Origin of the sequence: Rhodococcus ruber NBRC 15591, from assembly GCF_001894945.1 — a bacterium.
In the GTDB taxonomy this organism is placed as follows: domain Bacteria; phylum Actinomycetota; class Actinomycetes; order Mycobacteriales; family Mycobacteriaceae; genus Rhodococcus; species Rhodococcus ruber.
The window spans coordinates 57,672-115,342 of the sequence record NZ_BCXE01000014.1 but is presented as its reverse complement, the minus strand read 5'-3'; the positions used below and the strand labels follow the sequence as shown (position 1 = coordinate 115,342).

Here is a 57,671-nt window from a genome sequence, read left to right as displayed (position 1 = left end):
CCTGACCTACTATTCGGCCTCCCGCGACGCGGTGTCCGAACGCGACGTCGATCCGATCCGGATCGTGCTGGTCGGGGAGCAGACCTACCTGCAGGCCTGGTGCCGCGCCGCCGACGGGGTGCGGCTGTTCCGGTTCGACCGCATCGACGCCGCCACCGAACTCGACGAACCGGCGGATCCGCCCGAGCGGGCGCTGGACGAGGACGACCACCTCGACCTGTTCGCGGGGGACCCGGCGCTGCCGGCGGCACGGTTGCGCATCGAGTCCGGCTACGGGTGGCTGCTCGACTACTATCCGCTCACCGATGTGCAGGCCCACGAGGACGGCGTCGTCGACGCGGTGATGCACTACGCGTCGCTGGACTGGATGGCGCGCCTGGCCGTCGGCCTCGGCGCGGGGGTGCGGGTGCTCGGCCCGCCGGAGCTGGTCGCGGCGGTGCGGGACCGGGCGCAGGCGGCGCTGACGGCGTACGACGCGCTCGCCGGGAACGGTGTGTGAAGCCGCTGCGAACTCCCTGTGAACGCCCCTGTGCGGCGCGCCGCGGCAAGGGCGGTCCGGTAGCATCGACGCCAGCAGATCAGTGGAGGTTGATAATGGGTGCAATGAGCCCCTGGCACTGGGCCATCGTCGCGATCGTCGTGATCATCCTGTTCGGTTCGAAGAAGCTGCCCGATGCGGCTCGCGGTCTCGGCCGGTCGCTGCGCATCTTCAAGAGCGAGGTCAAGGAGATGCAGAACGACGATGCGCGCCCCGCGCAGCAGCCGGCTCCGAGCCCGTTGCCGCCGGCCCAGCCGCCCCAGGCCCCCGTGGAGCCGCAGACGCAGACGTCGCAGCCCGAATCGCGTTCGGCCTGACCGTACTACCCTGACCGGGACATCCGCGCGGATGTCCCGGTCCTCCGCTGATCCCGGCGGCCGTGACAGGAGCTGAGAACCGCACCGTGCGCATCCCGTTCGATCCGCGTCGAAGCCGACGCAAGACCAATCCCGACGGCACCATGTCGCTGGTCGAGCACCTCTACGAACTGCGCACCCGTCTGCTCATCGCCCTCGCCGCGGTGGTCCTCACCACGATCGTCGGGTTCGTCTGGTACAGCACCGGCCTGTTCGGGCTGCCGAGCCTCGGCGAGATCCTGCGGGGCCCCTACTGTGATCTGCCGGCGTCCGCGCGCGCCGACATCAGCCCCGACGACAGCTGCCGGCTGCTCGCCACCGGGCCGTTCGAGCAGTTCATGCTGCGGCTGAAGGTGGCGCTGACCGCGGGCATCGTGCTCGCCTGCCCGATCTGGCTGTACGAGCTGTGGGCGTTCATCACCCCCGGGCTGTATGCGAAGGAACGCCGCTACGCGATCGGGTTCGTCGTCTCCGGCGCGGCACTGTTCGTCGCGGGCGCCGTCCTGGCCTACCTGGTGGTCTCGCACGCGTTGTCGTTCCTGCTCACCGTCGGCAACGACGTGCAGGTCACCGCGCTGTCGGGCTCGGAGTACTTCGGGTTCATCATCAACCTGCTCGTGATCTTCGGGGTGTCCTTCGAGATCCCCCTCGTCATCGTCGCCCTCAACGCCGTCGGGATCCTCAGCTACGCCAAGCTCAAGGCGTGGCGGCGGGGGCTGATCATGGCGATGTTCGTCTTCGCGGCCGTCGCCACCCCGGGGCAGGACCCGTTCTCGATGCTGGCGCTGGCCGCGGCCCTGACCGTGCTGCTCGAGCTGGCCATCCAGATCGCCCGCCTCAACGACAAGCGCCGGGCCCGCCGCGACCGGGAACAGGGCTGGGGTGACCTCGACGACGACGAGAGCTCGCCGATCACCCCGCCGGCCCCGGTGCCGGCGCCCACCTCCACGCCGCCGCCCGGGCCCGCGTCCGCCGACTACTCCGACACCCTCTAGTCGCCTGTGACCGATTCACCCGACACCGGATCCACCGCGCCCCCGCCGGCGTCCCGGCTCGCCGAGTTCACCGCCGGGCTGCCCTTCCCGCTCGACCCGTTCCAGGTGCAGGCCTGCCGCGCCCTCGAGGGCGGGCACGGCGTGCTCGTGTGCGCCCCCACCGGCGCCGGCAAGACCGTGGTCGGGGAGTTCGCCGTGCATCTGGCGCTGCGTGCCGGCAGCAAGTGCTTCTACACCACCCCCATCAAGGCACTGAGCAACCAGAAGTATGCCGATCTGGTCGCCCGCTACGGCAAGGCCGCGGTCGGGCTGCTCACCGGTGATCAGTCCGTCAACCCGGACGCCCCGGTGGTGGTGATGACCACCGAGGTGCTGCGCAACATGCTCTACGCGTCCTCGACCACCCTGATCGGGCTGACCCACGTGGTGATGGACGAGGTGCACTTCCTCGCCGACCGGTTCCGCGGCGCGGTGTGGGAGGAGGTCATCCTGCACCTGCCCGAGGACGTGCGCCTGGTCAGCCTGTCCGCGACCGTCTCCAACGCCGAGGAGTTCGGTGACTGGATGGAGACCGTGCGCGGGGACACCGCCGTCGTCGTCGACGAGGTGCGGCCCATTCCGCTGCACCAGCACGTCATGGTCGGTCCCCGCATCTTCGACCTGTTCGAATCCGCCGCACACCCGGACGCGGCGGACGGCACCGGTCGCCGCGGGGTCGTGGTCAACCGGGAACTCGTCGAGCAGGTGCGCCGCCGCGCCGCCCTCGACTCGGCCGGCCGGTGGGGCGGGCCCCGCGGGCGCATCGGGTTCCGGCCGCTGCCGCGCCCGGAGGTCGTCGCCCGCCTCGACCGGGAAGGGTTGTTGCCGGCGATCACGTTCGTCTTCAGCCGCGCCGGCTGCGACGCCGCCGTCGGTCAGTGCCTGCGCGCCGGGCTGCACCTGACCTCCGAGGCCGAGATCGCGCAGATCCGGGCGGTCGTCGACGAGCACACCGGCGACCTGCCGCGCGCCGACCTCGAGGTGCTCGGCTTCCGGGAGTGGCGCGCCGCCCTCGAACGCGGCATCGCCGCCCACCATGCCGGCATGCTCCCGGCGTTCCGGCACACCGTCGAGGATCTGTTCGTCCGCGGCCTGGTGCGCGCGGTGTTCGCCACCGAAACCCTCGCCCTGGGCATCAACATGCCGGCCCGCACCGTGGTGCTCGAGAAGCTGGTCAAGTACAACGGCGAAACCCACGCCGAACTCACCCCGGGCGAGTACACCCAGCTCACCGGGCGGGCCGGACGGCGCGGCATCGACGTCGAGGGCCACGCGGTGGTGCTGTGGCAGCCGGGTCTCGAGCCCGCCGACGTCGCCGGGCTCGCCTCCACCCGCACGTTCCCGCTGCGCAGCTCGTTCCGACCGTCGTACAACATGGCGGTCAACCTGATCGACGCGGTCGGCGCCGAACACTCGCGGGCACTGCTGGAACGGTCCTTCGCGCAGTTCCAGGCGGACAAGTCGGTCGTCGGCCTGACCCGTGGCATCGAGCGCAACGAGAAGGCCCTCGCCAAGCTGCGCGACCAGCTCGGCGGCGAGGACGGCGAAATCCTCGACTACCTGCAGCTGCGCGAGGAACTGACCCAGCTCGAACGTGCCCGCGAACGCCAGGCGCGGCAGGACCGCCGGCAGGCGGCGGTCGCGTCGCTGCTCGCGCTGCGCCGCGGCGACATCGTCGCCATCCCCGGCGGCCGACGCACCGGCCTGGCCGTCGTCCTCGAGACCGACACCGATGTCACCGATCCCCGGCCGCTCGTGGTCACCGCGGACGCCTGGTCCGGCCGGGTGTCGGCCGCGGACTTCCCGGCCCCGGCGACCGCATTGGGGAAGCTCCGGCTGCCCCGACACGCCGACGCCCGCACCGCCCGGGCCCGCCGGGACCTCGCATCGGCGCTGCGCAGCACCGGGATTTCCGCGCCGCGCCGACCCAAGCGCGCCAAGCACGGCGACAGCCGCGAAATCGACACGCTGCGGCGGCGGCTGCGCCGGCATCCGGCCCACCAGCATCCCGATCTCGACCGTCTCGCCCGGCTCGGGGAACGCTACAACCGGCTGGGCCGGGAGGTGGCCCAGATGCGCCGCCAATCCGCGGCCACCACCAATTCCCTCGCACGCACCTTCGAGCGGATCGTCGCGTTGCTGACCGAGCGGGGCTACCTCACCGCCGGCGACGATCCGTCGACCACCGAGGCGGGGGAGCGGCTCGCCCGCATCTACAGCGAGAGCGACCTGCTGGTCGCCGAATGCCTGCGCCACGGGGTGTGGGCCGGGCTCTCGCCCGCCGAGCTCGCCGCGGTCGTCTCGGCCGTGGTGTACGAAGCCCGCGCCGAGGAGGGCGCCACCGAGTACGGGCCGACCGGGCCGCTGCGTCGCGCGCTCGCCGACACCGTCCGTCTGTGCGGACAGCTGCGCGCCGACGAGGTCCGCTTCAAGCTGCCCCCGACCCGGGAACCGGATCCCGGATTCGTCGACGCCATCTACACGTGGGTGAGCACCCAGTCGTTGACCGAGGCTCTGCTCGCCGCCGGCACCGCCGGACGTGACCTGTCGGCGGGCGATTTCGTGCGCTGGTGCCGGCAGGTCATCGATCTGCTCGATCAGATCCGCACCGGCGCCGTCGACCCGCAGCTCGCCAAGACGGCCGCCCGCGCGATCGGCGCGATCCGGCGCGGTGTCGTCGCGGTCGATGCGGCGTGAAGACACCGCGTGTGGTTTGATACGCGCGCTGCCACACGGCTTCCTCGTGATGGGTGGGGTGCTACGACTACGGTAATTGGACACAGCGAAGGCAGGTGGAGGCGACAATGAGCGGTCCGCACGACCCGCAGGATTCCGACGATTCGACCAAGCAGTGGGCGCCGTCGCCCCCGCCGTCCTCCGGAGCCGAGCAGGGGCCGGCACCGACGCAGGCGTTCGGCACACCGCAGCAGGGCCAGGCTCCCGGGCAGTCGTGGGCGCAGCAGGGCCCAGGCCAGCCCCAGCAGGGCCAGCCGCAGTGGGGGCAGCCGCAGCAGGGCCAGCCGCAACAGGGCCAGCCACAACAGGGCCAGCCGCAGCAGGGCCAGTGGGGACAGCAGCAACCCGGTCAGCCGCAAGGCCAGCAGTGGGGGCAGCAGCCCGGCCAGCAGTGGGGACAACCGCAACAGGGCCAGCCGCAACAGGGCCAGTGGGGACAGCAGCAGCCCGGTCAGCCGCAAGGCCAGCAGTGGGGACAACCGCAGCAGGGGCAGCCGCAGCAGGGCCAGTGGGGACAGCAGCAGCCCGGTCAGCCGCAAGGCCAGCAATGGACCGGCGCGAACCAGTGGAATGCCGGTGCACCGCAGACGAAGTCGAAGACCGGCCTGATCGTCGGCCTGGCCGTCGCTGCGCTCGTGCTGATCGGGGCGATCATCGGCGCCGTCCTGCTCTTCGGCGGCACCGACACCCTCGACCCCGAGGCCGCGCAGGCCGGCGTCGAGAAGGTCCTCACCGAGTCGTACGGCGCAACCGACGTCTCCGACGTGCAGTGCCCGGACGGTGAAGAAGTCAAGGCGGGCAACAGCTTCGAGTGCACCCTCACGGTGGACGGGCAGTTCCGGACGGTGACCTTGACCTTCACCGACGACGAGGGCACCTACGAGGTCAGCCGGCCCAACTGAGCACGCCGGTCCGTCGCCCTCACACCCCGGCCGCCGCCGCGGTCAACCGGGCGGCGGACCGCCCGATCCCCAGATCCTGGGCCAGCCGCTCGAGTCCCTGCGGATCGACGGGGGCCCCCGGGATCGTGTCCGGGCGCGACACCCGGACCGGAGCGTCGGTGGCCACCCGCACCACCGGCACCGCCGCGTCCAGATACTCGCCGGCGTCGATCAGCTTGGCGCGCACCCCCTTCGCCAGCCCCGACGCCGGGTCCGCGGCCGCCGCGCGCAGCGCCGCGAGCGACCCGTACTCCTGCAGGAGCGTCGACGCGGTCTTCTCCCCGATCCCCTTGACGCCCGGCAACCCGTCCGAGGGGTCCCCGCGCAGCGCCGCCAGCTCGGCGTAGGCCGCTCCGGCCCGCCCGGGCGGAAGCCCGTACCGGGCCGCGACCTCCGCCGGACCGAACACCTCGGCCTTGGCCAGGCCCCGCCCGACGTACACCACCCGCACCGGCACCGCGCCGCCGCGCACCACCTGCAGCAGATCCCGGTCGCCGCTGACCACCAGCACCGGGTCGCGGGCCTCGCCGGCGGCGAGAGTGCCGATCACGTCGTCGGCCTCGAACCCGGCCGCCCCGGCGGTGGCGAGCCCGACCGCGGCCAGCACGTCGAGGATCATCGGCACCTGCGGCGGCAGCGCCGCCGGCACCTCCTCGGCGGTGCCGTCCGAACCGGCGGCCACCCGGTGCGCTTTGTAACTCGGCACCGCCGCCACCCGGAACGCCGGCCGCCAGTCCAGATCCAGGCACACCACCAGCCGCGCCGGCCGATGCTTGGTGATCAGCGACGCCACCATGTCGGTGAACCCCCGCACCGCGTTGACCGGGCGGCCGTCCGGGGCGGTGAGCGATTCGGGCAGCGCGTGGAACGCGCGGAACCACAGGCTCGCCCCGTCGAGCAGCATCAACGGGCCGGTGGGGGGCACGGGGGCGGCGGAGGCCGGCGTCGCAGTCACACCGGTCATCCTGCCAAACGCCACTACGCTGTCCGCATGAGTTCCCCCGAGCGCCGCTTCCCCGCAACCGTCTACGCCGACCGCCTCGCCCGGGCCGCCGCCCTCGGCCACGACGCCGGTCTCGACGCGCTGCTCGTCACCCCCGGACCGGACCTGCGCTACCTGCTCGGCTCACGCGCGGAATCGTTCGAGCGGCTCACCTGCCTGGTGATCCCCACCGACGGGCAGGGCGCGTCCGTCGTCGTGCCGCGCCTCGAGCTGGCCTCCCTCACCGACTCCGCGGCCGCGGACCTGAACCTGCCGGTGCACGACTGGGTCGACGGACAGGACCCGTACGCGCAGGTCGCCGCGCTGCTGCCGCAGCGTCCGCGCACCGCGGTCGTCGACGCCATGCCCGCCCTGCACCTGGTGCCCCTCGCGGCCCGGTTCGCGGTGCCGCCCGTGCTGGCGACCGAGGTGGTGCGGCAGCTGCGCATGGTCAAGGACGACGAGGAGGTCGCGGCGCTGCGCCGCGCCGGCGCCGCCGTCGACCGGGTGCACGCGCAGATGGGGCGGTGGCTGCGGCCCGGCCGCACCGAGGCGCAGGTCGCGGCCGACATCACCGCCGCGATCGTCGCCGAGGGCCACACCGAGGCCGCCTTCGTCATCGTCGGGTCCGGCCCGCACGGCGCCGACCCCCACCACGAGGTCTCCGACCGGGTCCTCGAACCCGGCGACGTCGTGGTCGTCGACATCGGCGGCCCGGTCGAGCCCGGCTACTACTCCGACTCCACCCGCACCTACAGCCTCGGCGCGCCCCCCGACGACGTCGCGGCGAAGGTGGCGTTGCTCGAGGCGGCGCAGCAGGCGGCGGTCGACGCGGTCCGGCCCGGGGTCACCGCCGCCTCGGTCGACGCCGCCGCCCGCGACGCCCTCGCCGCGCACGGCCTCGCCGAGGTCTTCGTGCACCGGACCGGGCACGGCATCGGACTGTCCGTCCACGAGGAGCCGTACATCGTCGACGGCAATGCCGACGTGCTGCGGCCCGGGATGGCGTTCAGCATCGAACCGGGCATCTACTTCCGCGGCGAGTGGGGTGCGCGCATCGAGGACATCGTGGTGGTCACCGAGGACGGCTGCGAACCGCTCAACCACCGTCCGCACGGACTGACGGTGCTGCCGGGGTGAGCGACCTTACTTGTCGAGTACCGAGCCCATCACCCGTGCCACGGTGATCTCCACCACCACGCGCGTCGGGTTGGGCCGCGGCGTCCGGTACCGCGCGGTGTAACGACGCACCCCCTCGGCGACGGCCTCCGGTTCCGCCCGCACCCGGGCGGGCCCCTCGAGGGTGAGCCAGCGGCCCCGCTCGACCTGACTGACGGCACCGTATCCGCGGCGGTCGGCGTTGAGCGCCTTCTGCGAGGTCGCATCGGTGATCACCCGCACCACCCCGGCCTCCGGATCCCACGTGAAACCGACGGCCACCACGTGCGGGCTGCCGTCCTTGCGCAGGGTCGTCAGCGTCCCGAGATGGTATTCGGTGAGGAACTGCAACGCGGCGTCGCCGAGCGCGGCGGGGGTGCGGGCCATGCCTGCGACGGTAGCCGAACCCGGCCCGCGCGCCCCGCGGCGCCACCCGGCACACTGGTGCGGTGAACAACGGGCAGGGTTCGATCGTCGTCTTCGGGGGCCGCAGCGAGATCGGGACGGCGGTGGCCGCCCGGCTGGCCCGCGGCCGCACCGTGGTCCTGGCCGCGCGTCGCGCCGGCGATCTCGAGGCGCAGCGCCGCGCCGTGCTCGACGCCGGTGCCGTCGCCGTGCACACCGTCGAGTTCGACGCCGACCGGCTCGACACCCACGAGCAGACCCTCGCCGACCTCGCGATGCTGTACGGGCCGATCGACGTCGCCGTCCTCGCGTTCGGCATCCTCGGCGACCAGCACCGCGCCGAACACGACCCGGCCCATGCCGTGGCGATCGTGCACACCGACTACGTCGCCCACGTGGCCCTGCTCACGCGGCTGGCGGGGCATCTGCGGGCCCAGGGATCGGGCCGGATCGTGGTGTTCTCGTCGGTGGCGGGGGTGCGGGTGCGCCGGGCGAACTATGTGTACGGCTCCGCGAAGGCCGGTCTCGACGGATTCGCCTCCGGCCTGGCGGACGCGCTGCACGGCAGCGGCGTGTCGCTGCTGCTGGTGCGACCCGGGTTCGTCGTCGGCCGCATGACCGAGGGGATGAGCCCCGCGCCGCTGTCGAGCACCCCGGACCGGGTCGCGGACGCGACGGTGCGGGCGTTGCGCCGCGGCCGCGGCGAGGTGTGGGTGCCGGCTGTGCTGCGGCCGGTGTTCGTCGGGATGCGGCTGCTGCCGCGGCCGATCTGGCGGCGACTGCCGCGCTGACCGGCGCGCTCAGCGGCGGCGCGACTCGAGCAGCCGCAACCACACCTCGCCGACCGTCGGATACGCCGGTACCGCATGCCACAGCGTCTCGAGCGGCACCGCGGCGACCACCGCGACCGTCGCGGCGTGCAGCAGCTCGGCGACGTCGGTGCCCACGAACGTCGCCCCCACCACGGTGTCGGCGGCGCGGTCGACCACGAGGGTGGCGCGTCCGGTGAAATCGTCCCGCGCCAGCGCGGATCCGGCCACGGCGATGTCGACCTCGAGCACCTCGACGTCGAGGCCGTCGGCGCGGGCGTCGGCCGCGGTGCGGCCCACGGCCGCGACCTCCGGGGTGGTGAACACCACCTGCGGCACCTGCCCGTGGTCGGCGCGCGCCCGGAACCGCGGCGCGTCGAGGTCGCGTCCCTCGGCGCGGGCGGCGATCACGTCGCCGCACACCCGTCCCTGGTACTTGCCCATGTGTGTCAGCGCGGTCCGGCCGGTGACGTCGCCGACGGCGTAGAGCCAGCGCCCGTCCACCCCGGCGACGGTCATGTGGTCGTCGGTGCGCAGCGGGCCCTCCCCGGCCCACCCGACCGTGTCGAGTCCGAGTCCGGCGGTCGCGGGCCGGCGCCCGGCCGCGACGATCAGCTCGTCGACCTCGAGGGTGCCACCGTCGTCGAGGCGCAGCCGCACCGGGCCGCCGTGGATGCGTCCGATGCCGGTGTCCGCGACGTCCGGGCGGGACACCTCCGCCGTCGTGGTGCCGAACCGCAGCCGCACGCCGTGCTCGCGCAGCGCCTCGGCGACGGCGGCGCCGGCGACCGGCTCGGTGCGGGCGAGCAGCCGGTCCCCCCGCACCAGCATCGTCAGGTCCTCGGTGCCGAGCTCGCGCAGCCAGGTCGCGATCTCGCAGGCGACGACGCCGCCGCCGACGATCGCGGCGCGCCGCGGCACCTGCTGCAGGTTCGTCGCATCCCGCGAGGTCCAGGGCCGGGCCGCGCGCAGCCCCGGCACATCGGGCACGGACGCGGTGCTGCCGGTGGCCACCACCACCGCGTGCCGTGCCCGCAGCCGCCGCGGCTGCGGGCCGTCCACGGTGACCTCGCACCGGGCGGTGAGGCGGCCGTGCCCGCGCACGACGTCGATCCCGGCGCCGCGCGCCCACTCGACCTGGGCGGTGTCGTCGCGGCCGTCGGTGAACGCGTCCCGGCGGGCGAGGACGTCGGCGACGTCGACGCCGTGGGCGGCGACCTTGGCGGCGACGCCGGGCATGTGCCGGGCCGCGGCCAGCACCTGTCCCGGGCGCAGCAGCGCCTTGCTCGGCATGCACGCCCAGTAGGAGCATTCACCGCCGACGAGTTCGTGTTCGACCAGGACGGCGGTGCGGTCGCTGCCGGCGATGGCGTAGGCGGCGGCGTTCTCCCCGGCGGGTCCGCCGCCGAGGACGACGACATCGAACACCTCGGACTCGGACCCCGCACCGATGCTCATGAACCCACGGTAGGCGGCGTGCGGGCGGTGCGGGCCCGGAACACGACCGCCGCGGCGCGGTTCAGCGCAGCTCGGGGGAGTCGGCGTCGAAGACCAGTCCCATCGGGGCGAGGACCCGCACCACCTGTTCGGCGGCCCACTCGTCGAGATCGCACAGCAGCACCACCGACCACGGCGTCACCACCAGGGGACGATCCACGGCCGCGAGGAACTCCGCCGTCCGCGCCGGCAGCACCGCCCCGGGCAGACCGCCGCCGAGGGTGACCGCACCGTCGGGCTGGTCCAACCAGCCCACGGGCCGGGCCGGGGCCGACGGGCGCCGCGCCGGCGGCGCCGACGGCTCCACGCCCAGAGCGGCGAGGGTCGCGGCGACCCCGGCCCGCGGCGGCCGCTGCGCCGCCGCGACCAGCGTCTCGACGACGTCGTCGGGGGGCAGGCGCACGCCGGTGTCGGTGCCGTCGAGCAACAGCGCCCACCGCCGGTCGGGCAGCGCCGCCGCCCCCACCTCGGGGGCCAGGGCCGCGATGTCGCCGCTGCCGTCGTCGATCCCGACGACGAGGTCGCGGCCGGGCGCGAGCGCGGTGAGTCGACGGTGCACCTCGGCGAGGATGTCCCGCACGTCGACGTGCCCGCCGATGCGGCCGGACAGCGGCGAGGCGAGCAGGCGGCGCCGATGCGGTCCGGGCAGGTCGAAGCCGTGGCCGGACAGCTGCGCGGTGAGTTCGGCCCGGTTTCCGCGCAGCCCGAGACCGTCGGCGGTGAGGACCAGGGCGCCCCCGGCGTGGTCGTGGGCGAGTTCGGCGAGGATCTGCAGCTGCGCCGCCGCGAGCCGACCGCCGGGCAGGGACACCTCGACCAGGTCGACGGGTTCGTGAGCGGGCGCCATGGCCTCCAGGCTAGACGGCGGCGGTCGGCGCGGCCCGCCCGTCCGTAGGGTGTGGCCCATGACCCCGACCTTCGCCGACCTGGCCGCCGCGAAGTACGTGCTGCTGACCACCTTCCGCAGGGACGGCACCCCGGTGCCGACCGCGGTGTGGGCCGCCGCCGACGCCGACCGGCTGCTGGTGTGGACCGTCACCGACTCCTACAAGGTCCGGCGGTTGCGCCGCGATCCGCGGATCACCGTCGCGGTGTGCGACGTGCGCGGCACACCGCGCAGCGACGCGGTGCCCGGCACCGCCACGGTGCTCGACGCGGCCGGCACCGAGCGGGCGCGGGCGATGATCGCCCGCAAGTACGGGATCCTCGGGTGGCTCACGGTCAAGGGCAGTGTGCTGCGCCGCGGGCGCGCCGGCACCGTCGGGCTCGCCTGTGTCGTCGAGGCGGACGATCCCACCCCGGATCCCGGTCCCGGCGGGTGAGGGGACCGCGGCGGCACACGGGCGTCGCCGCGGGATCAGCGGGCGCGGCTGACCGACGACATGTGGAAGTCGGGGATCCGCAGCGGCGGCATCGCGGTGCGGGTGAACCAGTCCTTCCATTCCCGCGGCAGGGTGCGCTGCGTGCCGCCGGCCTCGGTGGTGCGCCGCAGCAGATCCAGGGGGCTCTCGTTGAACCGGAAGTTGTTCACCTCCGCCGTCACCGCACCGTCCTCGACCAGATACACACCGTCGCGGGTCAGTCCGGTCAGCAGCAACGTCGCCGGGTCGACCTCCCGGATGTACCACAGGGTCGTCAGCAGCAGTCCCCGCTCGGTGCGGGCCACCATCTCGTCCACGCCGGCCGTGCCGCCGCCGGTCAGGAGCAGGTTCTCCCCGGGCGTGGCCGCCGGCGCCCCGAACTCGGCGGCGGCGGCCCGCGGGTACGCCAGCGCGTGCACCGTCCCCGCGCGCACCCAGTCGACCCGCCCGAGGTCCATGCCGTTGTCGAACACCGACAGCGAGTTCGACGAGGCGGTGGCCGTGACGAACGGCGCGCATTCCAGGCCGGGGGCGGCGGGATCGGAGAACAGGGTCAACGGCAGCGCGGTGAGCCGTTCGCCGACGCGGGTGCCGCCGGGCCGCGACAGCGCGGTGTGCCCTTCCTCGGCGCCGCGGCCCTCCATCGACCACATCAGGTAGATCATCAGGTCGGCCACCGCCGACGGCGGCAGCAGCGTCTCGTAGCGCCCGGCCGGCAGCTCGACGGTGCGGCGCGCCCAGTCCAGCCGCCGCGACAGTTCCGTCAGCAGGGCGGGGGTGTCGACGTCGGTGAAGTCGCGGGTGCCGGCCCCGGCCCACGCGCTGGCCCCGTTCAGCCCGCCCCGTTTGCCGTTGATCTCCACCGATCCCTCCGGCGCGGTGAACCGGCGTCGCACCCCGCTCGAGGTGCCCAGCCAGGTCGTCGAGATCCGGTGGTGGGCGAAGCCGTAGAGCTGATCGGCACCGTCGAATCCGGCGGCGAGATCGTCGACGAGCCGCCCGAACACCGTGATGTCGGTCCCGGCCGCGGCGTCGGCCCAGTCGCCGGGCTCGCCCTCCCCGCCGACGAGCGGCACCGCGTCCTCGGCGGGGGCCGCCGCCGCGGCCGCCGCCCCCGCCGCCCGCACGGTCGGGGCGATGTCGGCCGGGTCGACGCTGCTCGATGTCACCACCCCGACGCGGGTGGTGTCGCCGCGCAGGACCGCGATCACCGTCCAGCTGCGGGAACGTGAGATCCCGTTGGTGGTCATCGAGTTGCCGGCCCACCGCAGCGACGCCTCGCCGGTGTCGGTGACCAGCACGATCGTCTCGTCGGCGGTCGAGCAGCGCAACGCCCGCTCGAGCTGTTCCTGCGCCTCGATCATCGCCGGCCCTCCGCCCGGGTGTTGAGGACGTTCACCGACCGCAGCAGCGCCGACGGGCAGCCGTGGCTGACCGGCGCGACCTGCCCGGGCTGGGCCTTGCCGCAGTTCACGGCGCCGCCGAGTCGCCACGTCGACGGCCCGCCGACCGCCTCGAGCGAGCCCCAGAAGTCGGTTGTGGTGGCCTGGTATGCCACATCACGCACCTGCCCGGCGATCGTGCCCCCGCGGATCCGGTAGAACCGCTGCCCGGTGAACTGGAAGTTGTAGCGTTGCATGTCGATCGACCAGGACTTGTCGCCGACGACGTAGAGCCCGTCGTCGACGCGGGCGATGAGCTCGGCGGTGGTGGTGTCGGCCACCGGGTCCGGCTGCAGCGACACGTTCGCCATCCGCTGGATCGGGACGTGATGCGCCGAGTCGGCGTACGAGCAGCCGTTCGAACGCGGCAGCCCCAGCCGCGGCGCGAACACCCGGTCGAGCTGGTAGCCGACCAGTATCCCGTCCCGCACCAGGTCCCAGGACTGGGCGGCGACCCCGTCGTCGTCCCAGCCGACGCTGGCGAGCCCGTGCGCGACGGTGCGGTCCGCCGTCACCTGCATCACGTCGGTGCCGTAGCGCAGCGTGCCGAGCCCGTCCGGGGTGGCGAACGAGGTGCCCGCGTAGGCCGCCTCGTACCCGATGGCCCGATCGTACTCCGTTGCGTGCCCGATCGATTCGTGCACCGTCAACCACAGGTTGGTGGGGTCGATCACCAGGTCCGTCGGCCCCGCCTGCACACTGGGGGCCGACGCCTTCTCCGCCAGCCACCCGGGGATCTGCGCCAGCTCCGCACTCCAGTCCCAGTGCGCGTCGCCGGCCGCATACTCCCAGCCCCGCCCCACCGGCGGGGCCAGGGTGCGCATCGTCTCGAACTCGCCGGTGCGCCGGTCCACGGCGGTCGCCTCGAGCTGCGGGGCCACCCGCACCCGCTGCTGGGTGATCGTCGAGCCGGCCAGGTCCGCGTAGAACGTCTGCTCCTTGACCTGCCCACAGTGCGCCGTCACATGATCGACCTCGTCGGCGGCGAGCAGGTGCCGGGAGAACTCCGCCAGCCGCGCCACCTTGTGCGCCGTGGGCACCGTGAACGGGTCGATCTCGTACGGCGAGACCCACACCGCGTCCGGGTAGACCGGCTCGTCGGCGAGCTCGACCCGATCCCGGTTCAGCGCCCGCAACGTCCGGGCCACCTCGATCGCCTGCCGCGCCGTGGCCGCCGCGACGGCCGGGCTCAGCTCGGCGTGCGAGGCGAACCCCCAGGTGCCGTCGACCACCACCCGCACGGCCAGCCCGGTGTCGATGCTGTCGACGGCGGCCTGCACGGCGCCGTCCCGCAGGCTCAGCGACTGGCTGTGCAGACGGTGCACCCGCAGATCCGCGTGGGAGGCACCGGCGGCGCGGGCGGCGGACAGCGCCGCGTCCGCGAGCGTCCGCAACGGCAGGGCGAGGAAGTCGGCGTCGACGGTGCTCACGGGCACCACCGTACTGGGTCGCACCCGGCGCGTCGGCTCACCCGAACTGCTGCCAGCCCAGACGCACCACCATCACCAGCACCACGATCAGCAGCACCGCCCGCACGAACCCCGCGCCGCGGCGCAGCGCGGTCCGCGAACCGACGACCGCGCCCGCGATATTGCACACCGCCAGTGCCAGCCCCAGCGACCACCACACGTACCCGGCCGCCGCGAAATACACCAGCGCCCCGACATTGGACCCGAGGTTGATCACCTTCGCCATCGCCGCCGACCGCACGAATTCGGTGCCGAGCAGCGTCGCGAACGTGATGATCAGGAACGTGCCGGTGCCCGGGCCGAGCAGGCCGTCGTAGAAGCCGATCACCGCGGCCGCGGTCAGCACCACCAGGACCGTGCGCCGCATCGTCGGCGGTTCGTGCGCCAGGGTCGTGCCGACCTACGGCCGCAGCGTCACGAACACCGCGACCGCCACCAGCACCACCATCACCATCGGAACGAACAGGTCCTTGTCGATCCGCGAGACCGTCGCCGCACCCGCCGCCGCCGCGACCGCGGCCAGGACCGCCGCCGGAGCCAGGACCGGCCACTGCAGCCGGATCCGCCGCGCGAAGGTCACCACCGCCGCGCCGGTGCCGCAGAGGGCGGTGAGCTTGTTCGTCGCCAGCGCGGCCGCCGGTGTCAGCTGCGGGGCGACGACGAACAGCGCCGGCAACAGGATCAGCCCGCCCCCACCGACGACGGCGTCGACCCACCCGGCGGCGGTCGCCGCCACCATCAGAACCGCCCAGTCGCCTGCACCCACGCGGCCATTCGATCACAGCGACCGGGAGCAAAACCGCGGCGCCGCTCGTTGAGCGGATATGACCGCCGCACCGTTCCCGGCAGCTGGAAGGATCACCCCATGATCGCGCTGCTGTTCCTGGCCTACGTCGTCGTCGAGATCGGGGTGCTGGCGTGGCTCGGGTCCACCCTGGGCATCGGCACGACGATCCTGGTGTTCCTCGGGGTGAGCGTCCTCGGTTACCTGGTGCTCGCCGCGCAGGGCCGCCGTGCCCTGCAGAATCTGGGCCGGGTCCGCAGCGCCGCCGGCGCGGACCGGGCCCTGACCGACGGCGCACTGGTCGGCGCCGGTGCCGGGCTCGTGCTCGTACCCGGACCGGTGACCAGCGCCGCGGGAATTCTGCTGCTGCTGCCCCCGACCCGCGCGCTGCTGCGCCCGCTCGTGCGGGCGCTGGCCGCCCGCCGGGTCGCCGCCTCCGCCGCCCGGGGCGGCACTTTCCGCGGGGAACGCGTCGTCATCGTCGACGGCGAGGTCGTCGAGCACACCGTGGTCGGCCCGGCCCGCCTCGACACCCCCGCCTCCGGAGCCGGGACCGTGCTCGAGGGCGAGATCGTCGACCCCCCGCACCGTCCGCACCTGCCGTAACGGGGCACACTGGGTAGCCGTGAAGTCCCCCGCACCGCACACTCAGCTCCTCGTCGGCGGCCGCATCTACAGCGCCAGCGCCCCCGACGCCACCTCGATGGCCGTCACCGACGGGCAGGTCGTGTGGGTGGGGGAGGACCGGCCCGGCCGCGCCCTGCACCCGGACGCCGAGATCGTCGACCTCGACGGGGCGTTCGTCGCACCCGCCTTCGTCGACACCCACGTGCACGTCACCGCGCACGGCCTGGCCCTGACCGGTCTCGACCTGTCCGACACGCGGTCCCGCGAGGCGGCGCTGCACCAGGTGCGCGACCATGCCGCCCGGCACGCCGGCGCCGTCGTGTGGGGGCACGGGTGGGACGAGACCCGCTGGCCGGACCCCACCGCCCCCACCACCGACGACCTCGACGCCGCCGCCCCCGGCCGCGCCGTCTACCTCACCCGCGTCGACGCCCATTCCGCGGCGGCCTCCACCGCGCTGCGCGCCGCCGCCGACCTCGCCGGACTCGACGGCTACCACCCGCAGCGCCCGCTGACCGCGGCCGCGCACCACGGTGTCCGCGCCGCCGCCCGCGCCCTGCTCACCCCCACCGAACGCGCCCGGGCCCGCGCCGCCGCCCTCGACGACTACGCGGCACACGGCATCGTCGCCGTGCACGAATGCGGCGGCCCGGACATCGCCGGCCGCGACGACTTCGCCGAACTGCTCGCCACCGACCACGGGGTGCAGGTCCGCGGCTACTGGGGGGAGGCCGTCACCACCGCCGAGCAGGCCCGGGCGCTGCTCACCGCCACCGGCGGGCACGCCCTCGGGGGCGACCTGTTCGTCGACGGCGCCCTCGGCTCCCACACCGCGTGGCTCGCCGCGCCGTACACCGACCGCCCCGACTGTTGCGGCACCGCCTACCTCACCGTCGAACAGATGACCGCGCACCTGCGGGCCTGCACCGAAGCCGGCATCCAGGCCGGCTTCCACGTCATCGGCGACGCCGCCGTCGACGCCGCGGTGCAGGCATTCGCCGCGGTCGTCGCCGACCTCGGCGGCCCGGCCGTCGCGGCCCGCGGACACCGGCTCGAACACCTCGAGATGGTCACCGCCGCGCAGGGCGAGCGGCTCGGCGGCTGGGGCGTGATCGCCAGCATGCAACCGAGCTTCGACGCGCTGTGGGGCGGACCGGGCGGGCTGTACGCCACCCGCCTCGGCGCCGACCGCGCCGCCGGCCTCAACCCGTTCGCGCCGCTCGCCGCGACCGGCATGTCCCTCGCGTTCGGCTCGGACGCGCCGGTCACCGCGGCCCGACCGTGGCCGATGCTGCGCGCCGCCGTGCACCACCGCACCCCGGGCAGCGGGATCTCCCCCCGCGCCGCGTTCGCCGCCGCCACCCGTGGGGCGTGGCGCGCCGGCGGGGTGCGGGACGGGATCGCCGGCACCCTCGACCCCGGGGCGCCCGCGTCGTACGCGGTCTGGGACGCGGACGAGCTCGTGGTCAGCGCGCCGAAGGACAGTGTGCAGCGCTGGTCCACCGACCCGCGGTCGCGGGTGGCGCCGCTGCCGGATCTCGAGCCGGGCACGCCCGACCCGGTGCTGCTGCGCAGCGTGCACCGCGGCCGCGTCGTGTACGCCCGGTGATCGGCTCGCGCGCCGCCGCCCGGCCGGTGGTGGTCCGCAGCGTCGCCGCCGTCACGGCGGGGCTGCTGTTGTTCGCGAGTTTCCCGCCGCGTCCGCTGTGGTTCCTCGCGCCGCTGGGCATCGCCCTGCTCACCGGGGTGCTGGGGGCGCCGACGCTGCGCCGCCGCGGCGGTTTCGGCTACGGCTACCTCGCCGGCCTGGGATTCTTCGTGCCGCTGCTGCCGTGGGTCGGGGAGTACGTCGGCCCGGTGCCGTGGCTGGCGCTCGCCGCCGCCGAGGCGGTGTTCGTCGGCCTGTTCGGCGTGGTCGCGGTGCAGGTGCGGGCCCTGCCGGGGGCACCGGTGTGGATCGCGGCCGGCTGGAGCCTGACCGAGTACCTGCGGGCGAGCGTGCCCTTCGGCGGGTTCCCCTGGGGCCGGCTCGCGTTCGGTCAGCCGGACGGGCCGCTGGTCGCTCTCGCCGCGGTCGGCGGTGCGCCGCTGGTGTCGTTCGCGGTGGCGCTGACCGGCACGGGGCTGTGGGCGTGCGCGCGGGCCGGGCTGCGCTACACCCGCGGGCACCGGGAGCGGTCGCCGCTGCTGCGGGCCGCGGCGACGACCGTCGCCGCACCGCTGCTCGCCCTGGCGACCTGGCCGGCGCTGCCCGCCCCCGAGGCGGGTGAGCGCACCGTGACGGTCGCCGCGATCCAGGGCAGCGTGCCGCGGCTGGGTCTGGACTTCAACGCCCAGCGCAAGGCCGTGCTGAACAACCACGTGGCGCGCACCCTCGAGCTGGCCGACCGGGTCCGGGGCGGCACCGCGCCGCGCCCGGACGTGGTGATCTGGCCGGAGAACGCCTCCGATATCGACCCGTTGCGCAACCGCGACGCCGCGGCCGACATCGGCGCCGCGGCGGCCGCGGTCGGCGCCCCGATCCTGGTGGGTGCCGTGCTGGTCAACGGGGACGGCACCACGACCAACTCGGTGATCGTGTGGGATCCGGCGACCGGGCCGGGGGAGCGGCACGACAAGCGCATCATCCAGCCGTTCGGCGAGTACCTGCCGTACCGCTCGTTCTTCCGGCTGTTCTCCGACTACGCCGACCGGGCCGGGCACTTCGTGCCGGGCAGCGGCGACGGCACCGTCCACGCCGCGGGCATCCCGATCGGGGTGGCCACCTGCTACGAGGTGGCGTTCGACCGGGCACTGCGGGACTCGGTGCGCGCCGGCGCGCACCTGCTGGCCGTGCCCACCAACAACGCGACGTTCGGCGACACGGAGATGACCTACCAGCAGCTGGCGATGTCCCGGGTGCGGGCCGTCGAGCACGGCCGGGCCGTGGTGGTGGCCGCCACGAGCGGGGTCAGCGCCGTGGTCGCGGCCGACGGCACGGTCACCACGCGCAGCGCCCTGTTCGTGCCCGAGGTACTGGTGGCGCAGGTGCCGCTGCGCGCGACGGCTACGCTGGCTACTCGGCTCGGACCGATCCCGGAGCTCGTGCTCTGCGTCGGGGCCGTCGCCGCCGTCGGCGTGGCGCTGGTGCGCACACGCGGGCGGAGCACCACCGTGCCGGCCGCAGCCGGCACCGCGAGATGACCGGCCGCCGGCCGGTGCGACAGGAAGGACCTTCGATGGCAGCGGCGACGCCGGCCGGGAACGACAGCGCGCCGAGCGCCCGGACCCTGGTGATCATCCCGACGTACAACGAACGTGACAACATCGGCCTGATCGTCGGCCGGTTGCACGCCGCGCTGCCGCACACACACGTGCTGATCGTCGACGACGGCAGCCCGGACGGCACCGGCGACGTCGCCGATCGTCTCGCCGCGGCGAGCGAGAACCGCATCCACGTGATGCACCGCACCGAGAAGAACGGTCTCGGGGCCGCGTACATCGCCGGTTTCCGGTGGGGACTCGAGCGCGGTTACACCGTGCTGGTGGAGATGGACGCCGACGGCAGCCACGCCCCCGAGCAGCTGCACCTGCTGCTCGAGAGGATCGACGCGGGCGCCGACCTGGTGCTCGGCTCGCGGTACGTGCCCGGCGGTGCGGTGGTGAACTGGCCGTGGCATCGGGAGGTGCTCTCCCGCGGCGGCAACATCTACTCGCGGCTCGCGCTGGGGGTGCGGATCCACGACATCACCGGCGGCTACCGCGCCTACCGGCGCGAGGTGCTCGAGCACCTCGATCTCGCCGCGGTCGCCTCGCACGGCTACTGCTTCCAGGTCGACCTCGCCTGGCGGGCGGTGCAGGCCGGGTTCACGGTCGCCGAGGTGCCGATCACCTTCACCGAGCGGATCATCGGCGAATCGAAGATGAGCGGCAGCATCGTGCAGGAGGCGCTGATCAAGGTCACCGTGTGGGGCGTGCGCAACCGGTGGACGAAACTGCGCGGCCTGCTGCGCCGCTGAGCGCCGCCGGGCTGGGGGCCGGTCGAGGACCGGTCACCCCCATCCGGGCGGCGGGGCTCATTCGGCGTTCTTGACCTCGATCTTCTTCCCGGCCTGCTGCTGCTCGGCCAGAGCGATCGAGACGGTGAGGATGCCCTTGGCGTAGGACGCCTCGACGTCGTCGTCCTTCGCACCCGGTGGCAGGGCCACCGAACGCCGGAACGAGCCGTAGTGGAACTCCGAGCGTCCCCCCTCGGATTTCTCCTCGGTCCGTTCGGCCGTGATCTCGAGCTGCCCGGCGTTGATCGCGACGTCGATGTCCTTCTCCGGGTCGAGGCCGGGCAGCTCGGCCCGCACGACGTACCGGCCGTTCTCGACACGGTCCTCGACCCGGATGAGGTTGCCGCCGAGAGCGGGACGTAGACCGGTGAAGGGGAAGGCGTCGAAGAACTCGGACAGGTCCGGGAACACCGAACGGGAACGGCGCGCTGGCACAGTGGACATGTCTGCTCCTCTCCTGGGAAACGGATCGGCGGAAGGTCGGTCCGTGTCCATTCGACTCCGTGCGGGACGCGCCCGACAGGGCCGGAAGTCCCGACCCCCGAGATCCGAACGTTCGCACCCCCGGTAGCCCTCCAAACGATCGTTCGGACTCGGGCCTACGCGTTCGGCGAACGTTCGTCAGTCGGGATCCGGTCCGGGCGGCCGCGTTCGCGCCGCAGTTCCGCCACCTGCATCCGCAGCTCGGCGATGTGGATCCGCGCCTCGCGCAGCTGGGTGGCCCGCTCGTCGGCCAGTTCGGCGCGCACCATCGCGAGATCGGCCTCGAGTTCGGCCACCCGCTGCCAGGCCTCGGCAGCCGAGCGCAGCGCCTCGTCGCGTTCGGTGCGCAGCCGGGTCGCCTCGAGGTCCACCGCCCCGGTGCCGGCCGCCCGGGGCGGGTCCGGGGCGGCGCCGAGGCGGGTACCCGCACGCTCCGGCGGCGAAGAGGACGCCGACCGGGGCGGGTCGGAGGTCGCTGCGGGTGGGGACGGGGTGGCGGTCCGGCGCTGGCGTTCGCGCCAGGCGCGCGCACGTTCGGCGCTGTTGGCGTACTGCTTGCGGCGGCCGCCCGTCGCGGGGGTGGCCCCGATCGGCGTGCCGGGCGCCGAGGAGGCGTCGCTCACCACCGCAGACTACCAGGACGAACCCCCGCACGAACGTTCGAGGAACGGCGCCGGGTCACGAACCGGACACCGCTCGAACGATCGTGTCGTTCGTTCGGATTCGATCGTTCTACCAGGTGACGGGCAGCTCGTCCACGACGCCCAGTTCGGTGCACAACCGGCGGATCGCGCTGCAGTCCTGCACCACCCGCCGCGGGGGTGTCGCGGCCACGTCCGCGAGCATCGCCCGCCCACCCGGAACGCGCTCCGCGTCCACGATCGCTGCCCAGGTGCCCAGATCCGAGCCGGTGAACGCCTCGATTCCCGCCGCCAGGGCCGCGAGCAGCTGCGCCCGGTCGCCGGGCCCGAGCTCGGTGAACACCATCTTCAGCAGCTCCGCGGCGAGGGAGGCGTGACTGAGTTCGTCCCGCCGGTGCAGCGCCACCGTCGTGCGATTGACCGGCTGCAGCTCCGCGTCCTCGGTCATCAGAGCGAGGAACGCGCTGATGGAGGTCTCGGCGACGGTGGTGAATGCCAACCGGATCAGCGCCTGCCCCCGCGGATCGGGCGCCGCCGCCACCGCGGCCCGGTGCTCGCGCACGGTCCGGCACGGCGGCAGCACCGACTCGGGCATGTGCCAGCCACGGCGGCGGCGGATCACCGCGCTCGCGTTCAGGTGCATGAGCGTGTGGTACTGCTCGTCGACCATCGCCTGCAGCACCCCCGCGGTCACGGTGTCCGACGGCCCGACCCCGAAGAAGTCCGTCGTGATCAGCGCGAAACCGGGGTTGACCACGTACTGCTCGATGTCCATGACATTCTTGTTGTACGCAATCCAGCCCCAGCCCCGCAGCCGGGCCCGGCGCCCCTCGTCCAGGGCGCGGTACGCGGGATGGGTGTGGAACGGCACGAGCTCGTCCGGGAAATCCAGCCGGCCCGGATCGAACAGCTCGTCCAGATCCGGTTCGCTCTTCTTGACCGTGGCGCGCCGCCCCCACGACCGGGCCAGTCCCCGCACCACGGCGCTCTCGACGACGTCGTGCGGATCGTGGTCGGGCAGCGCGGGTACGAGCAGCGGACCCTGCGCGGCGGGCAGATCAGGCTCGGCCATGACGGCTCTCCGTTTCCTCGTGCGTCAGTTCCGCGAACAGTTCCGCACACAGCTCACGATACCGGCCGGTGTCCGCGCCCAGCGGCGTTGCGGCCCGGCCCAGCAGGTCCGCGAACCCGGCCACCGATCCGGTCTCGACCACCGCCTCGAGCTCGTCGAGGGAGGCCCGCAGCGCCGACCGGGCCGCCGCCGCGTGCGGGTTGCCGGCCTGCACGTCGAGATACACCTCGGGGGCGCCGCCGGCGATCCGCGCCAGCAGCGCCCGCAGCAGCACGTGCGGGGGCGGGGCGGTCGCCGCCGCCACCGACGGGGGGACGCCGAGCCGTCCCAGCGCCAGCCCGAACGCCAGAACCGCCGCGTGCGTGGCCGCCTGGGTGGCCGCCGCGACCCGGTCGTGGTCGTCCGCCGTCATCCGCACCACCCGCGCGCCCCACCGGTCGAGCGCCGCGAGCAGCGCGTCGACGGCCGGGCCGGGCCGGTGCTCGACCACCGCCACCGGTCGTCCCGCCATGCCCAGCGCCGGCGCGAACATCGGGTTCAGCCCGACACACTGCGCGGACCACCCCCGCCCGCGTCCCGCCTGCGCCCACGCCGACTTCACCGACAGGGTCTCCACCAGCACCGCGTCCGGCGACAGCAGCGGACCGAGCCGGGCGGCGGCCGCCAGCGCCGTGGCCTCGGGCACGGCCAGCACCAGCATCGAGGCGCACCGCACCGCGTCCCGCACGGCCGCCGTGGGGACGGTGACATCGTCGCGCAGCGCGCCCGGATCGTCGCCGGCGGCCGGGTCGACCACCAGCACGTCGGCGCCGTCGCGGCGCAGCGCCTCACCGAGCATCCGGCCGACCGCGCCGGCACCCCCGGCGACGACGACGAGGCCGGTCGTGTCGCTCACGCGCGGGAACCGTCCTCGGAGGGTTCGTTCACCGACAGGGTGCGGCGCATCGCCACCGCCTTGACCATCGTCTCCTCGAGTTCGTCCGCCGGGTCCGACAACGCGACGATGGCGCCGCCGATGCCGAAGCCCACCTCGTGTTCGGTGGCGACCATGGTGCGGATGACGATCGACAGGTCCGCCGCTCCCGTCGGGGACAGGTATCCCAGCGCACCCGAGTACACGCCGCGGGGGCCGTCCTCGAGCTTGTCGATGATCTCCATGGTGCGCAGCTTCGGCGCCCCGGTCATCGATCCCCCCGGGAAGGCGGCCCGCACGCAGTCCACCGCGGTCGCATCCGGGCGCAACGTCCCCCGCACCGTGGAGACCAGCTGGTGCACCGCCGCGTACGTCTCGACGTCGAACAGCTTCGGCACGTGCACCGAACCGGGCACGCACACCCGAGACAGGTCGTTGCGCACCAGGTCGACGATCATCAGATTCTCCGACCGGTCCTTCTCGCTGTCGAGCAGGCTCTGCCGCAACGCCCGGTCCGCGTCCTCGGTGGTGCCGCGCGGCCGGGTGCCCTTGATCGGCTTGGACTCGACCACCCCGTCCGGGCCGATCCGCAGGAACCGCTCCGGCGAGGCACTGAGCACCGACACCTCGGGGAACCGCAGCAGGGCACTGTACGGGGTCGGGCTCAGTTCGCGCAGCGTCTCGTAGGTGCGCAGGGGATCGACGCTGCGGTCCACGGTCGCCGCGTTGGTCAGGCACACCTCGTACGTCTCGCCGCTGCGGATCTCGGCGATCGACTGGGCGATCAGCTCGAGGTAGCGCTGCGGCTCGTGCCGCAACCGCACCCGCGGATCCTGCTCCGCCCGCACCAGCGGGGCCGCGACCGGTGCCGCGGCGGATTCGGCCAGGGACCCGAGCACGGCAGCGGTCGCGTCGAACCACGCGGTCGTGGCGGGCTCCCCGGCCCGCTCGCTCAGCGCCAGCAGGTAGCAGCAGCGTGTCTCGTGGTCGAGGACCACGGCGCGGTCGGCGAAGACCATCGCCGCGTCCGCGATGGGGGAGGTGTGCACGAGCTGCCCGCCGGTGTCGGCCTTGAGCTCGTACCCCAGGTAGCCCACGTAGCCCAGCGCGAACGCGAACGGCAGGTCGCCGCGCCGGGCGACCGTGCGCTCGGCGAGGCGGCGGTCGATGTGGTCGAAGAAGGTGGTGTGGAACTCGGCCACCGGCTGCCCGGTGCGCTGTTCGCGCACCAGGGTCTCGGCGACGCTGTAGGTGACGAACTCGGCGCGCGGACCCGACCCGTCCCCGAGGATGGAGAACCGCGAGTTCGGTTCGGTGGCGGCGCTGCCGTCCAGCCAGAAGCTGTGCGGACCGTCGGCGAACAACGTCTCGAACACCCGCTGCGGGTCGGGGTGGTGGTCGATCCGGCGGCTTTCGAGGACCAGCGCCGGGGGCGGCGCGGGCGGCGCGGGCGGCGGGACCGGCTCGGGTGGGTGCGGCCGGGCGGGGGTCGCGTCGCGGAAGTTCGCCAGCAGCTCGCGGCCGTACTCGGTGCAGATCGACTCGGGGTGGAACTGCACCCCCCACAGCGGCCGGGTCCGGTGGGCGACCCCCATCAGGAGTCCGTCCTCGGTCCAGGCGACGGCCTCGAGGTCGTCGGGCACCCGGTCGACGACCAGCGAGTGGTAGCGCACCGCCTCGAACGGGGAGGGAATGCCGGCGAACAGCCCGGTGCCGGCGTGCCGGATCCGTGACAGCCGGCCGTGCACCGGCTGCGGTGCCCGCACCACCTCGCTGCCCAACAGGTTGCACAGGCCCTGATGACCGAGGCACACCCCGAGCACGGGCAGACCGGAGTCGAGCAGGGCGTGCGAGCTGATCCCGAAGTCGCGGGCCCGGTCGGGGCGGCCCGGCCCGGGGGAGACGACGATGTTGTCGAACCGGTCCAGATCCAGGGACTCCCACGGGGTGTCGTTGCTGACGACCGTGGGCGGGACACCGTTGACCTCGGCCAGCAGACTGTAGAGGTTGTAGGTGAACGAGTCGTAGTTGTCGATCAGCAGGGTGCGGATCGAACCGGCGGGCGGCGGGGCGGCCATGACCGGTCTCAGGTCCGGGTCTCGCGCAGTTGGGCGGGCGCCGCGCCGGGACCGTCGATGATGAGGTCCTCGACCCGGCACGCCTCCGCGATGAGCAGCGCGTACAACGAGTGCAGGAATTCCGGCGACATGTCGTTGCGGTGCGCGTAGGACTCGGCGCGGGCATGCACGACCTGCATCCGGCCCGGTTGCAGCATCGGGATCGCGTGCCGCTGTTTCAGGTGCGCGATGCGGGCACAGATGCGCAGCCGGTCCCGAACGGTATCGAGGAGCCGGGCGTCGACCCGGTCGAGTTCGGTGCGCAGCCCGTCGAGCAGGTCGTCCGGTGCGGATTCGGCGGTGGCGTCCGCCCGGTGGTCGTTGCTGTTGTCCATCGCTTCTCGCCCCCTGTACCGCGGCCCGAAACCCCAGTGGGTCATTCCGTTTCGCGTCGTCCGAGGTCGCCGGTCCGAGAATCCGGCCGGTGTTCGATCATGATGACACGCGCGCGGAGCCGCTGTCGGCGTTTGATCCATTTGTGCCGTGCGCGCAACACGGCCGACCCGGCAGGACACGCACCGCCCCCGGTACGCACGAGGCCGCCCCCGGGACGGATCCCGGGGGCGGCCTCGTGCGTACCGGTCGACCTGAGGTCAGGCGCCGCGCCGCTTGGTCTTGAGCAGTTCGAGGCGCTCCTTGAGCAGCTCGTCGAGCTCGTCGATGGAGCGGCGTTCGAGCAGCATGTCCCAGTGGGTGCGCGGCGGCTTGACCTTCTTCGCCTCGGGCGCCGCGCCCTCGACCAGGGAGCCTTCCAGACCGTTCTTGCAGATCCAGGTGCCGGGGATCTCCGCGTCGTCGGCGAACGGAACGTCGAACTCCTCGCCGTTGTCACAGCGGTAGCGGGCGATCCGCCGCGGCGCCAGATCGTGGTCACGGTCGGTCTCGTAGCTCACCGCCCCGAGCCGGCTGCCTCGCAGTACACGATCTGCCATGGTGGTGTCCTCTCTTGTGTGCTCCGCCCGGTGCGCTCGCCTCCGGGGCGAGCGCGCGTCCACAGTGCGGTCGACATCGGCGGATGCCGACCTCTTCTGTCAACGCACACGCGGTCGAATCGGTTCCCGACCGCCCCGCGGCCGTGGGCGCGGGTGAGTCTACCGCCCCGGCCGCCGCGGCTCCGCCGGCCGGTAGGGTGGACGGCCATGACCGGACGTACCCGTGAACCGGAGAACTGCCTCTGGTGTGGCCGGCCGGTCGCCGACGCCCCCCTCGGGCGCCGTCGCCGCTACTGCCGCCGCTCGTGCCGTCAGCGGGCCTACGAGCAACGCACCCTCACCCGGGAAGCGGGACTGCCGGAGGACGCGGTGATCCTGACCGCCGCGGAGGCGAGCGCTGTCGCCGACCGTGCCTTCGAGGTGCGGTGCGCGGCCGAGGACGTCGCGACCGCGGTGGCGGAGGGCGCCGGTCCGGCGGAACTGGCCGCCCTGTGCGACGAGCTCGTGCGGCTGGCCCGCGCCGCCGAACGGCTCCGCTGAGCCGGCCCGCTCAGGCGAAGAACGCCCCCATCGTGTACACCACCTGGCAGAAGGTGCCGTCGACGTACTGCACGGACCCGAACAGTGCCGACAGCACCGGACCGGTGCCGGTGTCGAGGGTCTTCGACAGCTGCGGCACCCCGCCCACGGTGTCGTCGAGCGTGTCCACGCCGCCGCGGAAGTTCTCCATGTTCAGCCACACGAACTTCAGGTCGGCCCGCGCGGGCAGGGTGGGGATCGTGGGGGAGACGAAGATCTTCAGCTGGCCGATCTGCACCGGGGGCACCGCGTTGGGGCCGGGCTGGGCCCATCCGGTGGTCATCGCGTAGGGGGTGAAACCGCCCCCGCAGCCGAGCCCGAACGTGGGGGCGGGCTGCATGAACGGCTGCGGAGTGTTGCGCGGTGGCGGCTCGAACAACGCCGGGGTGCGAGCCGCGTCGAGCAGCGACTCCACCGCCCGCAGCGCCTCGGGGGACTCCGCGGCCGCGGCCGCACGCAACGCGTCCGGCGGCAGTCCCGGGGGCTCGGGTTCCGCGACGGCGTGCGCGGGCACGGCCACCGCCGCCGCGACAGCGGCTGCGGCGGTGAGCGAACGAACGGTCCATCGACGCTGCTGCATCCAGAGCTCCTCGAGGGTGGGACGGGCACGGGCGACGACGTGGTCGGCTCGACAATAGGGGGGTCGGGGCCGGCGCGGGCCGTTTCCGTGAACCGGCTCGAAAGACGGCTCTCGAAACCGTGATTCGCGCTCATTCGGTGACCGGACCGCGATGGAACGGTCACAGTTTCCCGTCGATCTGCGGTCGAGACGGCGACAGGTCCCCGTCGAGGTCTCGACTCGGAAACGATGCGGCCCGGGGGGTCGATTTTTCGCTCCGGTTTCGGGTCGGGATGTCGTCGCGGTGGTCTAGCTTGAGGGAGCGCCCGCTGTCACATCTTCGAGGGCGCGGACGATCGAAGGGGAGAGAGCTACAGCCACGTCGATCCGACCGAGAGGTTTTCCTGCACGGTGCCGGGGGGTGCCAGGACAGCACTGGAATCACTTTCGTGAAGGGGAGTTCGTTGCAAGAGCGGCCGTACATTCCGCCCGGGGCCTTCCCGTTGTCCTCCGCCCAGCGTTCGATCTGGGTCGCGCAACAGCTGGCACCCGAGGTCCCCGTCTGCATCGCCCAGTACGTCGACCTGCCCGGAGACCTCGACCTGGATCTGCTGCGCGCCGTCGCGCACGAGGCCGCGCGCGAGTTCCAGTCGCCGTACCTGCGCGTCGTCGAGGTCGACGGCGAGCCCTACCAGTACGTCGATCCGGACCTCGACCGCAGCGACGTCCCGCTGCTCGACTTCTCCGGGGCCCCGGACCCGATGGCCGCGGCGCAGCAGTGGATGAACACCGACTACGCCACCCCGGTCGATCTGGCCCGCGACCCGCTGGTGAACATGACGATCCTGCGGCTCGGCGAGCGACGGCACCTGTGGTACAGCCGGATCCACCACGTCGCCCTCGACGGTTTCGGCGCCATGACGATGGTCAACCGGATCGCCGCCCTGTACTCGGCGGCCCACGAGGACCGGGCCCCCGAGCCGCCCACCGCCGCCGACCTGCACGCCCTCTACCGATCCGACCTCGACTACCGCGGTTCGAGCCGGTACACGAGCGACCGCGACTACTGGATCGGGCGGGTCGCCGGGCTCGAGGACGGATCGACCCTGGCGCGGCGGACGGCCCCGACCGCCGCGCGCAGCACCCTCGACAGCGTCACCCTGCCCGACGACCTGGTCGCCCGGCTGACCGACGCCGACGCCACGAGCGGATCGTCGGCGGCCGCGACGGTGGTCGCGGCGTTCGCGTGCTACCTCTCCCGGATCACCGGCCGCGCCGACGTGATGCTCAACCTGCCGGTGTTCGCGCGGACCACCGTGGCGGCCAAGCGCTCCGGCGGCATGCTCGTCAACACCGCGCCGCTGCACATCCGCCTCGAGGACACCGACACCCGCGGCGACCTGGTGCACCGCGCCCAGCTGGAACTGACCGGTGCGCTGCGGCACCAGCGGTTCAGCCTCGAGGACATCCGCCGCGAGACCGGCACCACCGGCCGGGCCCGCAGCTACGGCGGACCGATGATCAACGTGATGCTCTTCCGCCAGGAGATCGCGCTCGGCCCCATCCGCGGCGAGTTCCACATCATGACCTCGGGTCCGGTCGAGGACCTGCTGGTCAACATCTATCAGAGCGGCACCCCCGCCCGGACGTTCGTGGATTTCCGCGGCAATCCCCACCAGTACGAGCCGGACGAGCTGCGCGAGCACCACGCTCGCTTTGTCGAGCTGTTCGGCGAGTTCCTGCGGGCCGAACCGGACACGCCGGTCGCGCGCATCCACCCCGCGACCGCCGCCGTCGCCGAGCGCCTGCGCCGCGACGCCGACCTCGAGCGGTTCTGGCGGGCCGCCCTGGCCGGGGCGCCCGAACACCTCGAGCTGCCCGCCGACCGTCGCCGCACCGGTCCGCGCAGCACCCCCGTCGCCGCCCGCCTCGACCTACCCGTCCCCGCCGAGCTGGGGGACCGGGTGGGCGACCTCGCCCGGCGCCACGGCGTCACCGCCACCGAGGTGCTGCACGCCGCCGCCGCGGTCCTCGTCGCCCGGCTCACCGCCGGCGCCGACACCCTCGTCGGACTGTCCACCCCGGCCGGGGCGCTGCCGCTGCGGGTGCGGCTCGACGAGAACGAGCCGTTCGCCGAGCTGCTCGGCCGGGTCGCGGCGATCCACGCCGCCGCCACCGCCCACGCCGACGTCCCGGCCGACCGGCTCGCCCGGTGCTTCGACGCACAGCACGTGCCGGCCCTGCCGGTGCTTCTCGACCCCGGCGGCACCGCCGCCGACGACGGCCTCGCGCACGCCGAACTCGCGCTGCACACCGCGACCGGCCCCGACGGCACCCACCTGCGGGGTACGTACGCCACCGACCTCTACGACCCCGCCACCGCACGATCGTTCTTCGAACGTTTGCTGCGGGTTCTGGGCACCGTCGCCGCCGACCCCACCGCCCCGGTCGGCAGCGTCGACATCGTCTTCCCGGACGAAGCGGCGCAGCTGAGCCCGGTCCGCGGACTGCCCGGCGTGTCCCCGCAGCTGTGGCCCGAGATCCTCACCGCGGTGGCTTCGCACGTCCCGGAGGCGAGTGCGCTCGAGTTCGAGGGCCGCACGATGACGTACGGGCAGCTCGACGCCTGGTCCGATCGGGTCGCCCGGGTCCTGATCGACGCCGGCGCCGGGCCGGAGACGTTCGTCGCCCTCGGCATCGCCCGATCCCTCGAATCGGTGGCCGCGATCTGGGCGGTGGCCAAGTCCGGTGCCGCCTACATGCCGGTCGACCCGACGTACCCGGCCGAGCGGATCGAGTACATGCTCGCCGACTCCGGGGCGGTGCTCGGGCTGACCACCACCGCCCACCGCGACGGCCTGCCGGACGACGTGCCGTGGCTGGTGCTCGACGACGCGGAGTTCGTCACGGCGCTGGACTCGGTCCCCGACGGCCCGTTGTCGGACCTCGACCGGCGCGGCGCGCTGCACTTCGACCATCCCGCCTACCTGATCTACACCTCCGGGTCCACCGGTCGACCCAAGGGCGTGGTGGTCCCGCATCGCGGTCTGGCGAACCTGTGCGCCGAACTGCACGGCCGGCACGGCCCCACCTTGCACTCGCGGGTCTCGCACTTCTCGTCGCCGAGCTTCGACGCCTCGGTGTACGAGTACATGACCGCCTTCGCGATCGGCGCCACCCTCGTCGTGGTGCCCCCGACGATCTACGGCGGCGAGGAACTCGCCCGCTTCTTCCGCGAGCAACGCATCACCCATGCCTTCTCCACCCCCGCGGCGCTGGCCTCGGTCGACCCGGAGGGCGTCGCCGCCGAGTCGGTCACCGTCGCCGGGGACGCGTGCCCGCCCGAACTCGTCGCCCGCTGGGCCCCGGGCCGACGGATGTTCAACGCGTACGGCCCGACCGAGGCCACCATCGTCGTCAACATCTGCGGCCCGCTGACGCCGGCACCGGCGATCCCGATCGGCACCCCCGTGCGCGGCACCCACGAGGTCGTCCTGGACTCCCGACTGCGGCCGGTGCCGGTCGGGGTCGCCGGCGATCTCTACATCGCCGGACCGGGCATCACCCGCGGCTACCGCGGCCGGCCCGGGCTCAGCGCCGAACGGTTCGTCGCCGACCCGTTCGGGGCGCCGGGGGAGCGGATGTACCGCACCGGCGACGTGGTGCGCTGGCGCACCGACGGCGACCTCGAGTACCTCGGGCGTTCCGATTTCCAGGTCAAGGTCCGTGGGTTCCGCATCGAGCTCGGCGAGATCGACACCGTCCTCGCCGCCCACGACGATGTCGCGTTCGCGGTGACGATCGGGCACACCGCCCCGTCCGGCGACACCGTCCTGGTGTCCTACGTGCTGCCGCCGGCCGGGCACACCGCCGAACCCGGCGCCCTCCTCGCGCACCTGTCGCGGAGCCTGCCGGCGCACATGGTGCCCACGGCGATCGTCGTCCTCGACGAGATCCCCCTCACTCCCGTCGGCAAGCTCGACCGGCGTGCGCTGCCGGTGCCCGTGCTCGCGCCCGACGGCAGCACCTACGTCGCGCCGTCCTCCGACGCCGAACGGACGGTGGCGCAGGTGTTCGCCGAACTCCTCGGCGTCGACCGCGTCGGTGTCGACGACAGCTTCTTCGATCTCGGCGGGAACTCGCTGATCGCCACCCGGGTGGTCGCCCGCGTCAACGCCGCCCTCGGCACCGACCTGGGCGTGCGGGCATTGTTCGAGGCCCCCACGGTGCGGACCCTGGCCGCCCTGACCGCCGGCGCCGGCGCGGGCACCCGGGCGCCGCTGGTGGCCGGGCCCCGCCCGGACGTGCTCCCGGTCTCCGCAGCGCAGCAGCGGATGTGGTTCGTCAACCAGCTCGACACCACCTCCCCGGCCTACAACATCCCGATGGCGATCCGGCTGCGCGGCCGACTCGACCGCGACGCCCTCACCGCCGCCGTCACCGATGTGCTCGCCCGCCACGAGGCCCTGCGCACCGAGTTCCCGGCCACCGCCGACGGACCCGTCCAGCGGATCCGCCCGGTCGAGCAGGTGCCCGTCGATCTCACCGCGACGACCGTCACCGCCGATGGGCTGGCGCAGCGGGTGGCGGCGGAGGTGACCGCGGGGTTCGATGTGGCGGCGCAGGTGCCGGTGCGGGTGCGGTTGTTCGTGCTCGGCGACGGGGAGCATGTGCTGGTGTTCGTGGTGCATCACATCGCGGCGGACGGGGCGTCGATGGCGCCGCTGGCGCGGGACCTGATGACCGCCTACGCCGCCCGCACCCGGGGACAGGACCCGGCGTGGACGCCGCTGCCGGTGCAGTACGCCGACTACGCGCTGTGGCAGCGGGAGGTCCTCGGCGACCCGGCCGACCCGGACTCGCTCGCCGCCGCCCAACTCGACTACTGGCGCGAGACCCTGTCCGGGGCACCGGAAGTGCTGGCGCTGCCCACCGACCGGCCCCGCCCGCCGCACCAGTCGTTCCGCGGCGCCACCGTCCGCTTCGACGTCGGTGCCGAGCTGTACCGGGCCGTAGGCGAACTGGCCCGCACCCACGGCGCCACCCCCTTCATCACCGTGCACGCCGCCCTGGCGGTGCTGCTGTCCCGGCTGTCGGGCAGCGACGACGTCACCGTGGGCACCCCCGTCTCCGGTCGCGGCGACCGTGCCCTCGACGATCTGGTCGGCATGTTCGTCAACACCGTGGTGCTGCGCACCCCCGTCGACGCGCAGCACACCTTCGCCGAACACCTGACCCGCGTGCGGGACCGGGACCTCGACGCCCTCGCCCACACCGACCTGCCGTTCGACGCCCTGGTCGATGCCGTCCCCGGCCACCGGTCCGAGGCGTACGCGCCGCTGTTCCAGGTGATGCTGGCATTCCAGAACACCGAGTCGGCCCGCCTGCAGCTACCCGACCTGACCGTCGACGTCTCCGAAATCGACACCGGCACCACCAAATTCGATCTGCACCTGACCCTGACCGAGGTCCCCGGCCACGACGGCGCCGCCCTCACCGGCGCCCTGTCGTATGCGACCGACCTGTTCGACCCCGGCACCGTCACCGCCCTCACCGAGCGGTTCGTGCGGCTGCTCACCGCCGTGACCGCCGCCCCGCACGTCCCCGTCGGCGACCTCGACCTGCTCGAGGGGGGAGAACGGGAGCTGATCCTGCGGCGCTGGAACGCCACCGACGCGCCCCGCACCGCGCACACCCTCGCCGACCTGTTCGCCCGGCAGGCCGCCCGCACGCCCGACGCCGACGCCGTCGTGTTCGGCGACGAGACCGTGACGTACGCCGACTTCGACGCCCGCACCAACCGGCTCGCCCGGCACCTGATCGCCGCCGGGGTCGGTCCGGACCGTCTCGTCGGTCTCGCGATGCGCCGCTCGGTCGAGCTGCTCGTCGGGATGTACGCGGTGATCAAGGCCGGCGGCGCGTACCTGCCGCTCGACCCCGACCATCCCGCCGACCGGCTCGAGTACGTCCTGGACAACGCCCGCCCGGTGTGCGTGCTCACCACCACCGCCGACCGGACACCGCTGCCCACCTCCGTCCCGGTCCTCGAGCTGGACCGGCTGGAGCCGAGCGGCGAGTCCGCCGCCGCCCTCACCCCGCAGGAGCGCACCGCCCCGCTGACGGGGGACCACCTCGCCTACGTGCTCTACACCTCCGGCTCCACCGGCCGCCCCAAGGGGGTCGCGGTCCCGCACGCCGCGATCGTCAACCGGCTGCGGTGGATGCAGCACGCCTACCCGCTCACCGCCGAGGACACCGTCCTGCAGAAGACCCCGTTCACGTTCGACGTGTCGGTGTGGGAGTTCTTCTGGCCGTTGCACACCGGGGCTCGGCTCGTCGTCGCCGCACCCGACGGGCACCGCGACCCCGCCTACCTGACCACCGTCGTCGAGCAGCAGCACGTCACCGTGGCGCATTTCGTGCCGTCCATGCTCGCGGTGTTCGTCGCGGCCACCGACGCGGGCCGCTGCCCGTCGCTGCGGCTGCTGTTCTGCAGCGGCGAGGCGCTGCCACCGGCCACGGTCACCGCCGCCCACGCGGCGTTCCCCGCCGCCGCGCTGCACAACCTGTACGGGCCCACCGAGGCCGCCGTCGACGTCACCTCGTGGGCGTGCACCGACGACGACGCCGACGTCGTGCCGATCGGTGCACCGGTGTGGAACACCCGCGTCCACGTCCTCGGCGCGCGGCTGCACCCCGTCCCCGTCGGTGCCGTCGGCGAGCTGTACCTGTCCGGCATCCAGCTCGCCCGCGGCTACGTCGGGCGCGGCGACCTGACCGCCGACCGGTTCGTCGCCGACCCCTTCGGTCCACCCGGCACCCGCATGTACCGCACCGGCGACCTCGTGTCCTGGCGCCGCGACGGCAACCTGGTCTACCTCGGCCGTTCCGACTTCCAGGTCAAGCTCCGGGGGCTGCGAATCGAACTCGGCGAGATCGAGCACGCGTTGCTCGCCGACCCGGTCGTCGCGCAGACCGCCGTCGTGGTGCACCGGCCCACCGGCGCCGCCGACGGTTCCGACGGGGTGCTCGTGGCGTACGTGGTACCCGAGTCCGACCGCACCGTCGACACCGCGGCCCTGCTCGAGGCGGCCGCCGCCCGGCTGCCCGGCTACATGGTGCCCACCCACGTCGTCGTCCTCGACCGGCTCCCGCTGAACCCGAACGGCAAGCTCGACCGCAAGGCCCTGCCCGCCCCGGATCTCGCCGCCGACCGGGCGGCGGAACACGTCGCGCCGCGGACCCCGGTCGAACAGGTGCTGGCCGAGATCTTCGCCGATCTGCTCGCGGTACCGAGGGTCGGTGTGCACGACAACTTCCTGGAACTGGGCGGAAACTCGTTGCTGGCCATGCGGATGGCCGCGCGGATCGCCGCCGCGACCGGCGCCGAGGTGGGCGTGCGGGACCTGTTCGACGCACCCACCGTCGCGGCCCTGGCCGAGCGGCTACGTGACCGTGACGTCGCCGCCCGGCCCCCGCTCGCCGCCGCGACCCGGCCGCCAGTGGTCCCGCTGTCCCCGGCGCAGCAGCGCATGTGGTTCATCAACCAGTTCGACACGACGTCCCCGGCCTACAACATCGCCGTCGCGTTGCGCCTGGCCGGGACGCTGGACCACGCCGCGCTGCGGGCCGCCGCCGCCGACGTCGCCGCCCGGCACGAGACACTGCGCACGCGCTACCCGCTCACCGACGACGGCCCGGTACAGGTCGTGCTGCCCGTCGCGGTGTGGCAGCCCGACTTCACCGTCACCCCCGTCGAGACCGAGGACACGGTGCCCGCGCACATCGACCGGATCGTCGGCACCGGCTTCGACGTCGCCACCGAGGTGCCGGTGCGGATCCGGCTGCTCACCGTCACCGACACCGACCACGTGCTGGTCCTGGTCGTGCACCACATCGCCGCCGACGGATTCTCGATGGGACCGCTGGGGCGGGATCTGATGACCGCGTACGCCGCCCGCGCCGAGGGGCACGCCCCCACCTGGTCGCCGCTGCCGGTGCAGTACGCCGACTACACGCTGTGGCAGCACACCGTGCTGGGCGACGAGTCCGAGCCCGCCTCCCTCGCCGCAAGGCAGCTCGCGTTCTGGCACGACACCCTGGCCGGGGCACCGGAACTGCTCGAGCTGCCGTGGGATCGGCCGCGCCCGGTGCAGCAGTCCGGCCGCGGTGCCCGCGTGGCCTTCGAGATCGGCACCGACACCCATCGCGGGATGCTCGCGTTGGCCCGCGCGCACGACGCGTCGCTGTTCATGGTCGTGCATGCGGCGCTCACGGTGCTGCTGGCCCGGCTGTCCACCAGCGACGACATCGTGATCGGCACCCCCGTCGCCGGCCGCGGCGACCGCGCCCTCGACGATCTCGTCGGCATGTTCGTCAACACCGTCGTGCTGCGGGCCCCGGTCGACGAACGCGAACGGTTCGATTCGCTGCTGCGGCGCGTCCGCTCGGCGGACCTGGCGGCCTTCGGCCAGGCCGACGTCCCGTTCGAGCGGCTCGTCGAGGCCCTCGACCCGCCCCGGTCGACGTCCTACCCGCCGCTGTTCCAGGTGCTGCTCGAATTCCAGGACATCGAGCGCCCCGACATCGCCCTGCCCGGGGCGACGGCCCGCGTGCTCGACCTCGATCCGGGCCTGTCCCCGTTCGACCTGCAGCTGTCGATCGCCGAACGGCCCGCCGGATCCGGCGTGCAGGCGGCGTTCACGTACGCCACCGACCTGTTCGACGCGGCCACAATCGCCTCGTTCGCGGACCGGTTCGTGCGGATCCTCGACGCCGTCACCGCGGATGCGGCCGTGACGGTGGGGGACGTGGAGATCGTCACCCCCCGCGAATTCGCCACCCTCGCCCCGGCGCGGGGCCGGCCCGCGGTCTCCCCCCAGCTGTGGCCCGAACTGCTGTCGTCGGTGGCGGCGATCGTGCCGGAGGCGGTCGCGCTGTCGTTCGAAGGCCGCACCGTCACCTACGGTGAGCTCGACGCCTGGTCCAACCGGCTGGCCCGGGTCCTCGTCGAGCGCGGCGTCGGACCCGAATCCTTCGTCGCGCTGGGGATTTCCCGATCGATCGAGTCGGTGGCGGCGGTGTGGGCGGTGACCAAGTCCGGGGCGGCGTTCGTCCCCGTCGATCCCGGCTACCCGCCCGAGCGGATCGCCTACATGCTCGACGACTGCCGGGCCGTCCTCGGGCTGACCACCACCGCCCACCGTGACGTGTGGCCCGCCGACTCGGTGCCGTGGCTGCTGCTCGACGACCCCGGCCTGCGCCGCGGACTCGACGACGTCTCGCCCGCCCCGGTCACCGACGACGACCGTCGGGCCCCGCTGCGGTACGACCATCCGGCCTACCTGATCTACACCTCCGGCTCGACCGGTCGGCCCAAGGGCGTCGTCGTCACCCACCGCGGCCTGACGAACCTCAATGCCGAAGTGCGCGAACACTTCTCGATCACCCACCGGGCCCGCGTGTCGCATCTGGCCTCGCCGAGCTTCGACGCGTCCCTGTTCGAGCTGACCAAGGCGTTCTGCGCCGGCGCCACTCTCGTCATCGTGCCGCCCACCGTCTACGGCGGCGAGGAACTCGCCCGCATCCTGCGCGAGGAACACATCACCCACGCCTTCGTCACCCCCACCACCCTCGCCTCCCTCGACCCCACCGGGCTCGACGAGCTGCGCGTGCTCGTCGTCGCCGGGGAGGCCTGCCCACCGGAACTGGTCGACCGGTGGGCGCCGGGCCGGCACATGTACAACGGCTACGGCCCGTCCGAGGCCACCATCGAAACCAGCGTCAGCCCCGACATGCGTCCGGACACCACCGTCACCGTCGGCGGCCCCGCGATCGGTTTCCACGAGGTCGTCCTCGACGAACGACTGCGGCCTGTCCCCACCGGGGTCGCCGGTGAGCTCTACATCGCCGGCGCCGGCCTCGCCCGCGGCTACCATCGTCGCCCCGACCTGACCGCCGCCCGGTTCGTCGCCGACCCGTTCGGGGCGCCGGGGGAGCGGATGTACCGCACCGGCGACGTGGTGCGCTGGCGCACCGACGGCACCGTCGAGTACCTCGGGCGTTCCGATTTCCAGGTCAAGGTCCGTGGGTTCCGCATCGAACTCGGCGAGATCGACACCGTCCTGACCGCCCACGACGATGTCGCGTTCGCGGTGACGATCGGGCACACCACCCCGTCCGGCGACACCGCCCTCGTCGCCTACGTGCTGCCGGAGACCGGCCACCACGTCGACACCGCCGCGCTGCGCGCCCACGTCGCCGGGCAACTGCCGGCGCACATGGTGCCCGCCGCGGTCGTCGTCCTCGACGAGATCCCGCTCACCCCCGTCGGCAAGCTCGACCGCCGCGCCCTGCCGGTACCCGACCTGTCGGCCACCGGCGAATACCGCGCCCCGGCCACCGAGACCGAGACCGTCATCGCCGAGATCGTCGCCGAGGCCCTCGGCCACGAGAAGGTCTCCGTCGACGACAGCTTCTTCGACCTCGGCGGGAACTCGCTGATCGCCACCCGGGTGGTCGCCCGCATCAACGCCGCTCTCGGCACCGACGCCGGCGTGCGGGCATTGTTCGAGGCCCCCACGGTGCGGACCCTGGCCGCCCGCATCCTCGACGACCACGCCGGCGGCCCCCGCGTCCCCCTCACCGCAGGCCCGCGCCCGGATAGGATCCCGCTGTCCCCGGCGCAGCAGCGGATGTGGTTCGTCAACCAGTTCGACACCACCTCGGCCGCCTACAACATCCCCCTGGCGATCCGGCTGACCGGCCGCCTCGACCGGGCAGCGCTCACCGCCGCCGTGCACGACCTGATCGCCCGTCACGAAACCCTGCGCACCTGGTACCCGAGCGAGAACACCGGACCGGCGCAGCTGGTCACCGACCCCGTCCAGGCCACCCCCGACCTCGATCCGGTCCCGGTGTCCGCCGATGGACTGGCGCAGCGGGTGGCGGCGGAGGTGACCGCGGGGTTCGATGTGGCGGCGCAGGTGCCGGTGCGGGTGCGGTTGTTCGTGCTCGGCGACGGGGAGCATGTGCTGGTGTTCGTGGTGCATCACATCGCGGCGGACGGGGCGTCGATGGCGCCGCTGGCGCGGGACCTGATGACCGCCTACGCCGCCCGCACCCGGGGACAGGACCCGGCGTGGACGCCGCTGCCGGTGCAGTACGCCGACTACGCGCTGTGGCAGCGGGAGGTCCTCGGCGACCCGGCCGACCCGGACTCGCTGACCGCCCGGCAGCTCGACTACTGGCGCACCGCCCTGGCCGACCTGCCGGAGATCCTGCCGCTGCCCACCGACCGGCCCCGCCCCCCGCACCAGTCGTTCCGCGGCGCCACCGTCCGCTTCGACGTCGAACCCGACCTGCACCGCCGCCTCACCGACCTCGCCGCCGCCCACGGCACCACCGTGTTCATGGCCGTGCACGCCGCCCTGGCGGTGCTGCTGGCGCGACTGTCGGGCAGCGACGACATCGCGGTGGGCACTCCCATCGCCGGCCGGGGGCATCGTGCCCTCGACGATCTGGTCGGCATGTTCGTCAACACCCTGGTGCTGCGCACCCCGGTCACCCCGGCCCTGCCGTTCACCGACCACCTCGAACGCACCCGCGAGGTCGATCTCGCCGCCTTCGGCCACGCAGACCTGCCCTTCGAGAAGCTCGTCGACGCTCTCGCCCCCACCCGCGCCACCGACCATGCCCCGCTCGTCCAGGTGGTCCTCGAATTCCAGAACAACGAACGCGCCCACCTGCAGCTGCCGGACCTGACCGTCGACGCCCTCGACGCCGACGCCCCCGTCGCCAAGTTCGACCTGCAGCTGACGATGGGGGAGAACCCGCCCGCCGGTCCCGACCCCGCCGGCATGACCGGCGCCTTCACCTTCGCCACCGACCTGTTCGACGCCGCCACCGTCACCACCTTCGCCGAGCGGTTCGTGCGGCTGCTCACCGCCGTCACCACCGACCCCGCCCGGCCCGTCGGCGACCTCGACCTGCTCGACCCGGCCGAACGACCCGCGCCCGCGCCCCGCCCCGTCCGGCACGCCGAGACCCTCACCGCCGTCTTCGCGCGGTCCGTCGCCGCCGGACCCGACACGGTCGCGATCACCGCCCCCACCGACCCGGCCACCCCGGCGCTGACCTACCGCGAACTCGCCGCGCGGGCCCGCCGCCTGGCCCGGGACCTGATCGCCCACGGCGCCGGACCCGACCGGCTCGTCGCCGTCGCCGTGCCCCGCTCCACCGACCTGATCGTCACCCTGCTCGCCGTCCTCGAGACCGGCGCCGGATACCTGCCCGTCGACGTGTCCTACCCGCCGGAGCGGCTCGCGTTCCTCTTCGACGACGCCCGACCGGTGTGCATCGTCAGCACCACCGCCGACACCGCCGCCCTGCCCGCCGGGGACACCCCGGTGCTGCTGCTCGACACCCCCGACACCGCCGCCCGGCTCGCCGACCTACCCGACGGCCCGCTCACCGACGCCGACCGGCTCGGAGCGCTGCACCCCGACCACGCCGCCTACGTCATCTACACCTCCGGCTCGACCGGCCGCCCCAAGGGCGTCGTCGTCCCGCACCGCAACGTCGTCACCCTCCTCGCCGAAACCCAGGGCCGGTTCGGGTTCGACGAGCACGACGTGTGGACCATGTTCCACTCCTACGCCTTCGACTTCTCGGTGTGGGAACTGTGGGGCGCCCTCGCCTACGGTGGCCGCCTCGTCGTCGTCGACCACCACACCGCCCGCTCCCCGGAGGCATTCCTCGACCTGCTGCGCCGCGAGCACGTCACCGTGCTCAACCAGACACCGACCGCGTTCTACCAGCTGATCGAGGCCGACCGCGCCGCCGGCGACCACACCCTGTCGCTGCGCTACGTCGTCTTCGGCGGCGAGGCCCTCGACCTCGCCCAGCTCGAACGCTGGTATCGCCGCCACCCGGACACCGCCCCGGCGCTGGTGAACATGTACGGCATCACCGAAACCACCGTGCACGTGACCCTGCAGCCGCTGGACCGGCAGTTCGCCGCGACCGCCTCGGCCAGCGTCATCGGCGACGCCATCCCCGGCCTGACGGTGCACGTCCTCGACCGGCGCCTGCACCCGGTGCCGACGGGCGTGATCGGCGAGATGTACGTCTCCGGGGACCAGGCCGCCCGCGGCTACCTCGGCCGCCCCGACCTGACCGCCGCGCGCTTCGTCGCCGACCCGTTCGCCGGCCCGGGCGCGCGCATGTACCGCACCGGCGACCTCGCCCGCCGCCGCCGCGACGGCCGGCTCGAATACCTCGGCCGCAGCGACTTCCAGGTGCAGCTGCACGGTTTCCGCATCGAGCTGGGGGAGGTGGAGGCGGCGTTGCTGCGCTGCCCGGGCGTCGCCCGCGCCGTCGTCGTGCTCCACCGCGACGAGCGGGCCGCCGACCGCCTCGTCGGATACGTGGTTCCGGAGACCGGCGCGACCGTCGACGTGGCCGCCACGCTCGAGCAGGTCGCCGTCGGTCTCGCCGCCTACATGGTCCCGGCCACCCTCGTCGTCCTCGACACCCTGCCGGTCACGGCCACCGGCAAACTCGACCGCAGGGCACTGCCCGACCCCGACTTCGGCGCGCTGGCCACCACGACCCGCGCCCCCGCCGGCCACCTCGAAAGGCAGCTCGTCGAGCTGTTCGCGCAGGTCCTCGGCCTCGACACGGTCGGCGTGGACGACTCGTTCTTCGCGCTCGGCGGGGACAGCATCATGTCCATCCAGCTGGTCTCACGCGCCCGCGCCGACGGCATCGAGCTGAGCCCCCGGGACGTGTTCGAACGCAAGACCCCCGCCTCGCTCGCCGCCGTCGCCACCCTCGGCGACGGCCCCGCCGTCCTCGCGGAGCTGCCCGGCCGCGGCGTCGGCGCCGTCCCCCTGACCCCGATCGTGCGGTGGATGCTCGAACGCGGCGGTAGCATCGACCGCTACTCGCAGGCCGCGCTGTTGCGGCTGCCCGCCGGGTTGGACCGTGCCACCCTGACGGCCACGCTGCAGGCGGTGCTGGACCGGCACGACATCCTCCGCGCCCGCCTCGTCCCCGACGTCGACGACCCCGCCGGCGTCGGCCTGCAGGTCCGCGGCCCCGGCGCGGTCACCGCCGACCCGCTCATCCACCGCGTCCCCGTCACCACCGCCGCCGACACCGACGACTTCTTCGCCCTCGCCGCCGCCGAACTCGACGCCGCCGCCGACCGCCTCGACACCGCCGCCGGAATCCTGCTGCAGGCGGTGTGGTTCGACGCCGCCGCCGGCGCCGGGCGCCTGCTGCTGGTCGTGCACCACCTCGCCGTCGACGGGGTGTCCTGGCGCATCCTCGTCCCCGACCTCGCAACCGCGTGGGCCGCCGCCCGTCACGGCACCGCGATCGAGGACACCCCCGCCGGCACCTCCGTGCGACGCTGGGCGCACGCCCTCGTCGACGCCGCGCACCGCGCCGACCGTGTCGCCGAACTCGACCGCTGGACCGCGATCCTCGACGGGGACGACCCGCTGCTCGGGGACCGTCCGCTCGACCCGGTCGTCGACACCAACGCCACGGTCCGCACCCTGGCCACCGACCTGCCCGCCGACGTCACCGCAGCGCTGCTGACCACGGTGCCCGGCGCGTTCCACGGCACCGTCAACGACGGCCTGCTCACCGCCCTGGCACTGGCGGTCACCGCCTGGCGCCGCGACCGCGGCACCGTCACCGACGACGTCCTGATCGCGCTCGAGGGTCACGGCCGCGAAACCGCCGTCGCCCCCGGCGCGGACCTCTCCCACACCGTCGGGTGGTTCACCACCATTCATCCGGTCCGGTTCGACCTGAGCGATGTCGACCTGCCGGATGCGCTCGACGGCGGCGACGCTGCCGGCGCCGCAGTCAAGGCCGTCAAGGAACAACTCGCCGCCGTCCCCGACCACGGCATCGGGTTCGGCCTGCTGCGCTACCTCAACGCCGACACCGCCGCCCGGTTGCGCACCCGCCCCGCCCCGCAGATCAGCTTCAACTACCTGGGTCGGCTCACCCCGGGCGTCACCGACGCGGACACCCCGTGGCTCCCGGTCGACGCCTTCGACCGGGGCGGCGCGCAGAGCCCGGATATGCCGGCCGCCGCGGTCGTCGACATCAACGCCGTCACCGTGCCCACCACCGACGGGCCCGTGCTGCGCGCCACCTGGTCCTACCCGCAGCACCTGCTCACCGACGCCGACGTCGCCGCCCTCACCGAGCGGTGGGCGGCCGCCGCCGCCGCCCTCGCCCGACACGTCCACCGCCCGCACGCCGGGGGCCTGACCCCGTCCGACGTGCCCCTCGTCGCCCTCGACCAGCCCGCCCTCGACCGCCTCGAACGCCACTACCGCGCGGCCGGGCACGCCGGCGGCCTGGCCACCGTGTGGCCCGTCGCCCCGCTGCAGGCCGGGTTGCTGTTCCACGCCCTGCTCGCCGAGCAGTCCGCCGACGCCTACGTCGTCCAACTCGTCCTCGACCTGCAGGGCACCGTGGACCCGGACCGGCTGCGCCGCGCCGCGCAACTGCTGCTCGACCGCCACCCCAACCTGCGGGCCGCGTTCGCCGACGACGGCTCCGGCGGCTTCGTGCAGGTCGTGCCCGCCCGCGTCGACCTGCCCTGGACGGTGCTCGACCTGACCGGCCTCGACGACCCGGACCGCCAGGCGGCGCGCCTGCTCGACGAGGACCGCCGCACCCGTTTCGACACCGCCGTCGCCCCGCTGCTGCGCGCCACCCTCGTGCGGGTCGCCGCCGACCGGTACCGACTGGCCCTGACCAACCACCACATCCTGCTCGACGGCTGGTCCACTCCGCTGCTGGTCAAGGATCTGCTGCTGCTCTACGCCACCGACGGCGACACCGCGGCCCTCGGCCGCCCGCGCAGCTACGGCGACTACCTGCGGTGGCTGGCCGGGCAGGACACCGACGTCGCCGCGGACGCCTGGGCCCACGCCCTCGCCAGCCTCGACGAACCCACCCTGCTCGCCCCCACCCACCGGCCCGGTCGCACCGCCGCGGTCTCGCAAGATCTCGACCTGGACCTTCCGGGTGGGCTCGCCGCGCGCCTCGACGCCGTCGCCGCCGACCGCGGCGTGACCGTCAACACCGTGGTGCAGACCGCGTGGGCGCTCGTGCTCGGTGCGCTCACCGGCCGCGACGACGTCGTCTTCGGCGCCACCGTCTCCGGCCGGCCCCCGCAGGTCACCGGAATCGAGTCGATGGTGGGGCTGTTCATCAACACCGTCCCGGTCCGGGTCACCGTGCGCCCCGCCGAGACCCTCGGCGCCCTGCTCGACCGAGTACAGGCCGAGCAGGCGGCCCTGCTCGACCACCACCACATCGGACTGAGCACCATCGAACGCCGGGTCGGCGCCGCCGCCGGCTTCGACACCCTCACCGTGTTCGAGTCCTACCCGGTGGACCGGGCCGGTCTGACCGAGGACACCGACATCGCCGGGATGCGGGTGGCCGGGATCAGCGGCCACGACGCCACGCACTACCCGCTGAGCATCGTCGCCCACCCGGCCGGCAGCGGGGACACCGCCACCCTGCACCTGCGGCTGAAGTACCTGCCCGAAGTCTTCGACCGTGCGACCGTCGAGACCATCGCCCACCGCATCGAGAAGGTCCTGACCGCCCTCGCCGGCGATCTGCACGCCCCGGCCGCGGCCGTCGACGTGCTCGTCGGCGACGAACGCGCCGCCCTGGCCCCGGTCCGTGGTCCCGTCGGCGGCACCACCCACACCCTGCCGGAGCTGTTCGGCGCGACCGCCGCCGCGCACCCGGACGCCGTCGCGATCGTCGACGGCGCCACCCGGTGGACCTACCGCCGCCTCGACGACTGGTCCACCCGCGCCGCACGCGTCCTGACCGACCTCGGCGTGGGCCCGGAAACCTTCGTGGCTCTGGGCATCTCGCGGTCGCTGCATTCGGTGGCCGCGATGTGGGCCGTGACCAAGACCGGTGCCGCGTTCGTGCCCGTCGACCCGAACTATCCCACCGACCGCATCGCCTTCATGCTCGCCGACAGCGGCGCCGCCCTCGGGCTCACCACCGCCGCACACCACGACACCCTGCCCGGCACCGTCCGCTGGCTCACCGTCGACACCGACGACTTCGCCGCCCGGCTCGCCGACACCCCCGCCGGGCCCCTCGGCGACGCCGACCGCCGCGGCCCCCTGCGGCTGGACCACCCCGCCTACCTCATCTACACCTCCGGTTCCACCGGCCGCCCGAAGGGTGTGGTGACCACCCACCGCAGCCTCGAGAACTTCGCCCTCGACCAGCGGGAGCGGTTCGGGGCCGGACCCGACGCCACCGTCATGCACTTCTCCTCCCCGAGCTTCGACGCCTCGATCTTCGAGTACCTGCTCGCGTTCGGTTCCGGCGCCGCCCTCGCGGTCGTACCGCCCACCGTGTACGGCGGTGAGGAACTCGCCCGCGTCCTGCGCGAGCACAGCGTCACCCACGGCTTCATCACCCCCGCCGCCCTCGCCTCCCTGCCCGCCGCCGACCTCGACGCCTTCGCCGACCTCGCCGTCGGCGGTGAGGCCTGGCCGGCCGAACTACGCGACACCTGGGCACCCGGCCGGCGCCTGGTCAACGCCTACGGCCCCACCGAGACCACGATCATGGCCGCGATCAGCGCCCCGATGACCGCCGCCGGCCCCCTCACCCTCGGGGGACCGCTGCGCGGTGTCCGCGCCGTCGTCCTCGACGCCGCCCTGCGCCCCGTGCCCGCCGGCGTCGCCGGCGAGCTGTACCTCGGCGGCCTCGGCCTGGCCCGCGGCTACCACGCCCGCCCCGACCTGACCGCCGCCCGGTTCGTCGCCGACCCGTTCGGGACGCCGGGGGAGCGGCTGTACCGCACCGGCGACGTGGTGCGCTGGACCGACGCCCTCGAACTGGAATACGTGGGCCGCTCCGACTTCCAGGTCAAGGTCCGCGGGTTCCGCATCGAACTCGGCGAGATCGACGCCGCGTTGTGCAGCCACCCTGACGTCGCGTTCGCCGCGACCCTCGGCCACACCGCGCCCTCCGGGGAGACGGTGCTCGTCGCCTACGTGCTGCCCACCCCCGGCCACGAAATCGGCACCGACATCCTGCGCGCGCACGTCGGCGACCGGCTGCCCGCGCACATGGTGCCCGCCGCGGTCGTCGTCCTCGACGAGATCCCGCTCACCCCGGTCGGCAAACTCGACCGCCGCGCCCTGCCCGCACCGGACCTGTCCGGCGGCAGCGGGGACTACATCCCACCGGCCGACGAACTCGAAACCGCCGTCGCCGGGGTGTTCGCCGACGTCCTCGGCCTCGACCGGGTCTCGGTGACCGACAACTTCTTCGACATCGGCGGCAACTCCCTCGTCGCAACCCGCGCCGCGTCGCGTCTCGGCGCCGCCCTCGGCGTCGACCTCGGGGTACGGGCCCTGTTCGAAGCCCCGAGCGTCCGCGCCCTCGCGGCCCGGCTGGCCGCGACCCCGGGAACCGAACCGGTCACCGGTGCCGGACCGGTCCGCCGCCCCCGCCCGGACCGCATCCCCCTGTCCCCGGCCCAGCAACGGATGTGGTTCGTCAACCAGTTCGACACCAGCTCCCCGGCCTACAACATTCCGCTCGCGATCCGGCTGACCGGTCATCTGTCCGTCGCCGCGCTCGACACCGCCGTCCGCGACGTCCTGGCCCGGCACGAGAGCCTGCGCACCGTCTACCCGGCCGGCCCCGACGGGCCCGTGCAGCGGATCCTCGACGCCGACGACGTCGGTCTCACCGTCGACGTCGTGCCCGCCACCGAGGACACCGTCCTCGCTGCCGCCGCGGAGTTCGCCGCCACCGGATTCGACGTCACCGTCGACGTGCCGCTGCGGGCGCGGGTGTATGCGCTCGGCCGCGACGAGCACCTCGCCGTCCTCGTCGTCCACCACATCGCCGGGGACGGCTTCTCCACCGGGCCCCTCGCCCGCGACCTGATGACCGCCTACCGCTCACGCACCCGCGGCGACGCCCCCGCCTGGGCGCCACTGGACGTGCAGTACGCCGACTACACCCTCTGGCAGGTCGGCCGCCTCGGCGCCGCCGCCGTCCCCGGTTCCCTCGCCGCCACCCAGCTCGACTACTGGCGCACCGCCCTGGCCGGCCTGCCCGAAGTCCTCGCCCTGCCCACCGACCGGCCGCGGCCCGCACAGCAGTCCTTCCGCGGCGACGTCGTCCGCTTCCCGATCGACGCCGCCCTGCACGAACGCCTCACCCGCCTCGCCGCCGCCCGCGGCACGACCGTGTTCATGGCCGTGCACGCGGTGCTGGCGGTGCTGCTGGCGCGGTTGTCGGGCAGCGACGACATCGCGGTGGGCACTCCCATCGCCGGCCGGGGGCATCGTGCCCTCGACGATCTGGTCGGCATGTTCGTCAACACCCTGGTGCTGCGCACCCACGTTCCCGGACAGCGCACCTACGCCGATCTGCTCACCGCCGTCACCACCACCGACCTCGACGCCTTCGCCCACGCCGACGTCCCCTTCGAACAGGTCGTCGAAGCCGTCGACCCGGCCCGTTCCACGGCCCACGCGCCGCTGTTCCAGGTCTCGCTCGAATTCCAGAACACCGCACGCCCCCGCCTCGAACTGCCGCACCTGACCGTCAGTGGCGTGCCGCTCGACCCGACGGTCGCCAACTTCGACCTCGAACTGCTCCTCGGCGAGAACCACGACGACACCGGCGCCCCCGCCGGCTTCGACGCCGCCCTCGTCTACGCCACCGACCTGTTCGACGCCGACACCGTCACCGCCTTCGCGGACCGGTTCGTCCGCCTCCTCGACGCCGTCACCGCCGCCCCCGACACCCCCGTCGGCGACATCGACCTCGTCACCGACGAGGAGCGTCGTGCCCTGGTCCCCGCCCACGGCCCGCACACCCTCGGCACCCGAGTGTGGCCGCAGATCCTCGCCGACGCCGTCGCCGTCGACCCGGACGCCCTCGCCGTCGTCGACGGGCCCCGCCGCGCCACCTACCGCGAACTCGACGCCCACTCGAGCCGCCTCGCCCGGATGCTCGTCGACTACGGTGTCGGCCCCGAGACGGTCGTCGCCCTCGGTCTGCCCCGCAGCCTCGACTCCGTGACCGCCCTGTGGGCCGTGACCAAGACCGGCGCCGCGTTCGTGCCCGTCGACCCGAGCTACCCGCGTGAACGCATCGAGTACATGCTCACCGACAGCGGTGCCGCCCTCGGCCTCACCGTCACCGCCCATCGCGACGGGCTGCCCGCCACCGTGCCGTGGTTCGCGCTGGACTCCGCCACCACCGTCGCCGAACTCGCGCCGTACGCACCCGAGCCCCCGACCGACGCCGAGCGCACCGCGACCCTCGAACCCGACCATCCCGCCTACCTGATCTACACCTCCGGGTCGACCGGCCGCCCCAAGGGCGTCGTGCTCACCCACCGCGGCCTGTCCGACCTCGCCGTCGAGGAACACCTGCACCTCGACGTCCGGCCCGGCAGCCGCGTCTCGCACCTGGCCTCGCCGAGCTTCGACGCCTCGGTGTTCGAACAGATGATGGCCCTCTCGGCCGGTGCCACCCTCGTGATCGTGCCCCCGGCCGTGTACGGCGGCGACGAACTCGCCGAGGTCCTGCACGCCGAACAGGTCACGCACGCGTTCATCACCCCGACCGCGCTGGCCTCCCTCGACCCGGACACCGTCGACAGCGTGGGGGTTCTCCTCGTCGCCGGTGAGGCCTGCCCTCCCGAACTCGTCGCCCGGTGGGCCCCCGGCCGCCGCCTGGTCGACGCCTACGGCCCCACCGAGGCGACCATCATGACCTCCATCAGCGATCCTTTGGCGCCGGGGGAACCCGTCACCATCGGCCGGCCCACCCGCGCCTTCCACGCCGTCGTCCTCGACGCCCGGCTGCGACCGGTGCCCGTCGGGGTCGCCGGTGAGTTGTACGTCGCGGGACCGGGCCTCGCGCGGGGCTACCACGCCCGCCCCGACCTGACCGCCGCGCGGTTCGTCGCCGACCCGTTCGGGGCGCCGGGGGAGCGGCTGTACCGCACCGGCGACGTGGTGCGCTGGACCAAGGACCACAGCCTCGAATACGTCGGTCGCTCCGATTTCCAGGTCAAGGTCCGCGGGTTCCGCATCGAACTCGCCGAGATCGACGCCGCGCTCACCGGGCACCGGGACGTGGTGTTCGCGCACACCGTCGGCCGCACCGCCCCGTCCGGGGAGACCGTCCTCGCCTCGTACGTCCTGCCGGCCCCCGGCAGCGCCCCCGATCCCGCCGACATAAAAGCATTTGCGGCGCAACAACTTCCGGGCCACATGGTGCCGACCGCCGTGGTCGTGCTCGACAGGATCCCGCTCACGCCGGCCGGCAAACTGGACCGGCGGGCCCTCCCGGAGCCGGACTTCGCCGCGCTCGGCGGCACCTACCGCGCCCCGGCCACGGAACTCGAACACACCGTGGTGGGGGTATTCGTCGACTATCTCGGCCTGGACCGGGTCTCGGTCGACGACAACTTCTTCGACCTCGGCGGCACCTCGCTGCTCGCCACCCGGATGCTGCCGGCACTCGGTGAGCGCCTCGGGCGGCCCGTCCCGCTGCACTCGATCTTCACGCATCCGACCCCCGCCGGCCTCGCCGCCCACCTCGGGGGCCCGCAGGAACGCACCGGCATCGACGAGGCCCTGCAGGTGCTCGTCCCCCTGCGCGACGGCACCGGCGCACCGCTGTTCTGCGTCCACCCGGCCGCCGGGTTGTCGTGGGCCTACGCGCCGCTCGCCCAGCGCGTCGGCGGCGACCGCCCCGTCTACGGGCTCCAGTTGCCCACTCTCAGTGGTGGTCCCGCCCCGGAGTCGGTCACCGCGCTGGCCCGGCGGTACGTCGAGGAGATCCGCCGTATCCAGCCGCACGGCCCCTATCACCTGCTCGGCTGGTCGCTCGGCGGCGTCGTCGCCCACGCCGTCGCCGTGGAACTGCGCCGGGGAGGGGAGCGGGTGGACACCCTCGCCCTGCTCGACAGTCACCTCAGCGTCCGGGGCGCCGGCTCGGTCGGGATCCGCGACATGCTCCGCGATCTGGGTGTGCCGTTCGACGCCGAACAGGAACCGACCTACGAGCAGGCGTCGGAGCTGCTCGATGCGGCGCTGGGCGGCGACACCGGTCTGACCGCCGCGCACCTCGAGCGGATCCACCGGGGCTCGGCCGCCGCGTTGCGGGCCGCCCGCCGGCACGGGCCCGCCACCTTCGACGGGGACGTGCTGTTCTTCACCGCCGTCCGGTCCGCCGCTCCGGTCGCGGCGGTCGCGGCCTGGCACAACGTGGTGTCGGGGGAGATCCACCAGTACCGGATCGACTGCGATCACCACGAGATGGTGTCCCCGCACGCGGTCGAGGCGATCGTGCAGGTCCTGTCGGCGCGACTGGCGGACCCGGCGGTCACTGGCGCGGGCCCACGGAACTGAAATCGTCTTCGGGACAGCATCTTCCGTATCCCCGCGGACGGTCACGGACGGGGCGAGGTCCCGCAGTGAAGGAGGGGACCCCGGCGATCGACGGACGTGTCGCGGCGGTGCCCCGAGATCAGCGCCCGGTCACCGTCCGAGACGCCCGATCACCGTCTCAGCGGGCTGTAGAAGACCAACCCGTTGCCCTTGTTGTCGTAGACCACGGCGCGGCGCTCGTGCGCGTCGTCGTACGGGCCCTGCACGATGCCGCCGCCGGCTTCTTCGATGGCCTTCGCGGCGGCATCGACGTCGGCGGTCTTGATGCCGACGACCACCTGGCCGTGGATCGGATGATCGACTGCGGTCGCGAGCGCGAGGGTGACCCCACCTCCGTCGAGGGCAGCGAAATGGGCGCCGTCCCGGAACTTCAACGCCATGCCCAGGGTCTCGTTGTAGAACCTGATGGACTCGTCGAGATCGTCGGTCGACAGCACGATCATCTTCACTTCATGGCTGCTCACGGATGCCTCCTTCGGCGAATGTCCGGAAAGCCTAACGTGATCGACACCGTGACATCGAGGGTCGATCGTCCCGTCGAACACCGGTCGACATACCCGACTGATTTACGTCACTGTGACGAATTAGTCCCGGGAGAACCCCCGGGCGAGGGGAGAGGATGGAGCCCGCATTGCGGACCCGGTCGACCGGCCCGCGCGACGCCGACCCGGTCGGGCGATTCCGAAGCGTGCCGCCCACGGTCGCGGACGGGTCACCGGACCACCGCGGGTCGAACTTCGGCACGCTGGAGCACGAGCGGTCGGACACGGGCCCGACCCGGTAATCGTCACCGTGACGAATTAGGTCCCGTCTGGGCCGGGGCCGTGGAGGGGCGAGGCGGGTAACGCCGGAGCGTGAGCGAGGCTGCGTGGAGATCCGTGGAAGGCAGCCGGCGTCCGGTCCCGTCGGGTGCCCGCAGCCGCACGATCCGGCGGCGAACGCCGGCAGGAACGCCGGGCGGCGCGAGCGCCGCGGTTGCGGAAGCCGAGCGCCCGCAGTGCGGACACGGGTCGCCGGAAGCTTCGACACCCGAGCGGGCCGCGCAGACAAACGGCTGGTCAACCCCGCATCCCGAATTGCCGATAATGCACATTATGTCAAGTAGTGTGCCGGAAGCCTCCCCGCGGGAAGGTGGACCCCGGGTGCTCGAACCGATGCAGGCGCTCGAACCGGTGGATGTGCTCGAACCGGGCGCGCACCGGAGTGCCCCCGGCGGACGCGTCCGGCCTCGCCGCACCGTCGGCCGGCGGCGCGGCGTCCGGCCGGTCGCCCGCGTCGTCTCGTCGATCGACCGGATCGCCGCTTCGCACCGGCGGTCGTCCGGCGTGTCGGTCGGCACCGCGCGACCCGTCGGCGCCCGTCCTGCGTGGGCCGGACGAGGCCCTCTCCCCGTCGAGCACTCCCGTGCGGACCCAATCACCTATTGCTGATAACAATACTGATGGATAATCACCGTTATCCATCACACGCCCACGGCGCGCGAGCATGCGCGCATTCCCGGCACGACGCCGCCGCCAACGCCGGGCCTCAGCACGCCCCGATTCGTTCCCCGCCCCCGGCCCCCGGACCGCCGCGCCCACGCCGCCCGCGATGTCCCGGCGGGGGCCGTCGCACACCACCACCACCACCTCCCCCTCGACGGGTGGATCGGCGACGTCGCCGGCCCGCTCCCCTCGTCGTACAGTCGGTTCGACGAACGGCAGGTCCGTGGGGCCGGCCCCGGATTCGGGAGGAACGGCGATGCCGCCGAACGTGTGGTTGACCCCGGGCGAGCTGTCGTCCCGGTCGGGGGTGGCGGTGTCCGCGCTGCACTACTACGAGGCCCGCGGCCTGATCGAGAGCAGACGCACCTCGGGGAACCGGCGCACCTACCGGCGCGACACGCTCCGTCGCCTGGCCTTCATCCGGGTCGCGCAGGGCGTGGGGGTCTCCCTCGACGAGATCCGGGAGGCGCTCGATTCGCTGCCGGACAGCCGGGTGCCCACCGCGGCGGACTGGGCGCGGTTGTCGCGGCAGTGGCACGACCGGCTCACCGAGCGGATCGAGGCCCTCACCGCCCTGCGGGACAGTTTCACCGAGTGCATCGGGTGCGGTTGCCTGAGCCTGGCGTCGTGCCCGTTGGCCAACCCCGGCGATGTGCTGGGCGCCCGGGGCCCGGGACCCCAGCGCCTGGGCGGGGCCGGGTCACACCGGTAGGCCGTGGCCGCCCGCCGGGTCGCACCGTTCCCGTCGGCCCCGGATGTCACACTGGTATCGCACAGGTGTACGACCGGGATGCGGGGAGGGTCATGACGGGCCGGGTGGATCCGGGGTTGCTGGACTGGGTGGCCGCGTACCTCGAGACGCTGCAGACGGCGAAGCGGTCCGCGCACACGATCAAGGCGTACCGGCTGGATCTGCAGGCGGTGTGCGGGGAACTCGCCGTCCGCCTCTCGGTCGCCCCGGACGAGCTGTGCGTGCAGGACATCACGATCCGGGCGATGCGCTCGGCGTTCGCCGCCTTCGCGCGGGAGCGGCAGCCGGCGTCGGTGCGGCGGGCCTGGTCGGTGTGGAACAGTTTCTGCAACTTCCTGGTCTCCGAAGGCGTGTCGGAGGGCAACCCGATGGCGTCGATCGCCCAGCCGAAGCGCCCCCAGCACACCCCGAAGTCGTTCACGCCCAAGGCGATCGGGCAACTCGTGGACACCCTCACCGTCGAGGCGCAGCGCCCGGCCGCCTCGGGCCGGGAGTGGCCGCAGCGCGACCTGGCGCTGATCGCGACCTTGCTGCTGACCGGTATCCGTTCGGAGGAGCTGATCCGCCTCGACCTCGGCAGCGTGCTCGGCGGCACCCGTGCCCCCGTGCTGCGAGTGATGGGCAAGGGCACCGTGGAGCGGCAGATCCCGCTCGAGCAGAGCTGGACCGCGATCGTCTCGGCGTATCTCGAGGAGCGCTACACCCGGTTCCCGCCGACGCATCGGCCCCGGCGCGGCGACGACGAGACACTCGCGGTGTGGGAGCGCTATCCCCCGGCCGATCCGCTGTTCGTCGGCGCCGACGGCCGGCGTATCACGCGCGGCACCCTGCAGTACCGGGTGCGGCGGATGTACCGGATGGCGGGCATCGAGAGCGAGCGCAAGCGCGGCGCCCTCGCCCACGCGCTGCGGCACACCTTCGCCACCAGCCTGGCCGACGGCGGGGCGACGATGGTGGAGCTGCAGCAGTTGCTCGGCCACCGGTCACTGCAGACCGTGCAGATCTACACCTCGGCGACGGACGACGCGGTCCGGCACGCCGCCCGGCACAACCCGGTCTACGGGCTGCTGGACCGGCGCGAGTGACGTCGGGGCGGCGCGGTCACGGGACGCGTAAGCCTGTGGCGAGTGGGTATAGCTGACAGACTGGGGGCGGCGCGGGAGCCCCGCTGCTCCTCCGCCACCGATTGCCCGGTCGACCCGAGACATCGAGGAGCACGGAATGAGCATCCAGTCGGTTGAGCCACGTCGTCATCATGTGGTGGTGATCGGATCCGGATTCGGGGGTCTGTTCGCTACCAAGGCCCTCGCACGTGCCGACGTGGACGTCACCGTCGTCGCTCGGACCACCCATCACCTCTTCCAGCCGCTGCTGTACCAGGTGGCGACGGGCATCCTGTCGGTGGGTGACATCGCGCCGCCGACCCGGCTGGTGCTGCGCAAGCAGAAGAACGCCCAGGTACTGCTCGGCGACGTCGAGTCGATCGATCTGACGCGGCAGACCGTGACGTCCCGATTCCTCGAGCGGGAGACGGTCACGCCGTTCGACAGTCTGATCGTGGCCGCCGGGGCGGGCCAGTCGTATTTCGGCAACGACCACTTCGCCGAGTTCGCGCCCGGCATGAAGACGATCGACGACGCGCTCGAGTTGCGGGGCCGGATCCTGGGGGCGTTCGAGCAGGCGGAGCTGGCCGAGGACCCGGCCGAGCAGCGCCGGTTGCTGACGTTCGTGGTGGTCGGGGCGGGACCGACCGGGGTGGAACTCGCGGGACAGATCGCCGAGTTGTCCCATCACACGCTCCGGGGCGCGTTCCGCAACATCGATCCGGCGGCCGCCCGGGTGGTGCTGCTCGACGGGGCACCGGACGTGTTGCCGGTGTACGGGGGCAAGCTCAGCGCCAAGGCCCGCCAGACCCTCGAGAAGCTGGGGGTGGAGATCCAGCTCAACGCGATGGTCACCGACGTGGATGCGACGGGCCTGACGGTCAAGGACAAGGACGGCACCGAGCGCCGGATCGAATCGCAGTGCAAGGTGTGGTCGGCGGGCGTGTCGGCGAGTCCGCTGGGCCGCCGGCTCGCGGAGCAGTCCGGCGCCGAGATCGACCGGGCGGGCCGGGTCCTGGTGAATCCGGACCTGTCGCTGCCCGGTCATCCGAATGTGTTCGTCATCGGCGACATGATGTCGTTGGACAAGCTGCCGGGCCTGGCGCAGGTGGCGATGCAGGGCGGCAAGTACGCGGCGCGGCAGATCGTGGCGGGCCTGTCCGGTCACGATCCGGCCGAACGCAAGCCATTCAAGTATTTCGACAAGGGGTCGATGGCCACGATCAGCCGGTTCAGCGCGGTCGCGAAGGTCGGCAAGCTCGAGATCAGCGGGTTCGTCGGCTGGGTGGCCTGGCTGGGGATCCACCTGCTGTACCTGGTGGGCTTCTCGAGCAAGCTGTCGACCCTGCTGTCGTGGGCGACGACGTTCCTGACCCGGGGCCGCAACGAGATGGCCTCGACGGAGCAGCAGGTGTTTGCCCGCAACGCGATCGACCGGCTGCAGCGGCGTACCGAGGAGGCCGAGCGCGGCAGCGCCGGGCGACGCGCCGCGGGCTGAGCGGCGGGCGCCGGGGGCTCGAGGCCCGCGGCGCCGGTCAGTTGCCCAGGGCGTCGGGATCGAGGATGTTGGCCAGGCGCACCTGCCCGTGGGCGACGGTGCGGTGCTGCTCGTCGGTGATCGCGACCTGCCACAGCTGCTGGCTGCGTCCGCGCTGGATGGGGGTGGCGGTGGCGGTGAGCACCCCGTCGCGGGTGGCGCGGATGAAGTCGGTGTTGTTGTTGACGCCGACCACCTTGCCGCGGTCGCCGAGCCAGATGCTGCCGGCGAAGCTGGCGACGGATTCGACGACGGCGCAGTAGACGCCGCCGTGGACGATGCCGAACGGCTGGTGCTGGTTCGGGGTGACGGTCCAGTGGGCGCGGACCCGGTCGGGGCTCAGTTCGGTGAACTCGAGGCCGAGGACGGACCCGAAGCCGTCGTTGTGCTGGGCGGTGACGGCCGCGGGGTCGGAGAGTTGTTCCTGGGTGGGCAGATCGGTCATGTGTCACTCCGTCCGGGTCGTGCCAGCTCCCTGGCGCGGGCCCGGCGCCGGTCGCCGGGTCTGGAAGGGATGCTAGGACATCGCGGGCGGCACGCAGTGCCGGGACGAGCCGGCGGGCCTCGCGTGGTGCACGCGAGGCCCGCCGTGGGAAGGACCGGGGGTCTCTGCAGCCCTCAGGACTCCGGCGCGGTCCGGCAGTAGCAACGCCTCGTAACTATAGGTAAGCCTTGCCTAATTTAGCAAGTCCGCGGACCGGCACCCCCAGCGTCAGGAACGCATCCAGCAGAACCTGGCCGCGGCGCGCCGCGACGGTGCGGGAGGTGCCGGCCAGGGCGGGGAGCTGCGCCGCGCCCGCCACGACGGTGCGGCCGAGCAGGGACCACAGGCGCAGTTGCTCGGCGGGGGCGCACTGCGCCAGCGACGCGTGGACGGCACGCAGCGCCGTGGTGGCACGGTGGGCGGTCCACCGGGCGAGCGCCTCCTCGCACGGCAGCACGACGACCGCGTCGTCGGCGACGGCGGGATCGTCGGGTAGTACACGCAGGGTGTCGTCCGCGACCGCGGCCCAGTCGATGCCGCCGTCGCTGTCCTGGTGGATCCACAGGTTCTCGAGCCCGGGATCCCAGCAGCGCGCCTCGAGCAGATAGGGGGCGAGGACCCGGCCCGCGACGACGTGGACGAGGGCGGCCGCCACCTGGTCGACGGCGATCCGCGGGTCCGCGACGTCCTCGAGCGCGCGGGCGTACAACAGCGCGATCCGCCGGTCCCGGTCGGCGTCGGCGAGCCGCCACCAGCGTCGGCGGGGTTCGTCGTCGATGCGGGCGACGGCGTAGACGCGGGGAGCGTGCGGCATCAGCAGCCTCAGGCGGGCGTCGGTGTCCTCGAACGCGGGGATCTGCACCGCGGTGGATCTCGGTGGCAGCAGGGTTGTCATCCACACCTCCCGATCGGCGGATCGTCACAATTAGGTAAGCCTAACCATGCCATTACGTCGTGGGGGATGCAAGCCTGGAAGATAGGCTTCGGTAACCTAACCTTCGTTCGGCCGAGTACGCGTCCCCGAGGAGCCCACCGCCTGTGACCACCCTCCGCCCCCCGGAGACGCCGCCGCCCGTCGCGGACGCCCCCTCCCTCCCCCGCCGTCTCGCCGCCGAAGCCGGCGACCTGGGTCTGCTCGCCGTGCCCGCCGTCGTCGGTGTGCTGCTCGTACGCGCCCTGTCCGACGCCCACGGCGGCGGACAGACCGACCGTGTCGTCTTCGGTGGAACGGCCCTCGCCGTCACCGTCGGCCTGTGGTGGTACAACCGCGGGCACCGCGAAGGCACCACCGGACGCAGCCTCGGCAAACAGTGGACCGGACTGGTCACCCGCGACCGCGGCCACGGCGGGCCGGTCGGCGCGCGGCGCGCCCTCCTGCGCCGCGGCACCGAGGTCGTCACCGAGCGCGTCGCGGCCGCCGACGGATTCGTCCCCCTCGCCGCCGACACGAGCGTCGGCGCCGTCCGCCGTCGCCGCCTGCTCGGTCTGCTGGCCATCGCCGCGATACTGACGGTGGTGCTGCTCGCCGGGATCGCCGTCGGCGCCCGGCCGATGACCATCGCCGAGGTCGTCCACGCTCTCACCACCGACGACGGCTCCGACACCGACGTCATCGTGCACACCCTGCGGATCCCGCGCACCGTGCTCGGACTCGTGGTGGGCATCGCTCTCGGCGTCGCCGGCGCCCTCATCCAGGGTCACACCCGCAACCCCCTGGCCGACGCGGGCCTGCTCGGACTCAACGCCGGAGCAGCCTTCTTCGTGGTGCTCTCGATCTACCTGCTCGGGATGGCCACCCCCGGGCAGTACCTGTGGTTCGCCTTCGCCGGGTCGCTCACCGCCAGCGTCGTGGTCTTCGGGTTGTCCTCCCTCGGAGGCGGCCGCGCCGGACCGTTGACCCTGGCCCTGGCCGGCGCGGCCGTGGCGTTCTTCCTGCAGGCGATGACGCATGCGGTGGTGCTGCTCGACCAGACCACGCTCGACGGATACCGGTTCTGGATCGTCGGCTCGGTCGCCGGCCGCGACCTCGAGGTGTTGTGGCAGGTGCTGCCGTTCCTCGCGGCCGGACTGCTGCTGGCCGTGGTGAACACACCCGGCCTCAATGTGCTCGGCCTCGGCGAGGACGTCGCCCGGTCCCTGGGCACGAACGTCGTCGCCGCCCGCACCGTCGGCATCGTCGCCATCACCCTTCTCACCGGCGCCGCGACCGCGGCCTGCGGACCGATCGCCTTCGTCGGGCTCGTGGTCCCGCACGTCGCCCGGGCGATCACCGGACCGGACTACCGCTGGCTGCTCCCCTACGCCGGGCTGCTCGGCGGGGTGATGCTCGTCC

General features: G+C 73.4%; 35 protein-coding genes and 1 pseudogene (2 of these 36 cut by a window edge). 18 read left to right on the top strand and 18 right to left on the bottom strand.

Going from position 1 to position 57,671, the window contains the following annotated elements; translation table 11 throughout:
* From RR3_RS09870 to RR3_RS09850, 5 genes are all read left to right on the top strand, one after another.
* Positions 1 to 499, top strand: partial view of a helix-turn-helix transcriptional regulator gene (locus RR3_RS09870; protein WP_017682296.1) — the 3' portion only. The gene continues 476 nt to the left of window position 1, outside the view; the window shows 499 of its 975 coding nt (coding positions 477-975); the start codon falls outside the window, past its left edge; the stop codon is at positions 497 to 499.
* Between the two features lie 95 nt (positions 500 to 594).
* Positions 595 to 855, top strand: a complete 261-nt coding sequence (gene tatA / locus RR3_RS09865) for a Sec-independent protein translocase subunit TatA (protein WP_026138124.1) — start codon at positions 595 to 597, stop codon at positions 853 to 855.
* Positions 856 to 941: 86 nt separating this feature from the next.
* Positions 942 to 1,889: a twin-arginine translocase subunit TatC gene (gene tatC, locus RR3_RS09860; protein WP_017682297.1), complete on the top strand. Its 948-nt coding sequence runs from the start codon at positions 942 to 944 to the stop codon at positions 1,887 to 1,889.
* 6 nt (positions 1,890 to 1,895) lie between these two features.
* Positions 1,896 to 4,625, top strand: a complete 2,730-nt coding sequence (locus RR3_RS09855) for a DEAD/DEAH box helicase (RefSeq protein WP_017682298.1) — start codon at positions 1,896 to 1,898, stop codon at positions 4,623 to 4,625.
* A 107-nt stretch (positions 4,626 to 4,732) separates the two neighbouring features.
* Complete coding sequence (locus tag RR3_RS09850; RefSeq protein ID WP_072786402.1) at positions 4,733 to 5,566, top strand: DUF4333 domain-containing protein; 834 nt, start codon at positions 4,733 to 4,735, stop codon at positions 5,564 to 5,566.
* A 19-nt stretch (positions 5,567 to 5,585) separates the two neighbouring features.
* Here the strand turns inward: RR3_RS09850 and RR3_RS09845 are convergent, their stop codons facing one another.
* Positions 5,586 to 6,569 carry a 5'-3' exonuclease gene (locus RR3_RS09845; protein ID WP_017682300.1) on the bottom strand — a complete coding sequence of 328 codons (984 nt, stop codon included), beginning with the start codon at positions 6,567 to 6,569 and terminating at the stop codon, positions 5,586 to 5,588.
* A 27-nt stretch (positions 6,570 to 6,596) separates the two neighbouring features.
* Here RR3_RS09845 and RR3_RS09840 point away from each other — a divergent pair, with 27 nt between their 5' ends.
* On the top strand, positions 6,597 to 7,727 hold the full coding sequence (locus tag RR3_RS09840; RefSeq protein ID WP_017682301.1) for a M24 family metallopeptidase: 1,131 nt from the start codon (positions 6,597 to 6,599) through the stop codon (positions 7,725 to 7,727).
* Between the two features lie 6 nt (positions 7,728 to 7,733).
* Here RR3_RS09840 and RR3_RS09835 read toward each other — a convergent pair whose 3' ends face one another.
* Complete coding sequence (locus tag RR3_RS09835; RefSeq protein WP_010596440.1) at positions 7,734 to 8,132, bottom strand: TIGR03618 family F420-dependent PPOX class oxidoreductase; 399 nt, start codon at positions 8,130 to 8,132, stop codon at positions 7,734 to 7,736.
* A gap of 62 nt (positions 8,133 to 8,194) precedes the next feature.
* On the opposite strand from RR3_RS09835, the gene dprE2 reads away from it, so the two are divergent.
* Complete coding sequence (gene dprE2, locus RR3_RS09830) at positions 8,195 to 8,941, top strand: decaprenylphospho-beta-D-erythro-pentofuranosid-2-ulose 2-reductase (protein WP_010596439.1); 747 nt, start codon at positions 8,195 to 8,197, stop codon at positions 8,939 to 8,941.
* 9 nt (positions 8,942 to 8,950) lie between these two features.
* On the opposite strand, the gene RR3_RS09825 is transcribed toward dprE2, so the two are convergent.
* Complete coding sequence (locus RR3_RS09825) at positions 8,951 to 10,417, bottom strand: dihydrolipoyl dehydrogenase family protein (RefSeq protein ID WP_040269792.1); 1,467 nt, start codon at positions 10,415 to 10,417, stop codon at positions 8,951 to 8,953.
* Between the two features lie 61 nt (positions 10,418 to 10,478).
* Positions 10,479 to 11,303 carry a precorrin-3B synthase gene (locus RR3_RS09820; RefSeq protein WP_010596437.1) on the bottom strand — a complete coding sequence of 275 codons (825 nt, stop codon included), beginning with the start codon at positions 11,301 to 11,303 and terminating at the stop codon, positions 10,479 to 10,481.
* Between the two features lie 58 nt (positions 11,304 to 11,361).
* Between RR3_RS09820 and RR3_RS09815 the strand changes: the two genes are divergently transcribed.
* Positions 11,362 to 11,778 carry a PPOX class F420-dependent oxidoreductase gene (locus tag RR3_RS09815; protein ID WP_010596436.1) on the top strand — a complete coding sequence of 139 codons (417 nt, stop codon included), beginning with the start codon at positions 11,362 to 11,364 and terminating at the stop codon, positions 11,776 to 11,778.
* 35 nt (positions 11,779 to 11,813) lie between these two features.
* On the opposite strand, the gene RR3_RS09810 is transcribed toward RR3_RS09815, so the two are convergent.
* The 3 genes and pseudogenes from RR3_RS09810 to RR3_RS09800 form a co-directional block, all read right to left on the bottom strand.
* Positions 11,814 to 13,181: a metallopeptidase TldD-related protein gene (locus RR3_RS09810; protein ID WP_064065681.1), complete on the bottom strand. Its 1,368-nt coding sequence runs from the start codon at positions 13,179 to 13,181 to the stop codon at positions 11,814 to 11,816.
* Entirely contained in the window at positions 13,178 to 14,689 is a 1,512-nt protein-coding gene (locus tag RR3_RS09805) for a TldD/PmbA family protein (protein WP_064065683.1), read from the bottom strand. The genes RR3_RS09810 and RR3_RS09805 overlap by 4 nt, the downstream gene beginning before the upstream one ends.
* A gap of 37 nt (positions 14,690 to 14,726) precedes the next feature.
* Positions 14,727 to 15,494, bottom strand: a pseudogene (locus tag RR3_RS09800) (TSUP family transporter).
* Between the two features lie 99 nt (positions 15,495 to 15,593).
* On the opposite strand from RR3_RS09800, the gene RR3_RS09795 reads away from it, so the two are divergent.
* Genes RR3_RS09795 through RR3_RS09780 form a run of 4 tightly spaced genes read left to right on the top strand, consistent with a single transcriptional unit; the run spans position 15,594 to position 20,137 of the window.
* On the top strand, positions 15,594 to 16,118 hold the full coding sequence (locus RR3_RS09795; RefSeq protein WP_010596430.1) for an FxsA family protein: 525 nt from the start codon (positions 15,594 to 15,596) through the stop codon (positions 16,116 to 16,118).
* 19 nt (positions 16,119 to 16,137) lie between these two features.
* On the top strand, positions 16,138 to 17,748 hold the full coding sequence (locus tag RR3_RS09790) for an amidohydrolase (protein WP_072786400.1): 1,611 nt from the start codon (positions 16,138 to 16,140) through the stop codon (positions 17,746 to 17,748).
* Entirely contained in the window at positions 17,745 to 19,322 is a 1,578-nt protein-coding gene (gene lnt / locus RR3_RS09785; protein ID WP_064065679.1) for an apolipoprotein N-acyltransferase, read from the top strand. Before RR3_RS09790 ends, lnt begins: the two co-directional genes overlap by 4 nt.
* A gap of 35 nt (positions 19,323 to 19,357) precedes the next feature.
* Positions 19,358 to 20,137: a polyprenol monophosphomannose synthase gene (locus RR3_RS09780; protein ID WP_017682073.1), complete on the top strand. Its 780-nt coding sequence runs from the start codon at positions 19,358 to 19,360 to the stop codon at positions 20,135 to 20,137.
* A 57-nt stretch (positions 20,138 to 20,194) separates the two neighbouring features.
* Here RR3_RS09780 and RR3_RS09775 read toward each other — a convergent pair whose 3' ends face one another.
* The 7 genes from RR3_RS09775 to RR3_RS09745 form a co-directional block, all read right to left on the bottom strand.
* Positions 20,195 to 20,620, bottom strand: a complete 426-nt coding sequence (locus RR3_RS09775) for an Hsp20/alpha crystallin family protein (RefSeq protein ID WP_010596426.1) — start codon at positions 20,618 to 20,620, stop codon at positions 20,195 to 20,197.
* A gap of 155 nt (positions 20,621 to 20,775) precedes the next feature.
* Positions 20,776 to 21,282: a hypothetical protein gene (locus RR3_RS09770; RefSeq protein WP_234420188.1), complete on the bottom strand. Its 507-nt coding sequence runs from the start codon at positions 21,280 to 21,282 to the stop codon at positions 20,776 to 20,778.
* A 109-nt stretch (positions 21,283 to 21,391) separates the two neighbouring features.
* Positions 21,392 to 22,372 (bottom strand): AurF N-oxygenase family protein, encoded by a 981-nt coding sequence (locus RR3_RS09765; RefSeq protein ID WP_017682076.1) that lies wholly within the window; start codon positions 22,370 to 22,372, stop codon positions 21,392 to 21,394.
* A complete protein-coding gene (locus tag RR3_RS09760; RefSeq protein WP_010596423.1) occupies positions 22,359 to 23,267 on the bottom strand; it encodes a prephenate dehydrogenase dimerization domain-containing protein in 909 nt (302 codons plus the stop codon). The genes RR3_RS09765 and RR3_RS09760 overlap by 14 nt, the downstream gene beginning before the upstream one ends.
* On the bottom strand, positions 23,264 to 25,363 hold the full coding sequence (pabB, locus tag RR3_RS09755; protein ID WP_017682077.1) for an aminodeoxychorismate synthase component I: 2,100 nt from the start codon (positions 25,361 to 25,363) through the stop codon (positions 23,264 to 23,266). Before pabB ends, RR3_RS09760 begins: the two co-directional genes overlap by 4 nt.
* 8 nt (positions 25,364 to 25,371) lie before the next feature.
* Positions 25,372 to 25,737: a chorismate mutase gene (locus RR3_RS09750; RefSeq protein WP_010596421.1), complete on the bottom strand. Its 366-nt coding sequence runs from the start codon at positions 25,735 to 25,737 to the stop codon at positions 25,372 to 25,374.
* 258 nt (positions 25,738 to 25,995) lie between these two features.
* Positions 25,996 to 26,334: an RNA polymerase-binding protein RbpA gene (locus RR3_RS09745; protein ID WP_010596420.1), complete on the bottom strand. Its 339-nt coding sequence runs from the start codon at positions 26,332 to 26,334 to the stop codon at positions 25,996 to 25,998.
* A 207-nt stretch (positions 26,335 to 26,541) separates the two neighbouring features.
* Between RR3_RS09745 and RR3_RS09740 the strand changes: the two genes are divergently transcribed.
* Entirely contained in the window at positions 26,542 to 26,874 is a 333-nt protein-coding gene (locus tag RR3_RS09740) for a hypothetical protein (RefSeq protein ID WP_010596419.1), read from the top strand.
* Between the two features lie 10 nt (positions 26,875 to 26,884).
* Here RR3_RS09740 and RR3_RS09735 read toward each other — a convergent pair whose 3' ends face one another.
* Positions 26,885 to 27,493 carry a hypothetical protein gene (locus RR3_RS09735; RefSeq protein WP_017682078.1) on the bottom strand — a complete coding sequence of 203 codons (609 nt, stop codon included), beginning with the start codon at positions 27,491 to 27,493 and terminating at the stop codon, positions 26,885 to 26,887.
* A 443-nt stretch (positions 27,494 to 27,936) separates the two neighbouring features.
* On the opposite strand from RR3_RS09735, the gene RR3_RS09730 reads away from it, so the two are divergent.
* A complete protein-coding gene (locus RR3_RS09730) occupies positions 27,937 to 49,941 on the top strand; it encodes a non-ribosomal peptide synthetase (protein ID WP_234420189.1) in 22,005 nt (7,334 codons plus the stop codon).
* 149 nt (positions 49,942 to 50,090) lie between these two features.
* Here RR3_RS09730 and RR3_RS09725 read toward each other — a convergent pair whose 3' ends face one another.
* Complete coding sequence (locus tag RR3_RS09725) at positions 50,091 to 50,444, bottom strand: VOC family protein (protein ID WP_048773801.1); 354 nt, start codon at positions 50,442 to 50,444, stop codon at positions 50,091 to 50,093.
* 1,276 nt (positions 50,445 to 51,720) lie between these two features.
* Between RR3_RS09725 and soxR the strand changes: the two genes are divergently transcribed.
* The 3 genes from soxR to RR3_RS09705 all read left to right on the top strand — a co-directional run bounded on the left by soxR (position 51,721) and on the right by RR3_RS09705 (position 54,816).
* Positions 51,721 to 52,176, top strand: coding sequence for a redox-sensitive transcriptional activator SoxR (gene soxR / locus RR3_RS09715; protein ID WP_010596501.1), 456 nt, complete (start codon positions 51,721 to 51,723; stop codon positions 52,174 to 52,176).
* A 92-nt stretch (positions 52,177 to 52,268) separates the two neighbouring features.
* Entirely contained in the window at positions 52,269 to 53,300 is a 1,032-nt protein-coding gene (locus RR3_RS09710; protein ID WP_017682306.1) for a tyrosine-type recombinase/integrase, read from the top strand.
* Between the two features lie 136 nt (positions 53,301 to 53,436).
* A complete protein-coding gene (locus RR3_RS09705) occupies positions 53,437 to 54,816 on the top strand; it encodes an NAD(P)/FAD-dependent oxidoreductase (RefSeq protein ID WP_026138129.1) in 1,380 nt (459 codons plus the stop codon).
* Positions 54,817 to 54,853: 37 nt separating this feature from the next.
* Here the strand turns inward: RR3_RS09705 and RR3_RS09700 are convergent, their stop codons facing one another.
* Both RR3_RS09700 and RR3_RS09695 read right to left on the bottom strand, forming a co-directional pair.
* Positions 54,854 to 55,300, bottom strand: a complete 447-nt coding sequence (locus RR3_RS09700) for a PaaI family thioesterase (RefSeq protein WP_010596504.1) — start codon at positions 55,298 to 55,300, stop codon at positions 54,854 to 54,856.
* A 214-nt stretch (positions 55,301 to 55,514) separates the two neighbouring features.
* A complete protein-coding gene (locus tag RR3_RS09695) occupies positions 55,515 to 56,234 on the bottom strand; it encodes a hypothetical protein (RefSeq protein WP_010596505.1) in 720 nt (239 codons plus the stop codon).
* 143 nt (positions 56,235 to 56,377) lie between these two features.
* Between RR3_RS09695 and RR3_RS09690 the strand changes: the two genes are divergently transcribed.
* On the top strand, positions 56,378 to 57,671 hold the 5' portion of the coding sequence (locus tag RR3_RS09690; RefSeq protein WP_010596506.1) for a FecCD family ABC transporter permease. The gene runs 125 nt beyond the window's last position; the window shows 1,294 of its 1,419 coding nt (coding positions 1-1,294); the start codon lies at positions 56,378 to 56,380; its stop codon lies beyond the right edge, outside the window.

Bases quoted from the DNA above. Each gene is read 5' to 3' on its own strand.
- tatA (WP_026138124.1), top strand. From the start codon at position 595: ATGGGTGCAATGAGCCCCTGGCACTGGGCCATCGTCGCGATCGTCGTG.
- RR3_RS09850 (WP_072786402.1), top strand. From the start codon at position 4,733: ATGAGCGGTCCGCACGACCCGCAGGATTCCGACGATTCGACCAAGCAG.
- RR3_RS09845 (WP_017682300.1), bottom strand. From the start codon at position 6,569: ATGACCGGTGTGACTGCGACGCCGGCCTCCGCCGCCCCCGTGCCCCCC.
- RR3_RS09840 (WP_017682301.1), top strand. From the start codon at position 6,597: ATGAGTTCCCCCGAGCGCCGCTTCCCCGCAACCGTCTACGCCGACCGC.
- RR3_RS09835 (WP_010596440.1), bottom strand. From the start codon at position 8,132: ATGGCCCGCACCCCCGCCGCGCTCGGCGACGCCGCGTTGCAGTTCCTC.
- RR3_RS09825 (WP_040269792.1), bottom strand. From the start codon at position 10,417: ATGAGCATCGGTGCGGGGTCCGAGTCCGAGGTGTTCGATGTCGTCGTC.
- RR3_RS09820 (WP_010596437.1), bottom strand. From the start codon at position 11,303: ATGGCGCCCGCTCACGAACCCGTCGACCTGGTCGAGGTGTCCCTGCCC.
- RR3_RS09815 (WP_010596436.1), top strand. From the start codon at position 11,362: ATGACCCCGACCTTCGCCGACCTGGCCGCCGCGAAGTACGTGCTGCTG.
- RR3_RS09810 (WP_064065681.1), bottom strand. From the start codon at position 13,181: ATGATCGAGGCGCAGGAACAGCTCGAGCGGGCGTTGCGCTGCTCGACC.
- RR3_RS09795 (WP_010596430.1), top strand. From the start codon at position 15,594: ATGATCGCGCTGCTGTTCCTGGCCTACGTCGTCGTCGAGATCGGGGTG.
- RR3_RS09780 (WP_017682073.1), top strand. From the start codon at position 19,358: ATGGCAGCGGCGACGCCGGCCGGGAACGACAGCGCGCCGAGCGCCCGG.
- RR3_RS09775 (WP_010596426.1), bottom strand. From the start codon at position 20,620: ATGTCCACTGTGCCAGCGCGCCGTTCCCGTTCGGTGTTCCCGGACCTG.
- RR3_RS09765 (WP_017682076.1), bottom strand. From the start codon at position 22,372: ATGGCCGAGCCTGATCTGCCCGCCGCGCAGGGTCCGCTGCTCGTACCC.
- pabB (WP_017682077.1), bottom strand. From the start codon at position 25,363: ATGGCCGCCCCGCCGCCCGCCGGTTCGATCCGCACCCTGCTGATCGAC.
- RR3_RS09750 (WP_010596421.1), bottom strand. From the start codon at position 25,737: ATGGACAACAGCAACGACCACCGGGCGGACGCCACCGCCGAATCCGCA.
- RR3_RS09745 (WP_010596420.1), bottom strand. From the start codon at position 26,334: ATGGCAGATCGTGTACTGCGAGGCAGCCGGCTCGGGGCGGTGAGCTAC.
- RR3_RS09740 (WP_010596419.1), top strand. From the start codon at position 26,542: ATGACCGGACGTACCCGTGAACCGGAGAACTGCCTCTGGTGTGGCCGG.
- RR3_RS09735 (WP_017682078.1), bottom strand. From the start codon at position 27,493: ATGCAGCAGCGTCGATGGACCGTTCGTTCGCTCACCGCCGCAGCCGCT.
- soxR (WP_010596501.1), top strand. From the start codon at position 51,721: ATGCCGCCGAACGTGTGGTTGACCCCGGGCGAGCTGTCGTCCCGGTCG.
- RR3_RS09710 (WP_017682306.1), top strand. From the start codon at position 52,269: ATGACGGGCCGGGTGGATCCGGGGTTGCTGGACTGGGTGGCCGCGTAC.
- RR3_RS09705 (WP_026138129.1), top strand. From the start codon at position 53,437: ATGAGCATCCAGTCGGTTGAGCCACGTCGTCATCATGTGGTGGTGATC.
- RR3_RS09700 (WP_010596504.1), bottom strand. From the start codon at position 55,300: ATGACCGATCTGCCCACCCAGGAACAACTCTCCGACCCCGCGGCCGTC.
- RR3_RS09695 (WP_010596505.1), bottom strand. From the start codon at position 56,234: ATGACAACCCTGCTGCCACCGAGATCCACCGCGGTGCAGATCCCCGCG.